This window comes from Paraburkholderia sp. BL25I1N1, assembly GCF_003002025.1.
Lineage (GTDB): Bacteria > Pseudomonadota > Gammaproteobacteria > Burkholderiales > Burkholderiaceae > Paraburkholderia.
The window spans coordinates 227,414-272,729 of sequence record NZ_PVZB01000012.1; the positions used below are offsets into that span (position 1 = coordinate 227,414).

Annotated in this window: 42 protein-coding genes and 7 pseudogenes (1 of these 49 only partly in view); 26 read left to right on the forward strand and 23 right to left on the reverse strand. The window is 59.2% G+C overall.

The genetic code is table 11. The features are described from left to right. The 5 genes from B0G73_RS19660 to B0G73_RS19675 all read left to right on the forward strand — a co-directional run. Positions 1-955, forward strand: partial view of a glutamine synthetase family protein gene (locus B0G73_RS19660; protein WP_106283012.1) — the 3' portion only. Its footprint begins 383 nt before the window's first position; the window shows 955 of its 1,338 coding nt (coding positions 384-1,338); its start codon lies off the left edge, out of view; it ends in the stop codon at positions 953-955. A gap of 48 nt (positions 956-1,003) precedes the next feature. Next, on the forward strand, positions 1,004-2,410 hold the full coding sequence (locus B0G73_RS19665) for an aspartate aminotransferase family protein (protein ID WP_106282968.1): 1,407 nt from the start codon (positions 1,004-1,006) through the stop codon (positions 2,408-2,410). Positions 2,411-2,435: 25 nt separating this feature from the next. Beyond that, positions 2,436-2,624 (forward strand): hypothetical protein, encoded by a 189-nt coding sequence (locus B0G73_RS40085; protein WP_146144209.1) that lies wholly within the window; start codon positions 2,436-2,438, stop codon positions 2,622-2,624. A 31-nt stretch (positions 2,625-2,655) separates the two neighbouring features. After that, positions 2,656-2,898 carry a hypothetical protein gene (locus B0G73_RS41915; RefSeq protein WP_106282969.1) on the forward strand — a complete coding sequence of 81 codons (243 nt, stop codon included), beginning with the start codon at positions 2,656-2,658 and terminating at the stop codon, positions 2,896-2,898. A gap of 377 nt (positions 2,899-3,275) precedes the next feature. Further along, positions 3,276-3,722, forward strand: coding sequence for a thioesterase family protein (locus tag B0G73_RS19675; RefSeq protein ID WP_106282970.1), 447 nt, complete (start codon positions 3,276-3,278; stop codon positions 3,720-3,722). A gap of 22 nt (positions 3,723-3,744) precedes the next feature. Here the strand turns inward: B0G73_RS19675 and B0G73_RS41770 are convergent. From B0G73_RS41770 to B0G73_RS19700, 5 genes and pseudogenes are all read right to left on the reverse strand, one after another. Further along, positions 3,745-4,116, reverse strand: a pseudogene (locus B0G73_RS41770) (LysR family transcriptional regulator); the annotation flags it as partial. 146 nt (positions 4,117-4,262) lie between these two features. Continuing rightward, positions 4,263-4,691 (reverse strand): CopD family protein, encoded by a 429-nt coding sequence (locus B0G73_RS19685; RefSeq protein WP_106282971.1) that lies wholly within the window; start codon positions 4,689-4,691, stop codon positions 4,263-4,265. Positions 4,692-4,702: 11 nt separating this feature from the next. After that, the gene (locus B0G73_RS19690; protein WP_219907283.1) at positions 4,703-5,035 is read right to left on the reverse strand and encodes a DUF3817 domain-containing protein; all 333 of its coding nucleotides are present in this window, start codon (positions 5,033-5,035) and stop codon (positions 4,703-4,705) included. Positions 5,036-5,108: 73 nt separating this feature from the next. After that, positions 5,109-5,975 (reverse strand): NAD(P)H-binding protein, encoded by an 867-nt coding sequence (locus B0G73_RS19695; protein WP_181196597.1) that lies wholly within the window; start codon positions 5,973-5,975, stop codon positions 5,109-5,111. 53 nt (positions 5,976-6,028) lie between these two features. Beyond that, positions 6,029-6,400: an antibiotic biosynthesis monooxygenase family protein gene (locus tag B0G73_RS19700; protein ID WP_106282973.1), complete on the reverse strand. Its 372-nt coding sequence runs from the start codon at positions 6,398-6,400 to the stop codon at positions 6,029-6,031. Between the two features lie 163 nt (positions 6,401-6,563). Between B0G73_RS19700 and B0G73_RS19705 the strand changes: the two genes are divergently transcribed. Beyond that, the gene (locus tag B0G73_RS19705; protein WP_219907284.1) at positions 6,564-7,094 is read left to right on the forward strand and encodes a TetR/AcrR family transcriptional regulator; all 531 of its coding nucleotides are present in this window, start codon (positions 6,564-6,566) and stop codon (positions 7,092-7,094) included. Between the two features lie 80 nt (positions 7,095-7,174). Here the strand turns inward: B0G73_RS19705 and B0G73_RS41290 are convergent, their stop codons facing one another. Then, positions 7,175-8,752 (reverse strand): DUF3363 domain-containing protein, encoded by a 1,578-nt coding sequence (locus B0G73_RS41290; RefSeq protein WP_258193375.1) that lies wholly within the window; start codon positions 8,750-8,752, stop codon positions 7,175-7,177. On the opposite strand from B0G73_RS41290, the gene B0G73_RS19715 reads away from it, so the two are divergent. Beyond that, positions 8,715-9,062, forward strand: a complete 348-nt coding sequence (locus tag B0G73_RS19715) for a hypothetical protein (RefSeq protein WP_219907286.1) — start codon at positions 8,715-8,717, stop codon at positions 9,060-9,062. The genes B0G73_RS41290 and B0G73_RS19715 overlap by 38 nt on opposite strands. Positions 9,063-9,364: 302 nt before the next feature. Here B0G73_RS19715 and B0G73_RS41295 read toward each other — a convergent pair. Together B0G73_RS41295 and B0G73_RS19720 are read right to left on the reverse strand one after the other, a co-directional pair. Next, positions 9,365-9,487 (reverse strand): annotated as a pseudogene (locus tag B0G73_RS41295) (integrase); the annotation flags it as partial. Between the two features lie 23 nt (positions 9,488-9,510). Beyond that, positions 9,511-10,074, reverse strand: a complete 564-nt coding sequence (locus B0G73_RS19720; protein ID WP_106282975.1) for a TetR/AcrR family transcriptional regulator — start codon at positions 10,072-10,074, stop codon at positions 9,511-9,513. Positions 10,075-10,194: 120 nt separating this feature from the next. Between B0G73_RS19720 and B0G73_RS19725 the strand changes: the two genes are divergently transcribed. The 3 genes and pseudogenes from B0G73_RS19725 to B0G73_RS19735 all read left to right on the forward strand — a co-directional run bounded on the left by B0G73_RS19725 (position 10,195) and on the right by B0G73_RS19735 (position 12,823). Beyond that, positions 10,195-10,839 (forward strand): glutathione S-transferase, encoded by a 645-nt coding sequence (locus tag B0G73_RS19725; protein ID WP_106282976.1) that lies wholly within the window; start codon positions 10,195-10,197, stop codon positions 10,837-10,839. 93 nt (positions 10,840-10,932) lie between these two features. Beyond that, on the forward strand, positions 10,933-11,886 hold the full coding sequence (locus B0G73_RS19730) for an alpha/beta fold hydrolase (protein WP_258193376.1): 954 nt from the start codon (positions 10,933-10,935) through the stop codon (positions 11,884-11,886). Between the two features lie 251 nt (positions 11,887-12,137). After that, positions 12,138-12,823, forward strand: a pseudogene (locus B0G73_RS19735) (dienelactone hydrolase family protein). Between the two features lie 467 nt (positions 12,824-13,290). Here the strand turns inward: B0G73_RS19735 and B0G73_RS19740 are convergent. Both B0G73_RS19740 and B0G73_RS19745 read right to left on the reverse strand, forming a co-directional pair. Next, positions 13,291-13,824 (reverse strand): EF-hand domain-containing protein, encoded by a 534-nt coding sequence (locus B0G73_RS19740; RefSeq protein WP_106282977.1) that lies wholly within the window; start codon positions 13,822-13,824, stop codon positions 13,291-13,293. A gap of 710 nt (positions 13,825-14,534) precedes the next feature. Beyond that, positions 14,535-15,326 carry an alpha/beta fold hydrolase gene (locus B0G73_RS19745; protein WP_106282978.1) on the reverse strand — a complete coding sequence of 264 codons (792 nt, stop codon included), beginning with the start codon at positions 15,324-15,326 and terminating at the stop codon, positions 14,535-14,537. Positions 15,327-15,662: 336 nt separating this feature from the next. Between B0G73_RS19745 and B0G73_RS19750 the strand changes: the two genes are divergently transcribed. The 4 genes from B0G73_RS19750 to B0G73_RS19765 all read left to right on the forward strand — a co-directional run bounded on the left by B0G73_RS19750 (position 15,663) and on the right by B0G73_RS19765 (position 18,388). Continuing rightward, on the forward strand, positions 15,663-16,088 hold the full coding sequence (locus tag B0G73_RS19750; protein WP_106282979.1) for a MarR family winged helix-turn-helix transcriptional regulator: 426 nt from the start codon (positions 15,663-15,665) through the stop codon (positions 16,086-16,088). 79 nt (positions 16,089-16,167) lie between these two features. Then, entirely contained in the window at positions 16,168-16,716 is a 549-nt protein-coding gene (locus tag B0G73_RS19755; protein ID WP_106282980.1) for a nuclear transport factor 2 family protein, read from the forward strand. 2 nt (positions 16,717-16,718) lie between these two features. After that, positions 16,719-17,765 carry an aldo/keto reductase gene (locus B0G73_RS19760; RefSeq protein ID WP_106282981.1) on the forward strand — a complete coding sequence of 349 codons (1,047 nt, stop codon included), beginning with the start codon at positions 16,719-16,721 and terminating at the stop codon, positions 17,763-17,765. 2 nt (positions 17,766-17,767) lie between these two features. After that, entirely contained in the window at positions 17,768-18,388 is a 621-nt protein-coding gene (locus B0G73_RS19765; protein WP_106282982.1) for a glutathione S-transferase family protein, read from the forward strand. Positions 18,389-18,409: 21 nt separating this feature from the next. Here the strand turns inward: B0G73_RS19765 and B0G73_RS19770 are convergent, their stop codons facing one another. After that, the gene (locus B0G73_RS19770; protein ID WP_106282983.1) at positions 18,410-19,375 is read right to left on the reverse strand and encodes an AraC family transcriptional regulator; all 966 of its coding nucleotides are present in this window, start codon (positions 19,373-19,375) and stop codon (positions 18,410-18,412) included. A gap of 556 nt (positions 19,376-19,931) precedes the next feature. Here B0G73_RS19770 and B0G73_RS19780 point away from each other — a divergent pair. The 4 genes from B0G73_RS19780 (at position 19,932) to B0G73_RS19795 (ending at position 26,920) form a co-directional block, all read left to right on the forward strand. Next, positions 19,932-21,086 carry an efflux RND transporter periplasmic adaptor subunit gene (locus tag B0G73_RS19780; RefSeq protein WP_374957019.1) on the forward strand — a complete coding sequence of 385 codons (1,155 nt, stop codon included), beginning with the start codon at positions 19,932-19,934 and terminating at the stop codon, positions 21,084-21,086. A gap of 14 nt (positions 21,087-21,100) precedes the next feature. Then, the gene (locus tag B0G73_RS19785) at positions 21,101-24,238 is read left to right on the forward strand and encodes an efflux RND transporter permease subunit (RefSeq protein WP_106282985.1); all 3,138 of its coding nucleotides are present in this window, start codon (positions 21,101-21,103) and stop codon (positions 24,236-24,238) included. Next, positions 24,235-25,776, forward strand: coding sequence for an efflux transporter outer membrane subunit (locus B0G73_RS19790; RefSeq protein ID WP_106282986.1), 1,542 nt, complete (start codon positions 24,235-24,237; stop codon positions 25,774-25,776). The genes B0G73_RS19785 and B0G73_RS19790 overlap by 4 nt, the downstream gene beginning before the upstream one ends. A gap of 154 nt (positions 25,777-25,930) precedes the next feature. Then, positions 25,931-26,920, forward strand: a complete 990-nt coding sequence (locus tag B0G73_RS19795; RefSeq protein ID WP_106282987.1) for a LysR family transcriptional regulator — start codon at positions 25,931-25,933, stop codon at positions 26,918-26,920. A 138-nt stretch (positions 26,921-27,058) separates the two neighbouring features. Here the strand turns inward: B0G73_RS19795 and B0G73_RS19800 are convergent, their stop codons facing one another. From B0G73_RS19800 to B0G73_RS19815, 4 genes are all read right to left on the reverse strand, one after another. Then, positions 27,059-27,628 carry a TetR/AcrR family transcriptional regulator gene (locus B0G73_RS19800; protein ID WP_106282988.1) on the reverse strand — a complete coding sequence of 190 codons (570 nt, stop codon included), beginning with the start codon at positions 27,626-27,628 and terminating at the stop codon, positions 27,059-27,061. Between the two features lie 658 nt (positions 27,629-28,286). Beyond that, positions 28,287-28,826: a hypothetical protein gene (locus B0G73_RS19805; protein WP_106283016.1), complete on the reverse strand. Its 540-nt coding sequence runs from the start codon at positions 28,824-28,826 to the stop codon at positions 28,287-28,289. A 95-nt stretch (positions 28,827-28,921) separates the two neighbouring features. Continuing rightward, on the reverse strand, positions 28,922-29,920 hold the full coding sequence (locus B0G73_RS19810) for a zinc-binding dehydrogenase (RefSeq protein ID WP_106282989.1): 999 nt from the start codon (positions 29,918-29,920) through the stop codon (positions 28,922-28,924). Further along, positions 29,917-31,107 carry an MFS transporter gene (locus tag B0G73_RS19815; protein ID WP_106282990.1) on the reverse strand — a complete coding sequence of 397 codons (1,191 nt, stop codon included), beginning with the start codon at positions 31,105-31,107 and terminating at the stop codon, positions 29,917-29,919. Before B0G73_RS19815 ends, B0G73_RS19810 begins: the two co-directional genes overlap by 4 nt. Before the next feature lie 174 nt (positions 31,108-31,281). Between B0G73_RS19815 and B0G73_RS19820 the strand changes: the two genes are divergently transcribed. After that, on the forward strand, positions 31,282-32,187 hold the full coding sequence (locus B0G73_RS19820; protein ID WP_106282991.1) for a LysR family transcriptional regulator: 906 nt from the start codon (positions 31,282-31,284) through the stop codon (positions 32,185-32,187). A gap of 302 nt (positions 32,188-32,489) precedes the next feature. On the opposite strand, the gene B0G73_RS19825 is transcribed toward B0G73_RS19820, so the two are convergent. The 3 genes and pseudogenes from B0G73_RS19825 to B0G73_RS19835 all read right to left on the reverse strand — a co-directional run bounded on the left by B0G73_RS19825 (position 32,490) and on the right by B0G73_RS19835 (position 35,734). Next, positions 32,490-33,266, reverse strand: coding sequence for an SDR family NAD(P)-dependent oxidoreductase (locus B0G73_RS19825; RefSeq protein ID WP_106282992.1), 777 nt, complete (start codon positions 33,264-33,266; stop codon positions 32,490-32,492). 83 nt (positions 33,267-33,349) lie between these two features. Next, entirely contained in the window at positions 33,350-34,246 is an 897-nt protein-coding gene (locus B0G73_RS19830; protein ID WP_106282993.1) for an NAD(P)H-binding protein, read from the reverse strand. Positions 34,247-34,544: 298 nt separating this feature from the next. Further along, a pseudogene (locus B0G73_RS19835) lies at positions 34,545-35,734 on the reverse strand (acetyl-CoA C-acyltransferase). Positions 35,735-35,986: 252 nt separating this feature from the next. Between B0G73_RS19835 and B0G73_RS41300 the strand changes: the two are divergent. The 3 genes from B0G73_RS41300 (at position 35,987) to B0G73_RS19850 (ending at position 37,620) form a co-directional block, all read left to right on the forward strand. After that, positions 35,987-36,217: a hypothetical protein gene (locus tag B0G73_RS41300; RefSeq protein WP_258193380.1), complete on the forward strand. Its 231-nt coding sequence runs from the start codon at positions 35,987-35,989 to the stop codon at positions 36,215-36,217. 72 nt (positions 36,218-36,289) lie between these two features. After that, positions 36,290-37,375, forward strand: coding sequence for an IS630 family transposase (locus tag B0G73_RS19845; protein WP_106282994.1), 1,086 nt, complete (start codon positions 36,290-36,292; stop codon positions 37,373-37,375). Positions 37,376-37,377: 2 nt separating this feature from the next. Continuing rightward, positions 37,378-37,620, forward strand: coding sequence for a DUF6429 family protein (locus B0G73_RS19850; RefSeq protein ID WP_181196598.1), 243 nt, complete (start codon positions 37,378-37,380; stop codon positions 37,618-37,620). A 178-nt stretch (positions 37,621-37,798) separates the two neighbouring features. Here B0G73_RS19850 and B0G73_RS19855 read toward each other — a convergent pair. From B0G73_RS19855 to B0G73_RS19865, 3 genes and pseudogenes are all read right to left on the reverse strand, one after another. After that, positions 37,799-38,221, reverse strand: a pseudogene (locus B0G73_RS19855) (transposase); the annotation flags it as partial. Between the two features lie 111 nt (positions 38,222-38,332). Next, complete coding sequence (gene ltrA / locus B0G73_RS19860) at positions 38,333-39,805, reverse strand: group II intron reverse transcriptase/maturase (RefSeq protein WP_106283017.1); 1,473 nt, start codon at positions 39,803-39,805, stop codon at positions 38,333-38,335. 574 nt (positions 39,806-40,379) lie between these two features. Beyond that, a pseudogene (locus B0G73_RS19865) lies at positions 40,380-40,946 on the reverse strand (IS5 family transposase); the annotation flags it as partial. 118 nt (positions 40,947-41,064) lie between these two features. On the opposite strand from B0G73_RS19865, the gene B0G73_RS19870 reads away from it, so the two are divergent. The 3 genes from B0G73_RS19870 to B0G73_RS19885 all read left to right on the forward strand — a co-directional run bounded on the left by B0G73_RS19870 (position 41,065) and on the right by B0G73_RS19885 (position 43,611). Continuing rightward, positions 41,065-41,319, forward strand: a complete 255-nt coding sequence (locus B0G73_RS19870) for a hypothetical protein (RefSeq protein ID WP_258193377.1) — start codon at positions 41,065-41,067, stop codon at positions 41,317-41,319. A 972-nt stretch (positions 41,320-42,291) separates the two neighbouring features. Next, positions 42,292-42,849: a GNAT family N-acetyltransferase gene (locus B0G73_RS19880; protein WP_219907285.1), complete on the forward strand. Its 558-nt coding sequence runs from the start codon at positions 42,292-42,294 to the stop codon at positions 42,847-42,849. A 405-nt stretch (positions 42,850-43,254) separates the two neighbouring features. After that, positions 43,255-43,611, forward strand: coding sequence for a hypothetical protein (locus B0G73_RS19885; RefSeq protein ID WP_258193378.1), 357 nt, complete (start codon positions 43,255-43,257; stop codon positions 43,609-43,611). Between the two features lie 51 nt (positions 43,612-43,662). On the opposite strand, the gene B0G73_RS19890 is transcribed toward B0G73_RS19885, so the two are convergent. After that, entirely contained in the window at positions 43,663-43,842 is a 180-nt protein-coding gene (locus B0G73_RS19890) for a hypothetical protein (RefSeq protein ID WP_146144211.1), read from the reverse strand. A 181-nt stretch (positions 43,843-44,023) separates the two neighbouring features. On the opposite strand from B0G73_RS19890, the gene B0G73_RS19895 reads away from it, so the two are divergent. Then, positions 44,024-44,548: a hypothetical protein gene (locus tag B0G73_RS19895; RefSeq protein ID WP_146144212.1), complete on the forward strand. Its 525-nt coding sequence runs from the start codon at positions 44,024-44,026 to the stop codon at positions 44,546-44,548. Positions 44,549-44,560: 12 nt separating this feature from the next. Here B0G73_RS19895 and B0G73_RS41305 read toward each other — a convergent pair. Beyond that, a pseudogene (locus B0G73_RS41305) lies at positions 44,561-44,724 on the reverse strand (IS5/IS1182 family transposase); the annotation flags it as partial. Positions 44,725-45,316: the final 592 nt, after the last annotated feature.

A 45,316-nucleotide genomic window follows, 5' to 3' on the forward strand; every position in this document is an offset into this window, starting at 1 on the left:
GCCGGTGGTGGCACCAGAAATGGAGTTCTATCTGGTAGCGCGACAGCAGAACCCACACGAGCCTTTGCAACCGCCGCTGGGTCGAACGGGTAAGCGGGAAGCGGGAAGACAAAGCTACTCGATCGATTCGGTGAACGACTTCGACCCGTTCTTCATGGAACTGTCGAAATTCTGCGAACTGCACGACCTCGGAGTAGAGACGCTGATCCACGAAGCTGGTCCGGGGCAGATGGAAATCAATTTCTCGCACGGAGAGCCGCTGGACCTGGCGGACCGCGTCTTCCTTTTCAAGCGCACGGTCCGGGAAACTGCGTTACGGCACGGCATCTTCGCTACGTTTATGGCAAAGCCGATGGAACTGGAGGCCGGTAGTGCGATGCACATCCATCAAAGCGTCAACGACGTGGCAACGGGGCGCAACATTTTCAGTTGCGAAGATGGGAGCGCCAGTGACCACTTCCACCACTTCATAGGAGGATTGCAAACTTATATCCCACACGTGATGCCGATGTTCGCCCCCTATGTCAACTCGTACCGACGACTGGCACCTTTCATGTCGGCCCCGATCAACGTGCGTTGGGGTGTGGACAATCGCACCTGCGGCATTCGTGTTCCGAAGTCCGGCCCGGCGTCCCGTCGCGTTGAGAATCGCGTTCCCGGTGTTGACGTCAATCCCTATCTGGCGATGGCTGCCACGCTGGCCTGCGGATACCTTGGAATGCGCGACCAACTAGCGCCAAGTGAACCGACCACAGGGAGTGCCTGGGACGTGAACCACGAACTACCGCGACATCTGGAAGACGCCATAAGCTCGCTGCGAACGTGCGAGCCGATACGTGACGTGCTGGGAACGAGTTTCGTCGATGCTTTCTGCGCGGTCAAAGAACTTGAGTATGCAACGTATAACCGTGTCATCAGCTCATGGGAACGTGAACACTTACTGCTTCTGGTCTGATCTGCGCATGCAACGCCACCGAATCTTTTTATCCAGGAATATTCCCCGATGAACGGTTCCATTACTCCTTCCCGGGCCAGACTCGATGCAAAACGTCTTGTCGCACTCCATGAACGCGAGCGTCGTCACTATGCTCAGGCCAATCCGCATTCGCAAGCGCTTGCTCAACGTGCGGCGCAGCACTTGATGTTTGGTGTCCCTCTCCATTGGATGAACGATTGGTCGACACCGTTCCCTCTGCATGTAGCCGAAGCGTGCGGCGCACGGTTGCGGGACGTGGACGGCCATGAGTACGTCGACTTCTGCCTCGGCGACACCGGGGCGATGTTTGGACACAGTCCGCAGGCTGTAGCGGACGCGATTACCCGCCAGGCACGGCACGGCTATACGGCCATGCTTCCCGGCGAAGACGGAGTCTGGGTTGCCGAAGAACTCGCGCGCCGCTTTGGCTTACCGTTCTGGCAATTCGCATTGTCGGCGTCCGACGCAAATCGATTCGCAATCCGCTGGGCGCGCGCGCTCACCGGACGGGACCAACTGCTGATTTTCAACGGTTGCTACCATGGCACGGTGGACGATGTTTTCGTTGATCTGATCGACGGCGAACCCCGCACGCGCGACAGCCTTCTAGGTCAGGTCGCCGACCTCACCCTGCATACGCGCTGTATCGAGTTCAACGACCTGGCAGCGTTGGAAAATGCGTTAATGGACGGACGTGTTGCCTGCCTGCTAGCCGAACCCGCGATGACCAACATAGGCATGGTGCTGCCGGACCCCGGATTCTGGGAGCAAGCACAAGCATTGTGTCGTCGGTTCGGCACTCTACTGCTAATCGACGAGACGCACACCATCAGTAGCGGCCCAAACGGCTATAGCCGCGCATCCGGCTTGACGCCGGACATGCTGGTGCTCGGCAAACCCATTGGCGGCGGTGTGCCATGCGCGGTGTACGGCTTCACCGAAGATGTAGCGCGGCGCGCCGAAGCAGCCAAGCGTGCTGCGCCGCCCGGCCACAGCGGTATTGGCACAACGCTGACGGCGAATCTGATCACGATGGCCGCGATGCGGGCCACGTTAGCAGACGTTATGACCGCGGCAGCTTACGAGCGAATGTTCCAGCTCGCCAACCATCTCGCCACGGGGTTGCGAGCGGTGATCGCACGGCACCAGCTACCCTGGTGCGTCACCCAGGTGGGCGCCCGAACGGAATTCCAGTTCACGCCGGACCCTCCACGCAGCGGCAGCGAAGCGATGCATATCCTCGACGCAGCGTTGGAGCAAATCATTCACCTGTACCTGCTAAATCGAGGTCTGGTGATTACCCCTTTCCATAACATGATGCTCGTCTGCCCCGACACCACCCCAACTGACGTGAGTCGCCTCATTGCCGTCTTCGAGGAGTTCGTTTGTGCTGTTGTGGAGACTCCCGATACAGCCGCGAGAGCTTCGAATTGAGTCGCGACACAGGAAACTGGTAAACGTGCCCAACGCAGGGATGTCCGTCGCGCTGCTGTCAAATCCTGAGTTCGACGATCTGACGCGGATGCGCATGCTGCCAGAAGGCGAAGCCGCCGAACGAGGTTCACAGTTACTCTACCCTGCTCAGATCGTCGCGCTAAGCGCGTTATGCGACCGCATGGACAGTGCGTTGACAACCAAAATCCTCTGACTACCTGGCTGCAAATGAAGACTTCCACGTGATGCTCTGCAGAGCAGCCGGGTCACCTTTACTTTTCAGTATGATTGAGGCGCCGTGGTTGAAGGCGGGCCCAATCGCAAACAGACTGTTCGATACGCTCAAGGCCTCCACTGTACTAAACGCCGCACATGAGGAGCGTATGGTCGCATTGCAGCAGCGTAATAGCACCGGAGTTCGACGTGCGGTGGAGAAGGCTATCTTTGTTGCAAGTCGGTTTCTCAGGGACGGCTGTCGGCGGCGGTAAGTCGCAAAACTACACATGCCAGAAAATATTACGAGGCCTATAAGCGTTTGATTATTACGAAGTCAAAGGGAATTGTGGGCTGTTCGATTGGGATTTAGGTACTCCCGGCGCGCTTCATCGGTTCAGTATAAATTGAAGAAATCAGGTTCGGCCATAAATTAAATACTCCAACGCCATAATGAAGACTGACGGGACCGCGCAGAACTCGCGCCGATCCGCAGTCGCACCAACTGCGGCAGGCGGCGGTGCAGTTTTGCGCGGCGGGGAGAAGCGGGTCTGGGACGTGAAGTGGCGGCCTGTCTTTGATATTCTGCGCTGAGCCGGACTAGCAGCACCGGTAAGAAAATGTAACGCACTACCTATGGAAAGGCTACACCATGTTCGAGACCGAACTCTTCGCCGGCTGGGGCGATATGGATTTCAATTCACATATGCGCAACACCGCATATCTCGACAAGTCAGTCGATGCACGGATGCTGTACTTTGCAGAACAGGGTTTTTCGATGTCTGAGTTTATAAAGCTACGCATCGGGCCGGTCGTGATGAAGGACGAGATCGAATATTTCCGGGAGATCCATCTGCTAGATCGGGTCGCGGTGAGTTTCGCGCTCGCTGGCCTATCGGTCGATGGAAGTCGAATGCTGTTGCGCAACGAGTTTCTGCGTGATAGCAAGCTGGTTGCCCGCGTGACCTCAGCGGGCGGTTGGCTCGATCTGGAGAAGCGCAAGTTGACATTTCCGCCTCCTGCTGTGCTCGGTGCAATGAAGGCATTGACGAGGACCGAAGATTTTGTCGAATTGCCGAGCAGCGTAAGTCGAGCCTAATCGAATTGAGCCCTCGGCTGAGAACTTTAAGGAATCGTTTACCACGCTCTTGGCGGCATAGCGCCAGGAAGGTCGAAAAGCGCGATGGTTGGATGCCGTCGGAGAGCGCTACCCGCAACTGACTGTGAAAGCCGTTGGCAGCCGCTTTCACACTGTCGCGCGCCTGCTGCAAGGCGGTGAAAACGCGCGGAACGTGCTCCAGGAATAGCCTGCCGGCACGGGGCAGGCGAGTGCTACGCGTGGTGCGTACAAAGAGCTGTACGCCAAGGTCTTCTTCCAACTCCTTGATCGCGCGCGATAGCGGCGACTGCTCGATGTGAAGCCGCTCCGCCGCTCGCGCGAAATGAAGTTCTTCAGCAACCGCGACGAAGCAGCGAAGATGTCGAAGCTCCATCGTATCGCTCCTCCTGGGTTCGCCTAGCCCCGCAACCGGAGCCGCCCGTGATGAAAAGCCTCAGCCGGCATCGCCATCGCTTCAATTCAAACTGCGGCTTGAGGTCGTAGACATCGAGGTGGTGAAGGCGAAGCACGTGTTCGGTGCTAAATTGGCTTGGTGACGACAAGAATGATGATGACGAATGCTGCGACTAGGATTGCAGCGGCGTAGCGCAGTGAGGGCGGCGGGCTCGACTGCTGACTACGCGAAAGTCTACGCAGCCTCCCGGACAGCACACCGTGCAGCGCCGAGAGCAGCAGCACGAAGACGAGCTTCACTAAGAGCCATCCCTGCGGAAACCAGTTGCCCGTCCGCGCGAGCGCTATTCCTAAAATCCATACCAGAATCATCGCTGGGGAGGTGACGCACTGATCCCAGCGACGAACAGCTTCAAGGACGGCGGGGGGCGTTGCGGACTCCTGTTGCGCTCGTCTGCCGGACGCCGCCGACATGGTCACGGCAACGACCAACATCCCGCCGATCCACGTAACGACGGCGACAATGTGCAATGCTTTGAGCCAGAGATAATCCATGGTCCGTGCCCTCAGCCTGACGCCGTAAGGGCCGACTGGCGCCGCGCCAGCGCCCGCTCATTCAGGAAAGCCCCAAAGGGAATAAAAGCGGCGAGCACCATCCGAGCCGTCTCGGCGCGCGACCATCCCCCCATCGACACGGTCTGGATAAGCATCCAGGTGTAGAGAACGAAAGCGACGCCATGAACCGGTCCCATGAGCCGGGTTGCGAGCGGAAAGCCGACCAGATGCTTGAGATGAACAGCTACGCCGATAAGCAGCAGGAGCGTTGCCCCTTCTACTAGAGACACAACACGCATCTTCCGGATCTGCGGCAAGTCCTCAATTTGTTCGGCTGATGACATCACTCAACTCCCTTTTTAACCTTCCAGAACGGTTATCAATGTGCGGTTTCGCTCTGTTGGCAAGCGCCTACAGTTATGCGTCGAATAGACTGCGGTGATCCCTTACGAACTGCGCCAGCGAGCCCGGCTTCCGCTGCAAGATTCGCTCGACCGTGGCGCTCGACTGATCGCCCGGAACCTCAGCATCGGCCGCCGCGACGCCGAAGGCCTCGATCAGCCAGTCCGGTAGCCCGAACTTCTTCAGGTTCTCGATGAAGTCCGCCGCCGACACGTCGAGGTATTTGACTGGCCGGCCGAGGACATCGGAAAAAACAGCCGCCTGGGCGTGGCCGTCCAGCAGTTCCGGGCCATTGAGGTCATAGGTCTGGCCACCGTGTCCCGGCTCAATGAGAGCCGCGACGGCGACGGCAGCGACGTCGCGGGTATCGAGTAAGGCGATTTTCTTGGCGGCGGGCCCCATCGTGAAGGCACCCTGCTTGATCTGGCCGGCGCTGCCGAAGAGGTTCTGCATGAAGAAGTTTCCGCGCAGGATGGTGTAGGGAATCCCGCTGCCCTTGATCTGGCGCTCGGCTTCCGTGTTCCACACGCCGAAACCGACAGTGTGGTGCTCGGCGATTTTTCCGGACAGCTTAACGAGCCGGCCGACGCCGACCTTTTTGGCCTCGGCAAGAAGCCGTTCTTCCTGCCGCGCCGCGTAGGGCGAGCCCGGCGTGACGAGGAACAGCGTGTCGATTCCCTCGAAGGCGGCGGCGATGGTCTCCGGGTTCTCAAAGTCGAGGACTACGCCCTCGATGCCGCGTGGTTGGGGCGCGGCCGCCTTGTCTTGGCTGTGGAATCCGGCGCGCGCCGCCACGCCTTTGTCGGAGAGCTGCTTCGCAACATGCTGGCCGACTTTGCCGCCCGCGGCCGTAATCAGGATTTTGGGAGTTTCGTTCGTCATGATCGTGTCCTTTTGGGGATCGTTGGAAATTGACATGCAAGTCGGTGCCGGCGTTATTTGCCGGCGGCCGGCACCGACTTGCGGAGCACGTAGGGCACCGAGTTCGAGCTACCCGCGACCTTTACGGTCTCGACCATGAGCGCTTTGACCTTGGGGTTTTCGCGCGCGGCCATGACCGCTTCGCGGCTTTCCCACTGGCCGTAATTGACGATCTGCGTGCGATCGAGGCTCAGGTGGAAGTTGAAGGACAGGAAGCCCGGCACATGGCGAACGGTCTCCTCTGCGGAATGCACAAGGTAGGTCAGCACCTCCTCGGCGCGCTCAGGTGTGACGGTGTAGGTGTTGATCGTTGTGACGTGGCCGGCGTTCGGGTCGAGCGTCGTGAGGCCCGTATTAGGGGCTGTGATGCGGGTATTGCTTTCCATGTGGTACCTCCTAGTTAACTTAACTGTACGTTCCGTAAATACAGAAATCAAGACTTTTCTTTACGCCCCGTTCTGATAAAGTGTGAGGATGAAGAAAAATTCGCCTGCGCGTACCCGGACGGGTCGGCCGCCTGGCGCCGCGGCGGAATCACATGCGGCGATCATGGACGCCGTTTTTGCGCTACTGCAGGAGGGTCCGGCCAAGGACCTGACGATGGAAGCGGTGGCTAAGAGGGCCGGCGTCGGCAAGCCCACGCTCTACAAGTGGTGGCCTTCAAAGGCCGCGCTCATCATGGCCATGTTCCATGAGCGGATTGCCGTCGCGGTGAAGCCTCCCGCGTCCGCCGCGACTGCGGAAGAGGCGCTTCGGACCACGATGCGTCGCTTAATAAAGGGGCTCAACGGCCTCTTCGGGAAGGTTCTGGCCGATCTGATCGCGGAGGGCCAGGGTGATCCCGCTCTTCTGCGGGACCTGTTTGAAGATCACATCAGGGCTCGGCAGGCGGCCGATATCGCCGAGATCGAGCGCGCTCAGGCGACAGGCGAATTTACGGCCGCGGTCAATCCGGCGCAGCTGATCGACATGCTCTTCGGCTCGCTGATTTACAGGCGTCTGCTGGGTTTGCCTCTGACTGAACAATACGGGGACGCACTGATCGACGCGGCCCTGCGGGGCGCTTGGCCTCGTGGCTGAGCGGGTCGGGCGAGGAAATCGGACGGGAGACGGCCGAACTCGAAACATCGACTTCGGCTGGCGTCCGCAAGTATGCTCAATCAGCCAATCGCCGGGCCTCGCTGTCGCCCAATCTCCCACGACACGCCGCCGCGCATCGTAGCGGCGAGCTGTTGGCCCAGCCGCTGTTCGATCACAGGCTTCCACGGCACCAGCGAGAAGCCCATCCCATCGTCGAGCATCGCGAAGCGCCTGCTGGCGAGCATGACGCTGCGCCGGTAAACGCCGGCCACGCGCTGCCCGTCGGCCACGGGCCGGTGCTCCAGGCCGGTTTCGCCGGCTATGTCCTGCCCGGCCTTCGCCAGCTCACGCCCGCGCAGTGTCGCCAGCAGATTACGCGCGAGGACGACACGCTGCCCGCCATGATCGGCCAGCCCCTGTTCGGCCAGGAAGTCCGCGCGTTGGCGTAGCGCATCCTTGACCTCGGCCCCAAAGCCCAGGTCGCCGAACCGCTTGCCGCCGCCGATCAACTGCTGGTCGAGCCAGGTAGCGCCGATCACGCGGGCCTGCCGCTCGATGGGCAGGTGCGATTTCAGTTCCACCGCGACACCGCCACCGAGACGCTGCGCGTCGTACTGGCGGCCTCGCTCGGCCAGGTCGCCGGGGACGCGCCAGACACCTTCGGCTTCGCGCTCCACGATGCCGGCCCGGCGCAGGGCTTCGAGCCGACGCACATGGGCGGCCACCACTTCGCGCGGGTCGCGGTCGGGCGTGGCTTGTCCCTGCGCGACGGCCAAGTGATGATCGGTGCGGTACATGCCATCGACGGCCAGCGCGGCGATGTTGCGGTCGGCGGCGCGTACGTCGGTCGAGTCTTTGACTTCCACCACGGCGCCGGAGGGGTACTGGTCCAGTTCCGACCTCAGCGGCAGCGCGACATAGTGCGCCCTGCCATCCGTGCCATCGACGATCAGAAAGCCCTTGTCGTGCAGCTCGCGGCGCTGGCGCGGCGCGTTCTGGAACGTCTGCCGATCGGCGTGGCTCATGTTCGGAACGGCTTCCACCCACGCCCAACCTTCGGCGCGCACTTCCTCGGCCTGTGCGTCCAGCTTGGCGCGCACCAGCGTTTCCAGCAGCGCGGCGTCGGTCAGGTAGGTTCCGGCATCGCCTTCTGCGAACAGGTCGCGGCGGATGCCGCCGCCTGTCTCCGTGTAGGCGTCCAGTCCGGCGACGCGCACCAGTGGATGCGCGGCGTTGATTACGCGCTCAGTCAGGCGGTCACGCAGCGCGGACGGCTGGCGCTGCCATTCCGGCGCACCGTAGAACGCGGCTTCCTGCGCGGCGTGGTCGTCGGTGACGGTCAGAGCCATCAGCTGTTCCAGCGTCGCGGCTCCGGCGCGGTAATCGGCCAACAGGCGCGGCGAGACATTCGCCAGCTTCAAGCGGCGCTGCACCACCAGCGGGGTTACGCCGAAGTCGGCGGCAATATCTTCCACCGGGCGACCTTCCTTGACCAGTGCGGCAAAAGCCGCGAACTGATCGGCGGGGTGCATGTTCTCGCGCTGCACGTTTTCCGCGAGGCTCACGGTACGGGCGGACGCATCGACCACCAGCAGGCACGGCACTTCGTAGTTGGCGGCGATGCGCTTTTTCTTCGCAAGCAGCTTCAACGCGGTCAAGCGCCTTGCCGTTGAGGCTTCTGAGCGACAGGTGATTATCCTGACGCATGACATCTATTTTCTCTGCCTGCTTGTCGAAGAAGCAAAGCAGGCTGGCGTTGCCATCAGCACGCAAAGCTTGACTCGGCGCGCTGAAGGCTTCGGCATTGCAGACCCTGAGCTTCCTTTTGAGGGGAAGAATGCGAGCAAGCGCATCGGCGCGCTCAAGGCTCAGCAGCAAGCCATCGCGAAGCTGCATAAGGACGGCGAGGAACAAGAGCATCGTAAGCAAACTGTATCGCGTGGTCGTAGCAAATGTCCTTTGCGCTGACACCTGTCTGTTTAAGCCATCGACTAAAGCATGCGGCGATGCGTACCTGCTGCTTCATGGACTGCGCGCTGTATCCCTGGGCGCTGATCGCATCCGCAAACGATACCAAATGGGCTGCAAGCGGCCCTTCTGGCGCCTGAGAGAGCGTGACCTGATCATGACCGGTGTACTTCACGATGACCTCCTTCCCCGGCATGGGGAGAGGGTGGAAGGAGTCAAGATTATCTCTCTCCGGCGTCGGCCGTTTGACCTGAAAAGCGCGCCCTCACGCGATTACAAGACATAATCCGGAAGGGAATATAGTGCCTCAGCCAGTGTGCGGATGCGCGCTCGAGACGCTTAGCACGCGCGGCATAGTCTTCACCGCGAAGCCTTAATTTGTCCGCTGCGCCAGCAAAGATGCCTTTGATGATCGAGTGACTCGCGCGCTACCGGCGCGCTGCACAGTTCATGCGAAAAGTCCCGCGCTTCGATATGCGCGGACCGTATCGTCGAAGACCGACACGTCGCCGCGTCCACGAGCAACCAACTGAGCGCCTTCAATAGACGCGAAAATTGCAAGTGCCTGGCGCTTGATCAACTGGGCATCCCTCGCGTCGTCCCTAAAGGACAGAATCTTACAAAGCCAGTCCACATTCACCTCTGTGAAGCGATCGACTTCCAAGCGAACTTCGTCGGGAAGGTCGTGGTGCTCTGCCGCCATGATGCCGCAAAGACACATTCGATTGTCTTGCACGAGAGCTGAACGGAAGACGCTCGCGTAGCGCTCCAACGTCTGCTGCTCGTTCTCAAACGTCTCGAGTAAGTCATCCAGTAATGCGACCGCTTCTTCCGTGTACTGGCGGGCTAAAGCCGCGCCGAGATCGCCCTTAGTCGGAAAGTGGTGATGCACGCCAGCGCTTTTTATGCCCACCTCTTTGGCTATCTCCCGGAAACTGAGCGCGTTGTAGCCACGCGCCTGAACCATACGTCGAGCCGTGGAGAGGATGCGCTGTTTGGTGTCCGTTGTCATGGAGAGACTATACCACGCTACCTATCGATAAGTAAGTGTTGACACAGGCAACGGCCGCGGATAAAGTTCACGAACTTACCTATCGATAGATAACGACCCAGCCCATTTTTTAGGTTAGCCATGAAAATTTTTGACATTCCCGGGTTTCCTAACCCGCTTCGCATCCGGATTGTGTTGGCGGAGAAAGGTCTCGCGTCGCAGGTTGAGTTCGTCAAGGTCGATCTTCCCGCTGCGGAACACAAGCAGGATGCCTTCCTCGGCATCAACCCCACTGGGACTGTGCCTGTTCTGCAGTTGCATGATGGAACTTACATTTCGGAGTGCACCGCCATCACCGAATATCTCGACAATCTCGACGGCAATCCCGTGCTGACGGGCAAGTCGCCCAAAGAGAAGGCATTGGTTCACATGATGCAGAAGCGGGCTGAGTCAGAGCTCATTGACGCGGTAGGTATCTACTTTCACCATGCGACACCCGGTCTTGGACCGGCGCTTCAGGCGTACAAGAGCCCTGAGTGGGAAGGCCGCAGAGAATGGGGCGAACGGTCACGCGACAGGGCCGTTGCCGGTATGCGCTACTTTGACAAAGTACTTGCGACGCAACCGTACGTCGCGGGCGAATTCTTCTCAATGGCGGATATCACGGTGTGGGCGGGACTTCTCTTCGCTGGTTTTGCAAACATTGCGGTCCCGGAGGATTGCACGACGCTACTCAATTGGCGGCGGACTGTTGACGAGCGTTCTTCCGTCAAGAGTCCGGCGTAGGAGCGTTCGATCCCGAAAGCAATTCCAGCTTTGGGAGACAGCGAGGAACATTTTATATTTGTCGAAATAAGGAATACTAAGGTGCTAAAAACAATGCCAATCTCGATTGTCAGAGCTGGAATGCTTGCGCTTGCTACTGTTGCCGCTTTCGCAACTACGCCATCGCATGCCGCGGGGGCCGGACAAAACCTGCGCGCTGTCTGCACACATCAGACAGCGCCGACGAGGTTTATTGATGCAAATGGTACGAAGCTCGCCTATCGCCGTTTCGGAAAATCAGGCGGCGTGCCGCTGGTTTTTTTTCAGCATTTTGTTGGCAACATGGACAATTGGGACCCGGCGGTCATTGACGGCTTTGCTAAAAACCGGGAGGTGATCCTGTTCGACAACGCTGGCGTCGCCAGTTCGGAGGGGGAAGTCCCCACGACCGTCGAGGGGATGGCAGGGCATGCCATCGATTTGCTCAACGCACTCAAGATCAAAAAGGCTGACCTTCTTGGATTCTCTCTGGGAAGTCTTGTTGCACAAGAAGTTACCGTTGAGCGCCCTGAGCTTGTTCGACATCTGGTATTGGTTGGAAGTGGACCCCGGGGCGGCGCTGGAATGGCCACGCTGACCCCAGAGTTCCAGGAAATGATCAAGGAGGACAGTGGAAGCAACGATCAGCTCCTGCTCGACGTGTTCTTCACGCAATCGGCCGCGAGTCGCGCTGCTGGACATGAATTCCTCGATCGCCTTCATGCTCGCTCGAGAGATCGTGACCCGGACGTGAATGATAAGGTCGCACCGGCCCAGATAGCGGCGTTCGCGGCATGGGGCGCGCCTCACGCTGATGCGAATGCGTACCTGAAAAACATCAAGCAGCCTGTGCTCATCGTTGGCGGCAATCACGACATCGTCCATTATCCGGTGAATTCGTTTACTTTGGAGGAGAACCTGCCGAACGCTCAGTTGATTCTGTACCCTGACTCGAGCCACGGGGCGCAGTATCAATATCCCAAGCGCTTTGTGGCCGACGTGACGGCCTTTCTCAATCGCGAAGACTGAAACCTTCGTGAAACAGCCGATGGGAGCTGCTGTTCACCGGCTCATAGCTGTTAGCAACTGACAGGTCTCGCAGCGCTGAGAGACGAGTTTGACATCTCTCAGCGCGCGGGCTTCCTGGTCGCAGGCGGTGCGTGCTGCCGTCTCTGACGCGACGCCGAAAGCCGGTCGCCTACGCAACGGGTTGGTGCAGTCGGGCTTAACTTCAACTGTCGATAAGTGTAGGAGGAAACTAGATGCGCAACGCGGGCACTATGGTCAGCTTTCACCGTCCGGACGGTCAAGCCGTTGAGGGCTATCTTGCTAAACCGGCGAAGCTGGAAGGCGCGCCGGCAATCGTTGTGATCCAGGAATGGTGGGGGCTAAACGCGCAGATCCGGGGCGTGGCGGACCGTTTGTCTCACGCAGGCTACATCGCGCTGATCCCGACCTGTATCGAGGAAAGTCTACGGTCGAGGAAGAAGAGGGCCGCCACTACATGGATAGTCTGGACTTTGCTGACGCGATCTCTCAGGACGTTCGTGGCGCGGTTCAATACCTGAATATGTACACGGAAATTATCGGGGTAACCGGGTTCTGCATGGGCGGCGCCTTGGCGCTCGTCGCCCTCAGTGCTGTCCCTGAATTTGCGGCTGGCGTCGTATGGTATGGATTCCCGCCTCTGGACCATTTCGATGCGTCAGCCATCAAAGCGCCGGTTCAGGCGCACTGGGCCACTCAGGATGCGTTCTTTCCTGCTGCAAGCGTGGACGTGCTTGAGACGAAGTTTGCCGGCAGTGGGGGCTCTGCGGAATTCCATCGCTATCTGGCACATCATGCCTTTGCCAATGAAACAGCAGTAGGCGATGGGCGCATACCGGGTAGGCAATACGATCCGGTCTGGGCGCAGCTGGCGTGGGACCGCACACTGACCTTTTTTGGCCGCACGCTGTGGAAGTGAGCTGGTCGCGGTGAGACGTTCGTGAAGAGAAATTCGGTTTTCTTCGTGGCGCTAGACGACGCGACAATCCTGCTTTGTGCTCGTGTGCTGTTCGGAAAGTGCCGCGGCGGCGCCGTGACCACCGACGCCTTCCGGTGTCTACGATATAACGCAGGCTGCGGAAGTGCCACGACCGCAAAGCCCCGACGGACCCCGTTGTTTGCTCTTACTTGGAATTGACCGGGTTCGGCGAACCTGCTCCCGGGCTATCGCTGTCGCCAGTTCCCGGCAGCGGTCATCAGCCAGGCAGTCCGCTGGCACTAATGGTTCCAGCTCGACCTGAGCGGCATCGAAGAACAGAGTGGCGCCGATTCACTGAGGCCACACAAGTTCCGTCTTCTTCTCAAGGTCGGCATGCCCTCTGGCTGGTCGCGTCGCCACCTCGCCAACGTGATAGCGCCTCGAAGAGCGCCCATTGGCCATTCGGTTTAGCGAGCGTTCTTCCAGTATGCGGAAGCTACATCCTCACCCGCCTTCAGAAACTGATCAATCGCTGATTTCTGCACGCCTCCATTTGCGTCCTGGATGTAGGACTGCATCAGTCTATCGAACGACTCGTTCCCCGCGCGGATGCTGTCGTTGACGCCATCAACGTATTCCGAAACGGTGAGCTGACCATCGTCTGATGAGTCAAACGTTTTGAAGAGCTTGTCGGCAGCGCCTGTCGCAAGACCAGCGCGTTTCATCTGCGTTTCAAACTCCTCTTTCGAAAGTTGTCTATCACCGCTTGAGTCGCCCTGCACGAACATCTGAGGAGCCCAGGCGACAGCGAGAGGTGTCGCAGTCAAAGAATCCGACTTTTTCGCCCCATCGCTAAGAGTGACGACAACGGATTGATGTGTGCTCTTGTTGGCAAGTTCAGCGGCGCTGGGCGACCCGAGTGGAGCGCGTGCGCTTCGCTTAGCCTCCGGGTTCGTTTGCAAGAGGATTGTGAGTGAGCTTCCGACGGAACCGATTGACATACCTAAACTCCTTCTAGCGTTTATCCGGAATGACCGGGACGTTTATTGGCCGCGCGCATTGCGCCATTGCTTCAAGGGCACGTCGTAGAGCCGGAACAGCCGCCTCCTGAGCGCGGACGACACCTACCATTTGGATTACGTTCAAACTCCAAAAAAACTTTAGCCATTTGGGTCTTCCGTCCGGTGTTTTTCTCGGCCATACCTTTAACTTCAAGGTTTGGAAGGAACGAGAGAGACACCTCTCGAAGAGGACATCGCTAATCCGATACTCGATGACGAATTAGGGGAACTGAGGCTCTGGCGGCCAAAGGTTACCCGATTGTCTTTACGGCGTTCCCCGCATACGCTTATGCATTCTTGGCTTCCTAAAATCCCCGCACAAAGCGAAGAATCTCCAGGTTATGCTTTTCTGTGTCGTCGGCATGTTGGTCCTGCTGGGTATCTACGTCGGTCCTGCTCATGCTAATGCCTTCAGGCGAAGCGCTGATCGATGAAGTTTGTGGCGTAGCAGGGCGGCTGGATGTAGTTGTTATGCAAGCGGCAAGTAACAATGAGGACAGAAGCAGCGTACCTACCGCGGTAATTTTGCGTATGATCATTTTTTCAGGTTGTCCGGGAATTGATATCTCTGATCGCACTGAACGAGGCTCTGGCGCAAGAAGACGGGTGCGGTGAACCTCAGTTCGCTGCACCCGTCTTCTTGCGACCAGTCAGAGCACGCCCGTGGCTCGTGCCGCGTCGAGAATCACCGCGGCCACTGCGTCAGGTTGAGACATCAGGGCTACATGGCTCGCGCCAGCAATCGAGGTAATCTTGGCGCCGACCGCTTTTGCCTCGGCCTGCTGGAGCGCCGCTGGAATGATCTGGTCCTGGTCGCCGTAAACCCACCACGATGGTTTGGACTTCCAGGCGGCCTGAGACACCTTATCGGTAAGACAGCGCGCATTGAGCGGCGCCTGGGCGGTGGCGAGCACACTCGACGTGTCTTTCGGAAGATCCGGCGCAAAACTGCTCAGGTAAGTGTCGGTGTTCAGTGTGAGGAATCCAGCTTCGTCTGCTTTCAGACCTGCCTGCCAGGCCGGTTTCGGGAACGGGCTCGTCAGGTCGGAGATCGACTGGTTGTCTCCGGGAGCGAACGCAGATACATAAACGAGACCCGCAACCTTGTTATTGATACCGGCTTGCGTAATGACGGCTCCGCCGTAAGAGTGTCCGACCAGAAGGACGGGCCCCTGTTGGGCATCGATGGTGCGGGTGACGGTTGCGGCGTCGTCTGCTAACGACGTGCGGGGAAGCTGCACGGCGACTACTTTCAGACCACGTGCCTGCAGTACGCGGGTGACCGACGACCAGCTAGAGCCGTCCGCCCAGGCCCCGTGTACTAGCACGACTGTGCCCGTGGTGCTCGCTGAAGAGCTCCCGCATGCTGCGACGGATGCAAGAGTGACGAGACTGAGCGATGCGACAAAAGCGGCAAAGAGCCGCAGAATGTAGGACTTCATGATAGGAACGTGAGAACGCGAAGGAGGTTGGAATATCGCACGCGCCTATCGGCAGAATGTACCGAGGGCGAGCGCGACGCCAACGCAAACCGTAACCTGTCTCGGGGACGCCGCCTATTGCGCATCGTCCGGTTTCAATGACATTGCGTCCGAAAGCTTGGGGGGATCTGCACCGACGATATGCTGTATGGACGGAGCATGTTGCAGCGCCGGCCGGCGCAGTGTGGCGACGGAAAAGTCGGCTGATGTCTGGAGAGCCTTCACAAAGCAGTCCTCCGACGGCGTGGAACGACTACATCGTTGACAAATGTGCAACTGCACATGAAAATACGATACATGAATCCGCTCACTGGTCCCGATCTGTGTCACTGTCTGGCTGCGCGTCGCGCTGCGCGGTATGTATCGCGTATCTTCGATAGCCATCTGTCGGGCGTTGGTATCTCGATCTCGCAGTTTTCGATACTTGCGCTGGTTGAAGAACATCCTGGCATCGCGGTTGCCGATCTCGCCGATCTGATGGTCATGGAGCGGACAACGTTAGTACGTGCACTCAGGCCGCTCAGGGATGCAAAGTGGTTGACGAGCGCCGCCGAGGGACCGAAAGCGGCGCTGGCGTTCACGCTGTCCGCCGCGGGCAAAGCAAAGCTGTTGGAAGCCGAGCCGTGCTGGCGAGCAGCGCAGGCGGAGTTCGAAGCCGGCGTCGGTCGCAAACAGGCGGTTGCACTCCGAGCAGGTCTGTTGGGTGTCGTTTTTGAAGGTTAAAAATTTTTTGTGAGTACGTGTGTAATTGCACATATTGAACGCCCTCGTTCCGATAGGCATTTTCTTTGAAGGATCTTGCATGACAGCCTTTCCCTCCGTTCCACATACGAGCGCAGTCAGCGCTGACGACCGCGCCAGCGCCGTCGATTTCGTCAATCGCGTCAACTGGTTCTTCGAGACGTGGGATGTCGAAGCCATGATCGAGGCGTTCCTGCCCGACGCCGTCGCGTACCACTTTCACGGAACGATCAGTGGACACGCAGAAATCCGACGCTTCTTCGAGCGCGACTATCCGTACCTGATACCCGGCGTGGGGCGTCACGCCACAAACCATATCGTCGACGCTGACGAAGACGGCGTGGTCGTGCGTTACCAGAATCTGCTGGTCCGCCATGCAGCGCCCGAGGATGCGACCAAACTGGGTGCCGGTCAGGTGATGCACAGCGATAGCGGACTGCCCGCGATCTGGCTGTATTCTCCGATGCGTGATCGTCTCCGCAAGACAGCAACGGGATGGAGAATTTACGAGCGCTATATCGGTGGCTCGACCACCAACCGTGCGCTGACGCCTGCTGACACGTCGGCAGCTGCGGCGGTTCCGTATCTCCCGAAAACTCAAGGAGTGTAATCGTGCGATATCGTCTCTTTGGTCAACATACTGGCCTGCGGGTATCTGAACTGGTTCTCGGAACAGCCAATTTCGGCGGCCGGTGGGGGTACGGAGCAGATCTCGACGCCGCGCGAGAGATTGTCGACCGCTACGCGGACGCGGGCGGTAACTTTCTGGATTGCGCCGACGTGTATCAGTTCGGTGAATCCGAGGAGTTTCTCGGTAAGCTGCTCACAAACCGTCGGGATAACTTCGTGATCGCGACCAAGTACACTCAGGCAGCTACGCCCAACGCGGGCGCTCTGGCGACGGGCAACAGCCGGCTCGCGATGCGCCTGTCTGTTGAGGCGAGCCTCAAGCGTCTCAAGACGGATCGCATCGACCTCTACTGGGTGCACTTTTCCGATGGCATCACGCCAACGGACGAGATCATGCGAGGCCTCGACGACCTCGTGCGCAGCGGCAAGGTGCTGTATATCGGACTGTCGGACTTCCCTGCGTGGCGCGTCGCGCGGGCATCAACGATCGCCGAGCTACGCGGCTGGGCGCGAGTCGCCGGGTTGCAGTTTGAGCACAGCCTGGTCGAGCGGACGAGCGAGCACGAACTCATGCCGGCGGGGAAGGCCCTTGGACTGGGGATGGTGGCATGGTCGCCGCTCGGTGGTGGACTGCTTTCGGGCAAGTACCGTCGGGGCGAGAAAGGCCGGCTCGAAGCGCTGGGCGGTGCGGTATTCCAGCAGGAAAATTCCAGTCAGCGTACTGCCATCGTCGATGCCACCCTTGGGGTTGCGACCGAGCTTGGAGTCTCGCCGTCCGAGGTAGCCGTGGCGTGGGTCTTGCAGAAGGGTTCGCTGCCGATTATCGGACCTCGGACGAGCGAACAGTTAACAGCATACCTTGGCGCCTCAAAGCTCAGGCTCGCTCCGCATCACGTCGAGCTGCTGGATCGCGCCAGCGCATTGTCGCCGATCTTTCCGCAGTCCATGATCGATGCGCCAGCATACCGGCAAGCTGCGGCCGGAGGCCAGTACGAGCGCGTAGTCATGCCGGAAACGCCGGCTCCCTGACGATGCCTGACGATGTTGTCCTGTACGGCGCGAAGACGGGTAACTGTCTTCGCGTGGCCATTGCGCTGGAGGAACTTGCCATCGCGCACCGCGTCGTGCTGCTTGACCTCGGGGCGGGCGAACAGCGCACACCCGATTTTCTTGCCCTTAATCCAGGTGGAAAAGTGCCGGTGCTGCGAGTTCGCTCGTCGAGGGGGCCGCCGCTCGTGCTTGCGCAGTCCAACGCGATTCTTCTTTACCTTGCACAGCAAGCGGGCGGGAGGTTGTTGCCGCGCGAAAAGGATCCATCGGCTCCCCTCGCGTTGGAACGATTCTTCTTTTTCGTGACTGATGTGATTGCGCCCAGCCACGCGTCCTTCTTTCTGCGAAGCGAAGGATGCGACGAGGGGCGTCGATTGATGGAACAACGCACCCTCGACGCGCTTCTTGCGAGCGAGGGGTTTCTGGAAAACGCACGATTCATGGCGGGCCAGTCATTCACACTGGCGGACATTGCTGCCGCGACTATCGTAGCCGCGTTGTCGTCGTCGATTGACTGGACGGGGCATCCGCGACTTCATCGATGGTTCGCGTGCGTCATGGCGCGGCCGGGCGTGAAACGTGGCATGACCGCTTTCGACTGACGCTCAACTCGAGGGCATGCGTTAGTTCGAATCGCCGCCATTGCGCGCGGCGCGGGGCGAATATCCGAAACATGCCTTGAACGCCCGTGAGAACGAGGCGTCCGACCCGTAACCGGCGACGGACGCTGCCTCGCTGATCCGCACGCGGCCGTTGCGCAGCAGGTCCGCAGCGAGAGTCAGTCGCCACCGTGCGAGATACCGGAGCGGCGGCTCGCCGACGACCTTCGTGAACCGCTCTGCAAAGTGTGACCGGGACATGGCCGCAATCTTCGCGAGTTCGCCCAGCTTCCATTCCCGCGCAGGCTCGCCGTGCATTGCCGCCAGCGCACGCCCAAGTCGGACATCGCCGAGACCCCGGAGCCATCCACTGTGGGCCGGACGAGTGGTTGCCCACTCGCGCAAGCTCCGTATCACGAGCAGATCAATCAGGCGTGAAATCATCAAGGCAGCGCCAGGCGCCGGCTCGCTCGCCTCCAGCCGCACGAACCGTAGGATCGCGCTTTGCCATTCGGGCGCGCCTGATGCCTCGGCGTGAAGATGCATGACATTCGGAAGACCAGCAACCAGGGGGCCGACTGAAACCGATTCGAACTGAAATGAGCCGGTCAAGACGCGAAAGGGCCCGCTGGCGAAACGGTGTAAATCAACTGGCGCCGGGAGTGAACCGAACCCAGACCCGGGTGTGTCGATCGTCGTCAGGACATGCGCGCATCCTCTCGGTAGAAGGACGAGATCACCGGCGGCCAGGGATACGGCGTCATTAGTCGCGGTATCAAGTCTGAACGCGCCGTGTTCGACAAAGTGAAAGCGGGCGCGTCCGGCGTCGAACGCTTTAGATTGAGCCTCGCCCATCTCGTACACCTCGATCGATTCACCCCTTAGCCGTATCAGATCCAGAACGTCGGAAAGCACATCCTGCCGGGGCAGCCTATAGCCGCGCAATGCCCGCTGACGCGCGAGTACGCTCGTTGCCTCGTCGACAATCATGCTTTAAGCCCAATAAAAAAACGCACGTCCGAGAACGTGCGCTGCGACAAAGGAAGGATCGGTATGGAGGAGCGCTCCTTCGCGCCGCAAAGTACAAACGCAACCGACCGGTGTTGCCTCTTCTTCCCGTCGATGCCATGCATCGCGCGGGCGATCCGCTTGTGCAGCGTACCGCATGAGGCTCTCCATATATATCTGTTGACGGCGAACACACTTACCGGCAGGCACGAATAATCCGCCGAAGCACCGCTGGGCTTGCAATGCATCGATGCCTGTTCAATGAGGCGTGTAAACCTCTTTTGAAAAGGCTTGACCAAATGGATTTCACTGATAATCTAACGCGACTTAGAGTGCGTACGAAATCTAAATAACCCGTGTTGTTGCGTGCATGGCGCGATCAGTTCCTGCGCCGGCCAATGAAGGCGCCATTTCATGAAAGGGCGAACGGCAACACTTTTCAAGGTGATTGAAGGTGGATACGAAAACAAGAGTGGATGACGGTGAAACGGTTCGCCGCCCTCGGCGCGCGCCAAAGGGGCTTCGAACGAGAACGTGGGTGGCAGCGGCAGTTGTGATCATTGCGGGTGGGGGCGCGTGGTTTTTCTACCCGCATGGTGGGGGCGGCAGCGTCGCCAATGCGCGGCCGGTGCCTCCTCACGAGGTGTCAGTCAGCAAGCCACTCTTGCGAGAACTCGACACGCGACTTGGGTTTCTTGGGCAGTTCTCGGCAGTCGATCAGGTGGAACTCCGCGCGCAGGTGGGCGGGACGCTCACGGGCGTTCACTTCCGGGACGGCGACATCGTTCACAAAGGCGATCTTCTGTTCACCATCGATCCGGTGCCGTACGAAATCCGGCTTGCACAGGCGACTGCCCAGCGCCAAACCGCCGAGGCGCGCCTGACTCTCGCGAAGCAGGAGCTGGCGCGAGCGCAGGACCTGGAGCGCAATGACGCCGGCACGAAGCAGAACGTCGAGCAGCGTACATCTGAACTGAATGCGGCACAGGCCGCGCTGGGCGACGCCTCGGCGCAGATCCGGGACGCCCGTTTCGATCTCGATCATTGTCGCGTCACCGCACCGTTCAGCGGGCGCATTGGCAGGCATCTCGTTTCCGTTGGCAATCTGATCGCAGGCAGCCGCGCTGCGACGAGTCCGACGACATTGCTCGCGACGCTCGTCTCGCTGGATCCGGTCTACCTCGACTTCGATATGAGCGAGGCGGATTTCCAGTCGTTTTCGCGCTATCGCGGCGACACGAAAGGACTGCCCGCGAATCGCGTCGAACTGGCCTCGGGCGATTCGTCCACATACACACGGCAGGGCACGCTCGATTTCGTGGACAACGTGCTGGACCGCTCGAGTGGAACAATCCACGCTCGAGCGACGGTTCCCAATGCCGACCTGCGCTTTACGCCCGGTGAGTTTTCGCGCGTGCGGCTTGCAGTGGCACATCCCACGCCGACATTGCTTGTACCCGATGCGTCCGTGTTGCCAGATCAGTCGGAACATGTCGTGATGACGGTTGCCGATGACGGAACGGTGGCGCCGAAGAATGTCGAGATCGGCGATATACGCGGCGGATTGCGCGTGATCCGCTCGGGCCTGTCGCGCGACGATCGAGTGATTGTCGACGGCCTGCCTTATGCAGCTCCCGGTACCAAGGTGGCGACGCGCGTTGGTGCGATCCGCTATGAGCCTCAACAGAACTAGCGGACAGGGAAGCCATGCGTATTGCCCATTTCTTTATCGACAGGCCGCGCTTTGCGACGGTGGTCAGCGCATTTCTCACGCTGATCGGCCTGGGCGCGATGTTCGTGCTGCCTGTCGCCCAGTACCCGGAGATCGTTCCACCCACCGTGCAGGTGACCACGTCATATCCAGGCGCGTCCGCGGAAACGATCGCACGCACCGTGGCCACTCCGCTGGAACAACAGATCAACGGCGTCGAAAACATGCTCTACATGGGCAGTCAGTCGACGGGCGACGGGAGGCTGACGGTCACTGTGACGTTTCGTATTGGCACAGACCTGAATGTCGCGCAGATGCTCACGCAGAACCGCGTTCAGGATGCATTGCCCCGTCTTCCGGAAGATGTCCAGCGCCTTGGTGTTCAGGTCCGGAAGTCGACGCCTAGCATTCTTCTGGCCGTTCACCTTTACTCGCCGGACAAATCGCGCGACACGCTTTATCTATCGAACTACGCAACGCTTCACGTGAAGGACACGTTGGCGCGGTTGCAGGGTGTCGGCGACGTGCAGTTCCAGGGCGCGCGGGAGTATGCAATGCGTGTCTGGATCGATCCGGACAAGGTTGCCGCTAACAACATGAACGCCAGCGAAGTGCTCACGGCACTGCGTGCGCAGAACCTGCAGGTCTCGGCCGGTATCCTGAACCAGCCGCCGACGGCGGGGAACGATGCCTATCAGATCAACGTCGAGGCGCTGGGCCGGCTGTCAACACCGCAGGAATTCTCGGATGTGGTTGTTAAGTCCGACACTCAGGGACGAGTGACTCGCATACGCGATATCGGTCGTGTCGAAGTAGGGGCCGCAGACTACGGCTCGACAGCGTTCATGGATCGCGACAATGCGTCGACATTGCTCATCTATGCGGAGCCGGGCGCTAACTCGCTTGCGGTTGAACAGCAGGTTCTGTCCGCCATGCGCGGGTTGAAGAACGACTTCCCGCCGGGAATGGATTACAAGATCATCTACGATCCGACCATCTTCATCGGTAAGTCGGTCGACGAGGTGATTGTCACGATCTTCGTCGCCATCCTGCTGGTTGTTGGTGTCGTCTTCCTGTTTTTGCAGAACTGGCGGGCCACGATTATCCCGGTCGTTGCAATTCCCGTCTCACTGCTCGGGTCTTTCATCGTGCTTGCGACGTTCGGGATATCGCTCAATAACCTGTCTTTATTTGGCCTCGTGCTAGCGGTCGGAATTGTCGTCGATGATGCGATCGTTGTGGTCGAGAACGTGGAGCGCAATATGCGCTCGGGGATGTCGCCAGCCGAGGCCGCGCACCGGACGATGGACGAAGTGGGCGGCGCACTCCTATCCATTGCGCTGACACTATGTGCCGTCTTTGTGCCTTCTGCCTTCCTGAGCGGTATCTCGGGGCTATTCTTTCGCCAGTTTGCGGTGACAATCGCCGCGTCAACGGTGATCTCCTGTTTTGTGTCGCTTACTCTCAGTCCAGCCCTTTGCGCGGTGCTCTTCAAGTCACATGAGCCACACGACGCGTCGCGTGCGGGATTTGGGCAGCGTCTGCTGCACGCAGGCTTTGACCGCTTCAACCGGGGTTTCGACAAGCTGTCGTTCGGGTACGGAAACGTCACACGTCGTCTCGTTCGTGGCCTGACCGTTGTTCTTGCGATCTACGTGGTGCTGATAGGGATTACGGGTTTCGAATTCTCGCGCACGCCAACCGGCTTTATTCCGGAGCAGGATCAAGGCTATCTGATTACCGTGGTTCAGCTTCCTCCCGGAGCGTCACTGGACCGTACCGAGAAAGTCGTCCGGAATGCAATTGACATTATTCTGTCCACGCGCGGTATTGAACACGTTGCCCCGTTCGTTGGGCTTGACGCGACAACGTTGACCGTTGCATCGAACTCGGGAACGATTTTTTCGGGGCTGCCGTCGCTCTATAACCACGAGCTTCCGGGAGTGACAGCGAACACGGTATTGGCCGACCTGCGCAAACGCCTGTCTGTCATCAAGGACGCGTACGTACTGACGATTCCGCCGCCACCTGTACAGGGGCTCGGCAATTCAGGCGGATTCAAGATGATGCTGGAAGACCGCGCAGGGCTCGGGTCGGAGGCGCTCGCGCATGCGGCGAATGCTCTTGTTGCCGCGGCGAACAGGGATCCGAGTTTTGCTGGGGTCTTTACCCTGTTCAACGCGGGGTCGCCATCGGTTTTCGCGAACATTGACCGTGTGAAAGCAGAAAAGGTTGGGCTGACACCCACGGATGTATTTTCCACCCTGCAGGTCTATCTGGGTTCGCAGTATGTGAACGACTTCAACTATCTGGGCAGAACTTATCAGGTCATCGTTCAGGCTGACGGACAGTTCCGGCATGCCCCGCAGGACATTACCCGACTGAAGGCGCGAAACCTGTCCGGTGAAATGGTACCGATCGGCACGGTGGCGCAAATGGAAAACCGTACGATTCCCTATCGCGTACCGCGCTACAACCTGTACCCGGCGGCCGAAGTCCAGGGCGTCGCAGCGCCGGGTGTTGCCACCGGCACGGCACTGCATCGCATGGAAGAGCTCGCCCGCGAGGTTCTGCCACAAGGCATCGGTTTTGAATGGACGGACTTGGCGTACCAGCAGCAGCAACATGGCACCCCGACGCTTCTGGTCTTCGGTGCGGCGGCTCTCTTCGTGTTTCTCGTTCTCGTCGCGCAGTATGAGAGCTGGAAGCTCCCCCTTGCGATCGTCCTCATCGTGCCGATGTGCATTCTGGCCTCGGTTACCGGCCTGATCGCCCGTGGCATGCCGATCGATATCCTCGCGCAGATTGGCTTTGTCGTTCTGGTCGGTCTCGCCGCGAAGAATGCAATCCTGATCGTCGAGTTCGCACGTCAGAAGGAGGACGAAGGCTCCGGCCCGATTGATGCCGCCGTGCACGCTGCACGTACGCGGCTACGTCCCATCCTGATGACATCTTTCGCTTTCATCCTGGGCGTCGCGCCGCTCGCTGTGGCGACGGGTGCTGGTGCCGAAATGAGGCAGTCGCTGGGCACGGCAGTGCTGTTCGGCATGCTCGGCGTGACCTGTTTCGGGTTGCTGTTCACTCCCGCCTTCTATGTCTTTATTCGCAGGGTCGGCCGCAAGGAACGCACATGACTTCTTCTATTGCCGCTGAACGCAGCGCGTTTGCCGTACGCAAAAGGCCGGGAAAGATCCTCTGTGTCACTGCCGCCGGTCTCGCCTTGGCGACAGCCGTATCCGGTTGCGCGGTTGGGCCCGACTACGTGGCGCCAACAGCACATCTGAGCTCGTTCCATAACCGCATTGCGACCAGTAGCCAGCACGCGACAACAGCCGCAGCGCAGCTGGACACATGGTGGACGGGCTTTAACGACCCGATGCTCGTCACGGTGGTCCAGCGTGCGCTCGCGCAGAACCTCGACCTTGCAGCGGCATTTGCCCGCGTCCAGCAGGCGAGAGCGGTCGCAGCAAGCGCTGGTGCTCAGCTTCTGCCAACGTTCGACTTCGACGCAAGCGTCACTGCTGAGCACCAGAGCTTGCAAAGTCCGGTCGGTTCGATCGCGAAAACGTTCCCGGGCTATAGCCGCGACCAGCGCGAGTACAACGTCGGTGCCGCCGCCAGTTGGGAGATTGATCTCGCTGGCGGCTTGCGGCGCAGTGCGACAGCGGCCCGGGACGAGGCAGAAGCGGCCCAGGCTGAGCAACTCGGCACGCGCATTACCGTGGCCGCCGACGCAGCCGACGCCTACCTGCAGATCAGGGGATTTCAGGCCCGGCTCGCGGTGGCGCAAGACCAGATCGAGACGGACGCACATCTGCTTGAACTGGTCCAGGTCCGGCGTCGCGCGGGTGCGGCGGACGAGCGCGAAATTGCACAGGCGGACGCACTGCTCAAGCAGGCAAGGTCCACCGTGCCCACGCTGCGCACGGCACTGGAGGGCCAACTGAACCGGCTGGACGTGCTCATGGGCGCACAACCGGGAACATACGCGCAGGAGCTGGCCGTCCCCTCCGGCATACCCACGATCCCCAGGATCGACGATAACGTCGGTCCACTGGACGTGCTGAGACGTCGACCCGACGTCATCGCGGCAGAGCGGCGAGTGGCCGCTTCGAGTGAGCGAATTGGCGCGGCGATCTCGGACTATTACCCGAAGATCTCGCTGTCCGGTGCTCTGGGCTTTGACAGCGTCAGCACCAACCACCTCTTTACCGCGGGGGCGTTTCAGCCCATCGGTACAGGGGCGCTACGGTGGCGTCTGTTCGATTTCGGGAAGGTGGATGCAGAAGTCAAGCAGGCGAGGGGCGGTAACGCGGAGGCGCTTGCTATATATCGCCAGGCGGTCCTCAAGGCTGCTGAGGACGTTGAGAATGCGTTCACAGTGCTTACGCAGACAGAAGCCCGGAGACAGGAATTACAAGGTGAAGTGACATCGCTTACGCGCGCCCGGGATCTGTCCGAACGCGCCTACAGGGCGGGCGCCATAACCCTCACGGACGTATTGGACGCGGACCGTCAACTCCTCGTCGCGCGTGACGACCTGGATAGCTCCCGCGCGGATGCCGCGCGCGCCGCCGTGGGCGCATTCCGTGCGCTGGGTGGTGGCTGGGATGTCCGCTCCGACGCTACGGTGACACAGAATGAGTCGCCAGCGGCCGGGCCGGCGAGGTAAGACTCCTGGCTCGTTGATTTTGGCGGGATCCGCTCTCCGCTTCAATCGAGCCCGGCTCTCTAGAATGTCTGTCTCAGCACCGCTGAGAACGATTTGTTGCTGTGGTCTGCCTTGTGCCGGTTCCAGTACGGCGCAAGGCAGCAAGTGAGACGATATGGACCGGTTTCAGTCAATGCAGGTCTTTGCCAAGGTGGTTGAGCTGAACAGCTTCGCCAAAGCGGCGGACGCCCTTCGACTTCCGCGCTCGACGGTGTCGATCATCGTGGGGAAGCTCGAAGCATATCTTCGGATTCGCCTGATGCAGCGGACGACCCGGCGCCTCAGCCTGACTCCGGAAGGCGCGGACTACTATCGGGACTGCATCCGGATTCTGTCCGAGATCGACGAGGCGGAAGATCTGTTTTCGAGCGCACCGAACAGACCACGAGGGAGGCTCCGCCTGCAGATGCCGACGACGCTCGGGAGACTTGTCGTTGTGCCTCGTCTGGATGATTTCTACAAGCAGTTCCCCGATATGGCACTGGTGATCGGACTGGATGATGGGCAGCCTCACCCGACCCACGAGTCCGTGGAGTGTTCAATCCGTTTCGAGGAACCTGATGAAGGGAATAGTGTCAGTCGCAGACTCGGCGACGTGCCGCTTCTTACAGCATGCAGTCCCGACTATCTTCGCCGGTACGGCGAACCTCAACGGGTCGAGGATCTGCAGCAGCACCGTTCGGTGCAATGCTTCTCGAGACGTTCCAAAAAGGTCACTAACTTCATGTTCGATATCGACGGCGATTCGGTCGAAGTCGGGATGTCTGCAACGCTTGCGATCAGCGATGAAGAGGCCTGTGGGATGTGCAGTGCTCGTGGCGCAGGGTTGGTGCAGGCTCCCCGGTTCGTACTCGCACAGTACATGGAGTCAGGCGAACTCGTGGAAGTGCTCTCAAAATGGCGACCGCGACCGATTCCGGCTATAGCCGTTTATCCGCGCAATCGACACGTTTCGCTTAGAGCCCGCGTCTTCGTGGAGTGGCTTGCCGGGCTGTTCGAAGATTGTCCGTTGTTGTCGAGTGACCTCAACACGAAGGATCAGCCGTCCACTGGCAATCGCGTCAACCCCGGGGTTACCTCCGGGCGGCTTATGGCCTGCGGGTAACGGAAGCGGATCTGTAAGGGCGGGACCACAGTAGTTCCCGTCTCAACGGCGAACTGAATAGCACGCCTGCGGCCGCCTACCGGTCGACGTTTCGCACGATGGTCCCAAGGGAGAAGAACACCTGCGGTGAAGCAGGAGTCATTGCAGCACTGCTTTCCTGGCCTCGCGCAGAATCGCGGCTGAGAGCTGCTCGTCGTTGACCATACGCGACATGGTCAGTGCGCCCATCATGGTCGACAGTATGACGAGTGCCTTCTTTTTTGCAGCGGCACGCGGAAGTTCGGGAAGACGTTTCGCGATCAGGTCGACCAGCTTCAGGATGCCCTCCGTCGTCGCGTCGCGAACCTCGTCGCTGGCGCGAGCCAGTTCGCTCGCAAGCGCAACGAACGGGCAGCCCCCGCCCGGATCGTCCCGGTGTTCGGCAGAAAGATAGTCGCCGATTGCCGCATTCAGACCGGGCGTGCCGGCCGAGCGCGACAGGGAAGACTCCATGGTTTCGCGCAGCGAGTCGGCGGCCAGTTGCAACGACTCAAGCACCACCTGTTCCTTCGATGCAAAATGCTTGTAGAACCCGCCGTGCGTGAGACCAGCCTGCGCCATCAGATCGGCGAGTGCGGTGCCCTCAATGCCGCTTTCCCTGAAGCGGCTGGACGCAGCTTCGAGAATGCGTTGGCGGGTCTCCGCCGTCTCCTGTCTGGACTTTCTCATGGGGTCACTGGTGTACGGAAATTTTAGATGTTATACAACATCGCGATTGCTGCCGCAAGTCGGAAAGACACTGATGGCATCGGGGAGGAAGGGGCAGGGTAGCGGAAGGAGTGATTGCAACAGATTGAATGTTGAGTTGCCGTCTACCTTTTTTCGGGCCAGAGATCGGCATGCAGAGTGGGAATCGCAGGTCTACTGTGCCGGTCTCACGCACCGGAGCCCAACTTGTCAGTTTATGACACGCAGGGCTTCGGCAGCGCTCTTGCCGCTCGGGTCTGACCGGGCAGTCCCGGCGACAGGGATGTAGCTGTTTTCCTGCGTGCAAGGCCGTTCACGACCGACTGCGAGGGTGTGACGCCACGCCCATGCACGGCGAGCGTTGGGCGTTCAATGCGGGGCCGCCGCGTTGAATGTGGCTGTTCTCGACGAGCATTCGCAACGGTTTCCGGATCAAACGGGTCCGCCTTGCCGGCACACACTGGATCGGTAGCCTGACGAAATCGTTCGTGTCTGCCGCAGCTTTCTCCGCGCGTTGTCGCGTCGCCGTGTCGGGCCGATCGCTCGCGTTCTCAGCCGTCGAGGTCTTTCCTTACCACTTGTCTTTTTTTGTTCCAGCCGTCGTAGCACCGCAGGTCTGCGTACAGGTATAGGGAACCGGTCAGAGGGCGGGCACTGGCAGTATGATCTCCGACGCGATTCTCCACTGGCTGTCCACGTTCAGCCATTCGATGATCATGATGAACGGACGCGGAGATGGATCCTGACCACCGTAGTTAACGGCAATTTTCATCGGGGCATAGGTCTGGGCAACTGTTGAAGAGATGCCGACGACCCTTACCTTCGCCCAGTCAGGATACAGGGTGAGTGTGCCGGCAGCGTATATGCCTTGAAGCTTCCGGGCAACCGCGACCGGGCCCCAGAACCCCGCCCAGCTTCCCTCGGCCGCGTCGACGCTTTTCGCGACTAGCAGCGCTGACGGCGAGTCCCAGAACATCTGCTCGATTGCCCGAGCGTCGTGTCGGTTCGCCGCCGCCGTCAACTGGCGGAAGCGGTCCTTTACATCTTCAAGAGATGTTTCGGAAAGGGGGCGCGCAGAGTCAATGCTTGTAGCCGATGTGTCCTTCTCTGCACCGTGGGACGGGCCGGTGCAGATCAACACGCCAGCAAGCGCAGCTGCAGCAATATAAGTTTGTTTCATAGAGAGTCCCGAGATCAGGAATGTCTCACCCATCACGTTTAACGAACAGATGGCAAATGAAGCGATTTGTCGAAACCGGTGCCGCGGTGGAACGTTCAATATCTTGGATCGAGGACGATGACGCCCTGGGCTTCCCGGCGCTCGAGCATGCCGTGCGCGTCTGCGGTGCGACTGAGCGGAAGCGTTGCCCCGACGCTGGGTCGAATCAGCCCGTTATCTACGCCGTCTTTAAGGAAACGCAGACCACGCTGGACAAGATCGGGACGCTGAAAAAACGAAGGCAGATAGACTCCGGTCAGCGTCTGTGCTCTTGCCATTAACCGGCGGGGCTCCAGCGGTTCGCCGGGGCCGCGCGTGGAGCCAATTACCACGCATCGACCTAGCATGGCCAGGCATGCGAAGTTTTGATCGAACACGTCACCTCCAATTGTTTCCAGGATGACATCGACGCCCTTTCCGCCGGTAAGGCTCAGGACGGATTCCGGCCAGTGCGGCGAGTCGTAGGCAATAGCATGGTCGGCACCAAGACTGCGCACGAAGGAGCGGCGGGCATCCGTACTGGCTGTGCCGATTACCGCGCCGGCACCCAGCACTCTTGCAATCTGAACCGCGAGGCTGCCGACGCCACCGCTCGCACCGTGGACCAGCAGACTTTCGCCTGGCCGCAGCACGGTGCACGCCTGCAAAGCGAGAAACGCAGTTACCCCCTGACAAGGCAGGCTCGCCATGGCGATGTCGTCTGCATCTTCGTCAAGTTCGACTATCAGGTCCGCGCGGGCCACTGTTGTTTGCGCGTATGCCCCTTTTGGCATCAACGCCATCACTTTGCGTCCGGTCAAGTGACCGTCCGTTTCTGTACCGGTGCGCAGTACGCGGCCGACCACCTGCAGGCCGCCAACCTGAGGTAGCGTCACACCGCCGACGCGCGTCTCTGCCCGGTTATAAACGCCTTGGCGCTCCCGGATATCCGGAAAGTTGACGCCGATCGCACTGGTCTGGATCAACACTTCGCCGGCTCGCGGCTCGGGTTCCGGCAAATCGACGTATTCAAGAACTTCCGGGCCTCCGAACGTCCGGTATTGAATGGCTTTCATGACAGATCTCTTCCAATGAGGGAAATATTTCGCGCGGCCCGCGCAAGGTCCGATCTCGCCCATGCGGCAACACAGAGTTGTCCTGACAGGGCCAGTACGATGAGGCCCGTGGATAACAAAGGTAGTTGAGTAAGGCGCATGCCAGCGGCGAGAGCGATTCCACCAAGTGCGGCGCCTGCAGCGCTACCGAGGTAGTGAGCGGAACTCTGTAAAGCGACCACGATGCCTCCCTTATCCGGATGCAGTGACAGCAATCGATGTTGCTGGGGAGCCTGCGAAGACCATGCAGCGGCGCCCCACGCGCCGAACAGGATGAGAGCGAGTGGCTGACGTACCACCGCCGCTCCCAGTAGTGTGAAGACGGCGAGCATGAGAACAAGCACGAGCGACATCATCGATTCTGGACGGCCGGTAGCGTCGATCAGCGTGCCGCACAGGTAGATGCCAGCCACTCCGCCGAGGCTCCACACCCACAGGTAGGGCAGCGGGTCAGTGACGCCGCTGGTTGACCGCAACAGCGGGGCTGCAAAGGTGTAGAGTCCTATCGACGCGGCAGACGTGACTAGGGAAACAGCAATAGTTGCAGCGACACGCGGATCGGCCAGCACGGAAACGCGTTGGCGAAGCGACGGCGGTGTCGAGGCGGTGGTTTCGGGCATGCGGAATATGACGCCCGCAAGTGCGACCCCGCCCAGCACCACGATCAGCCATAGTGCGCTTCTCCAGCCAAAGTGGACGGCGACAACCAGACCGCTCGGTACGCCCACGGCCGTGCCCAGCGCTAGTCCGCCCACAACCAGGCCAAGCGCTCGGCCGCGTCGTTCCTGAGACACCATACTAGCAGCCGTCGCAAAGGCGGTAGGGCTGTAGAGACCCGCGCCAACCCCAGCCAGCGCGCGCGACAGCAGCAGAAGTGAGAAGCTGGTGGCGATTGCGCTTAGCGTGTTGGCCAACGTAAAAAGAATCAGCGCTGCGCCCAGCACGCGGCGTACGGGCTTGCCTGCTGTCAGTGTTCCGAATACCGGCGCTGCAATTGCGTAGCACGCGGTGAAAACTGTCACCGTTTGCCCAGCCACGGCGGGAGGTACATCGAAGCTGGATGCGATGCCGGGGAGCAGGCCCGCCATGATGTAGGCGTCGATGCCAAGCGCAAATGTACCGAGACAAAGGGGAAGAATCCTGATCAACGCGGTTCCTTGAAAAATACGACTCTCTTACCGTTATCAGGCGGGCGAACGGCAACGCGCCGATGCACCCGACGCCCCGGGCACGATAAGATGTCACTCGACATGCAAAAATAGCATTGATATCCCGCGCCAGGAACCCGGAAGGAATTCACATTACTTGTGAGAATTCGCACAATGTTCGACTGGAATGACCTGAGGCATTTCGTCGCCCTGGCAGAGGCTGGCACCTTGTCAGGAGCGGCGCGTAAGCTGCGTGTGGACCACGTGACGGTGGCGCGCCATATAGCAGCGCTCGAGCACTCGCTGGGAGAAATATTGGTGGATCGTCTGGGCAGACGTTGGCAACTGACAGATGCCGGCCGGCACGTTGCACGCGTCGCTGACGGGATGCAGGCGCAAGCCCATGCATTGGAGAGGGCGGTGCGCAGCCGCAAGGCGGGAGCGTTGGCGAAAGTTACTGTGAGCGCACCGCCTGCTTTCGCGAGCGCTTTCCTCGCACCGCGTGTTGCCGAACTGACCTTGCAACATCCTGAGATTGAACTGACCCTGCTCGGCGCCCAGCCGATGATTTCGCTCAGTCGACAGGAAGCTGATATTGCGATTCGCCTGACGCGTCCTACCGAGCCAAGCTACGTTTCACGCAGAATTGGAAGCATTTCGTACGGGCTGTATGCGCGCCCAGGCTACGTCAGCCGGCCGCCTGAAGAATGGCGATTCATTGCGTATCACTCGGCACTGGATCACGTACCTGAGCAGCTCTGGCTGCTCGATTTTGCTAACGGCCGTCGCATCGGATTCAGGAGCAATGATCTGCTAAGTCAGCTTGCTGCGGTGCGTGAAGGGCTGGGGATTGCCGCGCTGCCCCGGTTTTTGGCGGCGGCAGACAGAGGGGCGACCGCGCTGCCTATGGAGCAAGCAAAGCTATCGCGTGACGTCTACCTTGTCGTGCATATGGACATCCGACGGCATGTGGCTGTGCGCATCGTGATGGAATACATCGCGAAAAAGTTAGTCAGTGATTTCCCCCATTGCGAGCAGGAGAGTGCCTTGCACGCACCGCAGGAGCTTGCCAGCAAGTGACCTGTCCGGTCGGGCTAATGCGATTCGCTGCAGAGGTCGCAAAGGTCGTTAGGCGCAGCCTGAGCAACAGGCTGCATTATGGAGAACGGACGAAACCCTGAGGAAGCTCGCGCCAGTCGAATAGCACATCTTCGTGAACGGATTGCTTTCTCGCTTGAGTCGTGGCCTTTAGCACCGGACACATATCTGGAGCCCTCCCCGACCTCACGGAGGCGCAGTGAGTTGACCGGCCGTAAGGCCGCGCATATCGCCGTCAATCAGACCTGCGGGGCGGCGAAACGCACGGCCAATCGCGAGGAGTATCAAACTATGAAGTCGACGACGCCTCCATCGACCCTGAGTGCAGCGCCCGTTGTCGCTGACGACTGCTTCGATGCCGCGTACACCACCATATTGGCGACTTCCTCGACAGTTGCGGGCCGCTGAATGATAGAGGTCGGACGATGTGTCTTCACGAAATCAATGCCGACTTCTTCAAAGGTCTTCCCTGCGGTAATCCGGTCCTTGAGCATTGCAGACGCTCCTTCGGTAAAGGTCGGGCCCGGCAGGACCGAGTTCACCGTCACGCCTGTCCCCGCCATGCGCTTCGCAAGACCGCGGGCGAGAGCCACGTCCGCCGTCTTGCTCACGCCGTAGTGAATCATTTCAGGCGGAATGTTGAATGCGGACTCTGAGCCGAGGAACACAAAGCGGCCCCATGCCTTTTCTGCCATCTTTGGCAAATATGCGCGGGCGAGGCGCATACCAGCCATGACGTTTATCTGCCAATGCCGCTCCCAGATGGCATCGTCGGTTTCAAAAAAATCCAGCGGCTGAAAAATTCCGAGATTACTTACGACGATGTCGGGTTCTGGCTCGGCTTCGATAAGGACATGACAACCTTCAGCGGTGGAAAGGTCGGAGGCATGCCCCCTCACGCAACCGCCAAGCCGCGCAATAGCAGCGTCCACCTTGGGTCTGGTGCGCCCATTTATCACGACGTCGGCGCCGGCGTTCCGAAGCGCCTGGGCGATTGCAAGGCCAATGCCTTCCGTGGAGCCTGTGACGAGGGCAACCTTGCCGGAGAGATCTATATTCATTTTGTTTCACCTGATAACGGAAAAGTGCGACGATCACAATCATGGATGCATCTCAAGGCATCCTGTGAACGTCCGATTGAGTATTAGATACTTGTGCTGGCAGCGCCGAATTCGACGCGATGGGCGGATGCAAATTCCTGAACGGTCATTGGCGGCTTTCCTGTGACTTCCGCAATGATCCTGTCTTCGCCGGAAAAAATCCCCTCCTGATAGTCAACAGCGATAGCGCAGAAGTGTTGGATCAGAAATTCCGGTAGGCCCGCCTTCTCCAGGCGCGCGCGGTAGTCAGAAATAGTAGACGGCTGATACTTGATTTCACGATTCAACACCTCACCGACGGCAGCAGCGATCTCGGACTGATCAAGCTCGACTGGCCCGTGAAGGGTATAGGTCTTCCCCGCATGGCCGCCCGGTGCCGCCAGAATTGTCGCGATGAGCCGCGCCTGGTCCTCGGCTGCAACTGGCGCATGACGGCCATTGCCATACGGCAGATCGATGACTCCTCTTTCCACGATGGCTGTACGAGCGTGCGGGTACAGCAGCCATTGTGAGAAGAAGGTGGGGCGAAGGTGCGTGACGGGGACACCCGACCAGTCAAAGATCCGCTCGGCAATCCAGTGATCGCGTGCTGCATGGCTCTTTGAGTTTTCTCTCGCCGAAATCTGTGACATGTTCACGATGAGCTTGAGATTTGCACGCCTGGCTGCGTCGGCAAAATAGGACGTTGCAGAAATGATTCCCGGCCGAACGGGATAGCAGAAGTACGCCGCCCGGGCCCCGGCCGCCGCTCGGATTGCGTCGTCATGCTGAAGCAGATCGCCAACAACTACTTCAGCGCCTATGGTGCGAAGTGCTTCTGCGCGGCTATCTTCATTGTGAACTAAAGCCCGAACGGCATTGCCCTGTTCAAGCAGGCGTTGGACGGTCTGGCGACCTGTTTCGCCTGTCGCGCCAGTTACCAGAATTATTCCCGCAGTCATGATTTTTCCTCTCTCTAAGAAGGTGTCTACGGCCGAATGAATACAATGCGCGCAGCCTATGCGCTCATCGCCATGTGCGCTGTGTATTGAGCCAGCATCGGTCAGGTACTGTAGGTGTGCAATTACACGTATGTCAATGCCTGATTCCAATTTCTCGCTGAAAGATAGCGATGCGCTGCGACCCGCAGCAGCGCAAGAAAGGCGGTTGCTGATGAAGACTGTTACCAAGCAGACTGTCGGTCAATAGAGCCAGTCCCGCTTCGCCTCCGCCCCGGACAGGTCCGCTGTCGACGAAACTTCAGATGCACTTAAGGGCGAGCGCGATGCCTTGCCCACCGTCAATGCAAAGGGTGACATTTCCCCGGGTGATTCCGTCTCTACGCATGGAGTGAAGCAGACGAGTTGTTAGAACTGCCCCGGTTGCTCCGATCGGATGGCCACGTGCGATAGCTCCGCCGTCGACGTTGACGACATCCTCTGGAATGGACAATTCTTTTCATCACCGCGAGCGGCACTGCAGCAAATGCTTCGTTGATCTCGAATCGTTCCACTTGGGAAAGAGTCCAACCCGCGCGCTGTACAGCTCGCCGAATTGCCGGCACCGGAGCGATGCCAAACAGGCCTGGCTCAACGGCGGAAATGCCGAACGCGACGATCCTGACGCTTAAAGGTAGGCCCTGCAACTCAGCAAAGGCTCGATGCGTCACAATCATCGCGGATGCGCCGCTGTTCAGTCCGGGGGGAGTTGCCTGCCGTGATCGAGTCATTGTCTCGGAACGCGGGCTTTAGCTTCGCCAAAGTAGCAACGTTTGTTTCGGGACGCGGTTGCTCGTCGGCTCGGAAGCGGATGGGAGCCTTCTTGCCATCGACGCTCACTTCAACTATCTCTTCGCTGAAGTGACCCGCCGTCTGGGCAGCGCTAAAGCGTTGTTGGGACCTTGCGGCCCAGAGGTCTTGCGCCTCACGACTGACACCGGATCTGCTTACCAGATCTTCTGTATGCCAGCCTGAGTGCTTCCCGGTGAACGCATCGTCGAGCCCATCGCGCAACATGCTATCGATGACCTGTGCGTGTCCCATCCGATGTTCCCAACGTCCCTCCGGAAGCAAATACGGAGCACCGTCCATATTCTCCATGCCCCCTGCAATGACAACCTCCGACAGCTCCAGCGAGACGTCCTGGGCTGCTAATGCGATGGCTTGTGCACCCGAGCCGCATACTCGATTGACGGTGAGCGCAGGAGATGAGGTGGGAATGTCGCCGTTGATCGAAGCCTGCCTGGCGGGGTTCATTCCGTTGCCGGCCTGAATTACGTTGCCCATCACGGCCGAGTCGATTTTGGCTGGGTCCAGCCTCGAGCGACTTACCACTTCCCGAATGACCGTCGCGCCGAGGTCTGTTGCTGGAACGCTCTTGAGGGCCCCGTTGATACTCCCGATGGGAGTCCGGACCGGCATTGAAATAACAATCTCTCTATTCTTGAACATGGGCGACAAGACCTCGATGTGAAGTTGGTTAAACGTCCGCCGTCGAAACCGGTTTGCTCGCCACAGGAAGTCAACGCGGCGAACCGTCTCGTTCGCGCGGGGCTGCAACCATCTGTGTAATTGCACGCGATATCATAGAAAATAACGTGCCGCCATGTCGCTCGTCAAGCATCAGGCTCGGATTTTGGCGGGGAGGCGAAGCCGTCGTGCAACATCGCGACCAGCACGTCGCACCGCCGTCGGGCGAGAGCGATGAGTCTCAATGGCAGCTTTCCGGTGTTGGTGCGAACGCGTACTGTCGGCCAACAACGGACCTTGCACGGTCCTAGCCTGATCGTCGACAATCAACGCTCATCCACATCCGAAGGGACGAACGCGGTCATGTCGAAAAACAAGCTGGCGTTTGGCAAAGCTATCCCCGTTCTCGCGTCGCTCGACATCTCACGAACTTTGCAATTCTTCAACGAAGTTCTAGTGTCGTGAGTTAGAAATTCATTGAATTATTCGTCGCCTATAGTACCGTGTGGTGAACGGCACGGAGACGAAGAGGCGGCAATGAGTGGAAGACCCAAGGCGGAACTCGTGTTGAGCGAATCGGAGTGCGAACAACTCAAGGCGTTGACGATGCGGCGCAAGACGGCCCAGGCCTTGGCGCTGCGAGCGCGTATCGTGTTCGCCTGTGCTGAGGGCATGGACAATAAAACCGTCGCCGCGAAGCAGCGTGTCACACAACAAACCGTTTGCAAGTGGCGCGCGCGCTTCGTTGAGTATCGGCTCGATGGCCTGCTCGATGCACCGCGCCCCGGCGCGCCCAGGTCGATCGATGACTCGCGTGTCGATGCGGTCATTGCGAAGACGCTCGAGTCTGTGCCTGCGGGCGCAACGCACTGGAGCACGCGCACAATGGCCCGTGAGACAAGTCTCTCGCAGACGGCGGTGTCGCGGATCTGGCGAGCATTCGGCCTGCAACCGCATCGGCAGGAGACGTTCAAGCTCTCGAGCGACCCGCTGTTCGTCGATAAGGTGCGCGACATTGTTGGCCTGTATGTGGATCCGCCGCTCAAAGCGATGGTGCTGTGCGTGGACGAGAAGAGCCAGATCCAGGCGCTGGACCGCACGCAGCCACTCCTGCCGCTGGCGCCCGGCATTGCCGAGCGGCGCACGCACGACTACATGCGCCACGGCACGACTACGCTCTTTGCGGCGCTGGACATCGCCACCGGTGAGGTGATTGGCGAGTTGCATCGGCGTCATCGCAGCAGTGAATTCCTGCAGTTCCTGCGCACGATTGACGCCAATGTGCCAGCCGAACTGGACGTGCACCTGGTAATGGATAACTACGGCACGCATAAGACGCCGTCAATCAAGACCTGGTTCGCTCGCCATCCGCGCTTTCACGTTCACTTCACGCCGACTTCCGCATCTTGGCTCAATCAAGTCGAACGTTGGTTCGCCACGCTCACCGAGAAGTACATACGGCGTGGCACACACCGCTCGACACGCCAACTCGAAGACGCAATCCGTCGTTACCTCGACGTCTATAACGCCAATCCTCGACCGTTCGTCTGGAGCAAGTCGACCGATGAAATTCTGGCGAGCCTCGAACGGTTTTGCGCGCGTATCCAAAAGGTATCGGGATGAACATGAACATCGACACCGCTGCTATTGACGACGCAGTCCTGGCACTTCTCTACTTGACCGTGCATGACCATAACCGAGCATGGAAGAGCATGGATTGGGACGCACTCAGCCGGCTTCATGACCGAGGTTTCATTGGCGATCCCGTCAACAAGGCGAAGTCCGTGATCCTGACTGAAGAGGGTTTGCGAGAAGCCGAACGCCTCTTCAAGCAACACTTCGTCATCTCTGATGGCAAAACCGAGTAATTAAACGAACTTCTAACTCACGACACTAGGGAAGGTCTGCACAACTCGTTTTCAGAGCGCTGATTTTTGACACTTGGGGCGTATCAGCCGTAAGCGTCTGCTGGCAGGTTGTTCGTCTGGCTTTTCAGGTATGACGACCTCCGTTTGCCGAGACTCACGGCCTTTACCTCCGAGCGTTTCACGCCTTGCGTAATGCCTTGCGTGCCATCCAGAGGTTGCCCAGCGCAAACAGTGTCGTGATCTGCGCGGTGTTCTTCAACAATCCCCGGTACCGCGTCTTCGTATAGCCAAACTGCTGCTTGAGCACGCGGAACGGATGTTCAACCTTGGCGCGCACGCCAGCCTTCAGACGCTCAATCTGGTTGTATATCGCGTCCAGACGATTGTTCAGGTCCAGTTGTCGACGCTTGCCTGGTCGCATCGCTACATGCCAGCGTACCGGGTTCGCCTGACAGCGCTTCTCAATACCCTGATATCCGGCGTCAGCGTACACATCCTTTTCCTGGCCGTGCAACAGCGCTTCGGCCGCAATGATGTCGTGGACGTTGGCCGCCGTACCAATGACGGTGTGGACCAGACCCGACTCCGCGTCCACGCCGATGTCGGGTAGCGGCAGCGCATTGCTGCGCCACCGCCCCCTAAGAACCGGACGTGCGAGTCGCCCCGCATCCGGCTCAAGCCATTCCCCAGCCCCGATAGTAGGACCGAGCAATCAATCATCGATCACGGCTGCACGACGAGCAAAGTAAGACGACCACGCAGGATCAAAGGGATTTGCCTGCCCACGTATCTTCACGTGGCGAACAATTGAAATCATCGTGGCTCGGAACAACCGAATTACGCCGCGATCTGTAGTCCGCGCCGTAAATGCCCAAGTACGATTTCCCTCTACCCGGAAGTATCTGTTCTTCACCCACCCCGTGCCTTTATTGGGATGCCGACGCATTGCCCATTTCCATAAGAGGCGCCAAATGTGAGCATCTATCGACGTAAAGCGAGACTTGGAAACCACATGACGGTGATACATGGCCCAACCTCGAATCACGGGGTTGAGTTGTAAAATAAGATTCGTCTGTGTGGAGCTTCTGTTCTGCTTCACAATTTCCCTAACCTTCGTCAACAGGGCCTTCGCGCTCTTGTTGGCCGGTTTGATGAGCAGCTTACCGCCGTACTTGCGTACATTCTGCCCGAGGAAATCGAACCCGTCGGCGATGTGAGTGACTCTAGTTTTCTCTTCCGAGAGTTCCAGACCCCGAACGATCAGGAACTGCTTGATCGCAGGGAGTACGTTTTGTTCCAGAATCTCTTTCGATACTCCGGTTACGACGAAGTCGTCAGCATACCGATTGACGTTGACTTTGACTTTGCGGCGCGCGCGTGGCGTCGGCCCTACGCTGGCATCTACTGCCGCCTCAAGCCCGTCCAACGTCATGTTTGCGATGACGGGCGAGATGATGCCCCCTTGCGGAGTTCCCGCCTCAGTCGCGAACAGGGTGCCTTTGTCGATAAACCCGGCCTTAAGCCATCGCCGTAAGACCACCTTATCCATTGGTATATGTTTGAGGATCCAGTCGTGACTAAAATTATCGAAACAGCCACGGATGTCTCCCTCTAAAACCCACTCTGGCGACTTGCGCTTTGCCAGCGTAGTAAAACAACATTCAATGGCGTCGGCGGTCGAACGTTTGGGCCGAAACCCATACGAGTTTGGATCCGCCAAGCTCTCCGCAATGGGCTCCAACGCGAGCTTCCATAGCGCCTGCATGGCTCTGCAAAGCATGCGGGGAATTCCTAACGGACGCTTCTTGCCGTTGCTCTTTGGGATGTAGATGCGCCGAAGCGGCAACGCACGATAACCGTGGTGTTGCATCGCCTCCATCCCTTTCCATTTGGCCGCCGGAGTTGGCCAAATCTTGCCGTCAACTCCCGGCGTTCTCTTGCCGCGATTTTCTGTCACCCGTTTCACGGCTAGCATTTTGCCGCTATGCGAGCGGGTCAGCAGACGCTGCAAGGCACCTACTTTGCCCCATCTGCCTTCCTTGGTTGCCTGAGCGATACGTGCCTGGAGTCGTTTCACCTCGTCCTTGATGCGAGGCCAATCAGCCTGACTCCACATCCTGGTGGGGCGCGAGGGTGCACCAGCGCCGAGCGACGCTGCTTGCGCAGTATCGTCGATTGCCGTCATCTGCTTTCCCTCGTATAACAATTGATCAAGTTCTCTCGCCATGAATGACCACACGGAAGTCTGCCCGCTTTCGCGTCCGGCCATCGTGCAGCCGGTATCCGTCCCATTACAGGAGGGCGTTCGCTTTTTCCGCAATCCTTTACCCGCAGCACCAACAGCGTTCCTTGCGGTTCGCCTGCCGTCGCCGGCAGCACTACGGGCTTACCCTGTTCCGCAAGAATTTCAGAGCGGGGCGGACCCCTCCTATCCGCCGACGGCATACTGTCCATGATGGCTCAGCCCACAGAGGCCATACCTTGCCGCGTGCCATTTTGGCTCAAGCCTGTCAGCACATTTGGCTTGTTCAATGATGACGACGTTTGTAGAGGTTCACTTATGTTGGTCGTTACCGCTCGTTCCTAGTTCCTCACCGCCCTTGTGCTAGCAGATTCTGCTTCCCCTCGCGGGTCTGCGTACCGATAATATCGGTGGTTACATTGTCCCCAGAGCTTCACACCGAGCCGTTACCAGCTCCGCATGTCTGGGTAGGAAACGGCTGATGGAACAGCCGGTTCAATCGCAACGGATCACGTTACGTCGAACAGAAATTCAAGCGACTTTCAGGTCGCACGTGGGCTTTCATCCCGAAGTACCATTGATTTCCCTTCTTCGTCTGGTGCATCTCCGGGTCCCGTGTACCGGAGCCGTTCTTCGTCGAACTGGGTGCGGAAATCAAGGTCGCGTCGACCGCCGACCCTGCCTTCAACATCAAGCCTTTCTCGGTCAGGATCTCATTGACCAGCGTGAGCATCTGCGCGGCCAGGCCGTGCGTTTCGAGAAGGTGCCGGAACCGCAGAATCGTGCTCTCGTCCGGCAAACGCGTCATACCTTCGTTCAGCCCCGCAAACTCGCGATACAGCGGCACGTCATAAAGCGCCTCTTCCATCGCAGGGTCTGACAGACCAAACCACTGCTGCATGAAGTGGATCTGCAGCATCGTCGCAACCGGAAATGGTGGCCTTCCAGTCTTGCCCCTCGGATAGTGCGGTTCGATCAACGCAATCAACCTTGACCATGGCACAACGCGCCTCATCTCATCGAGAAATTCCCGCTTGCGCGTACGTTTCGTTGAAAGATCCAGACCAAGACCGAGCTGTGTCATCGACGAACTCCTTTAACTCGCGTTCTCCCAGGATAGGCCAACCAGACTTCAACGCCAGGACTTTTGCAGACTTTCCCTAGGTTTCAAAACGCACCACATTGAAGACTTCTCGTATGGTATGGCCGCAAGAGGCGACGTCGAGATTCATTTTTGGCTCTGCAACGAAAAGCACATTGCGGAAAACACCTCATGCTATGTGCGCGTCGATGACATTCATGCACTTCATGCGGAACTGAAATCAACGTTGCCTGCATTGGAACCTGCTGAAGAACGGGAATGGGGCATGGCGGAATTCTATGTGATTGAGCCGGACGGCAATCTGATCAAGTTCGGTCAGGCGATCAGCGACCGGCAAGTAGCAAGCAATGAGTGACGCTTTTGACCGGTTATTGTCGAGGCCTTTAAATTGGAGCGACACTGTCTGGACAACCTGAGCGACTGTTCTCGGAAGTTCGAACGTCCTGCCAGCGTCGACCACTGGCGACCGCATCGGGCCCAGCCCGGCTAGAGGGATCTCTCGACAGGGTTTGCTCAAATTGATGACGATTCGGCCGGCGCGGCGCAGTACTTCTCTCTGCAATCTACATAACTACACGGGAGCATCGAATTGCGCCCTAGCATAAACTTTGATGCGAAATTTCGCCTAGTCGAGTTACCCAGGTGGGGATTAGTAGTTGGCGGGGCGGCTGTCATGTTTCTTGGCCAGATAGCGCTGATTCTGCTTGGGTCGTGGCTTTGGGGGCCAGCGCCAGGGCATGAAAAGCCGTTCGCGAACCATTCCATCGGGTTCCAGCTATTAGTCACGGTCGTTGCCATGCCGTTCGTCGAGACGTTAATTGGGCAGTGGATCCCGATTCGATTGGTAAGCGGAGCTCTCCGTCAACCGTGGTGGCTTGCTGGGCTTGCTTCAGCCATTGCTTTCACCTGCCTGCACGGGTATACCGATCGCGCCGCCCTTAGTATCTTCTTGCGCGGCGGTGCTCGCCGCCGTGTTCGTTACAGAGGCTCGACGGCTTGGGCGGCCAGTTTTGAGTACCTACCTTGCTCACGCACTGGCAAACGCTCTCGTGCTGGTCCCGCGGCTCCTATAGCCTTGCTCTGGCTCCGCCCACTGAAGGGGCCGCTTGCGGATTGCGAATGTCCCTTCGGGGCCTGCTCATGCGTTCTTGCATCGCACGCGCGGCGAGAGTGGGCGCCGGGTTCGGTGGTCGGGCGCGGATTGGCCAACAACGGCCCTTCGACAGGGCTGCGTTAGTTGTTGACAACATCCGAGTCTTATCTGGGCGAAGGTCGCATCCGTTTTCGTTCTGCTACTATTGTCGTCATACCTAGCCTGGTGCGCCAGATGAACGAAACAACGTATGACCAACTGCATGCGATCGTTTCAATGCATAACATCGGTACCGCAAGAATGATTCTGCGTCAGCCGACCAGTTCGGATGTAGGTGCTCTGTTCCGTATCTACGGTGATCCACTCACAAACGAATTTAATCCGGCTGGGCCGATGCGCTCCCTCGCCGACGCCGAGACAACGATGGCTCGATGGCTCGATCATTGGATCAAGAACGGGTTCGGCACCTGGGCAATTGCCTGGGCAGCCCGGCCGAGCGAGGTTGTCGGGTTCGGCGGCCTTTCATATAGGCCATTCGGCGATGAGGTAAAGGTGAATCTGGGCTATCGACTCGGGGTCGAGGCGTGGGGGCGAGGGCTTGCGACCGAGTTGGCAACCGCAGCAATCAAACTCGGCTTTCAAACCCCGCATTTGCAGGAGATCTTCGCCTTGGTACGGAGCAACCATGTCGCCTCTCGGAACGTTCTGGAGAAGGCGGGTTTGACTCAATTCGGAACTCTCGACGATGTACCTGGAGACGCGCCAAGCATTGTTTATAGAATTGCGCGCTGACCAATGTGACCGGAACACGCGGCTGCGCCGCATAAGACGAGAGCACTTCCAGAACGGAACTGTACTCACGTTATTGACGAGCCCGCAAGCGCCGCTTCGGGGAGTGGAGGGACCGCTCCGGATCGTCCCATGCGCCACGCATCAGGAAGCGCGGCCACGAACGGTCGGTCGGCAGCGGCGCGTAGCACGTCGACAATCGATGGTTTGCGGTGGTTGTTCCGGTGCCCGCGAGCGCGTCCTAACCGTCCTGACAGGTCGGCGGGTTCACAAATTCAAGTGGATGTGCCAATATGAGCCGCATGGAACACCGCAACGTCCTGAATCAATCTCATCATGGCCGCATACCATTGCGCCGTGGTTCGTTACGTCCATAGCAGGGACCCGACCTGACCGGTCCAACTCCATGTGCAAACGTCCAAGGCGCCTGCGGCGCCTTTTTTATTGTTCCACCATGAAGAGCCGAAGATGACCGAGCCGATAGGCTATCGACACCCAAGTACCGACGACATTTTGTCCGTCTGCGAGCTGGGGCAAATCTCGAACGCGCTCCGTCATCAGGCACGTCCTGACGTATATGCAGACGCCACTGGAGAGTTCGCTCGAGACAAGCCGCACTGGCTATCTAGCCTTCAGGGAGAAGATCGAGCCGTGTTTCTCGCCGAGCATGGCAGCACGGCGGTCGGCTTTCTCGCCGTTCAAGTGATGCAGCCGACAAGTCCACTGTTGCAACCGTTGACCGGCCCATTTGAAGACATCCGATAGGTGGCGCTAGACCGTCACAATCGGTGCAGCTGATGAGAATCCGCGACGGGATCAAGGTCGAGCGCCGTGCGGAACTCGCCCCGAGGCACGAAGCCACTGCTGTTTAACGAAGCGATCGAGCGGCGTCGCATAGCCCCACGCAATCAGCGCGCTCACGGCAGTCGACAGCACCAGATAGCCGCCAAGCAACAGCAGTTTCTCATTGGCGTGCGTCGCCGATGGCAGATACACCGTGGGAAGCCCGCCGAGCACAACGAGATGGAGCAGATAAGATCCTCAACCAGTTTCTCATTGAGCGTCGTGACCAGCTCACGGTGACCTTGCCATTCCGGGAGCGTGCCCTGGAAATCTTTGGGATGAGAAGGCCTTTGACGGCGCGGTGAAGGGAGACCTGCTGTACGGAAAAATACCATTGTCCGCGATCGGGGCGTGCAATCCAGAACCGCCGCTGGCGCGGGAGGATTTCGTCGGTTCAAACGGTCCTCTCCTGGTTCTCGAGAACCACCATACATACTGGTCCATGCTGCAGTGGAACCGGGAAGCGTCGCAGTATCGTTCAATAGGCTACGGCAGTGGGAATACGATCCTTAAGTCCGCGCGTGCTATTGGGGATGCGCTCGCCCGGAGCGGCGCGCCCTACGCCGAGTATTTCGGCGACCTGGACCCGACAGGTGTGTACATTGCTGCAATGCTGGACCGCGGTTTGCGCGAACAAGGCTCGCCTGCGCTCCAGATAGCGGTTCCGTTCTATCGCTGGCTGATGGCGAACGGGCGGCGCAGGCTGCTCGGCGGTGACAAGCGGATGAGCGCGGGGAGTACCGTAGAGTGGCTGCCTCCCGATTTGCGTAAAGAGGCCATGCTGCTATTTGAGGCGGGGCAGTGGATTCCACAGGAATCACTTTCGCTGCACGTCCTTCAAAACGAGCTGTTTGTGTAGTTAGATGCATGACCGACCGCGCTTGCGCGCGGCGGATGCAGCCGGCTTCGTCAATACGCCCGCGTCGATCCACATCGTCACCTTTCCTCGCTCGATCGGCCCTGCGTTGTATTCTGGCCAGTTCCTGACGCGGTACACGCCCTCGGATCGCTGGTCCTGCATTTGTCCTTGCGCATCTTCCCGCCCAGAAGGCGAGAATCTACGCACTCCGACACGAAGTTAGCTGCGGTGCCATCCCGTCTGTTGCGCGGAAACGTCGACCTGACGTGCAACAGACGGATTTATGCAACAACGCCCCAAAGACCGTTCTCCCAGGCCTTATTAAAAATGTCACCGCTGCGGCCCAACGCGCGGAAATCCAGAAATCACGTTAAAACTGAATGGCTTGCAGCCTGAGAATTAAAAGTGCCACCGGTGAAACACTGCGAAGCTGTCAGCAACGCGGACGAATCCGCCAAGGAGTCAACGCTAGACTGTAAATCGCGTTCTCACGCGATCATTGGCACTCCGAATTGCGAGCCGTACTATCGGCCATCCTGACGCGAACGTCTGATCGTACGTGCTGGCGAGGGTTCACTGCACGCCTTGAGCTGGCCTTGCAGCAACGCGACCTGCTGAGCCAGCGCATCACGTTCGCGCCGCAGGTCGCGCGCCTCCTCCATGACGCTGGCGAGCGCATTGACTCAGGTTTTTTGTTACCGAGCTAGGCTCGTTGCCTCAAGTATTTTGCTACCTGTCAGACGGCTGGCGGGAGCGACTTATGACGAG

What these genes read in the sequence shown, in the direction of transcription:
- B0G73_RS19800 (WP_106282988.1), bottom strand. Translation starts at nt 27,628, where the DNA reads ATGAGAAAGTCCAGACAGGAGACGGCGGAGACCCGCCAACGCATTCTC.
- B0G73_RS19850 (WP_181196598.1), top strand. Translation starts at nt 37,378, where the DNA reads ATGAACATCGACACCGCTGCTATTGACGACGCAGTCCTGGCACTTCTC.
- B0G73_RS19795 (WP_106282987.1), top strand. Translation starts at nt 25,931, where the DNA reads ATGGACCGGTTTCAGTCAATGCAGGTCTTTGCCAAGGTGGTTGAGCTG.
- B0G73_RS19845 (WP_106282994.1), top strand. Translation starts at nt 36,290, where the DNA reads ATGAGTGGAAGACCCAAGGCGGAACTCGTGTTGAGCGAATCGGAGTGC.
- B0G73_RS19765 (WP_106282982.1), top strand. Translation starts at nt 17,768, where the DNA reads ATGCCTGACGATGTTGTCCTGTACGGCGCGAAGACGGGTAACTGTCTT.
- B0G73_RS19700 (WP_106282973.1), bottom strand. Translation starts at nt 6,400, where the DNA reads ATGGAAAGCAATACCCGCATCACAGCCCCTAATACGGGCCTCACGACG.
- B0G73_RS41300 (WP_258193380.1), top strand. Translation starts at nt 35,987, where the DNA reads ATGAGTCTCAATGGCAGCTTTCCGGTGTTGGTGCGAACGCGTACTGTC.
- B0G73_RS19695 (WP_181196597.1), bottom strand. Translation starts at nt 5,975, where the DNA reads ATGACGAACGAAACTCCCAAAATCCTGATTACGGCCGCGGGCGGCAAA.
- B0G73_RS19790 (WP_106282986.1), top strand. Translation starts at nt 24,235, where the DNA reads ATGACTTCTTCTATTGCCGCTGAACGCAGCGCGTTTGCCGTACGCAAA.
- ltrA (WP_106283017.1), bottom strand. Translation starts at nt 39,805, where the DNA reads ATGACGGCAATCGACGATACTGCGCAAGCAGCGTCGCTCGGCGCTGGT.
- B0G73_RS19720 (WP_106282975.1), bottom strand. Translation starts at nt 10,074, where the DNA reads ATGACAACGGACACCAAACAGCGCATCCTCTCCACGGCTCGACGTATG.
- B0G73_RS19675 (WP_106282970.1), top strand. Translation starts at nt 3,276, where the DNA reads ATGTTCGAGACCGAACTCTTCGCCGGCTGGGGCGATATGGATTTCAAT.
- B0G73_RS19725 (WP_106282976.1), top strand. Translation starts at nt 10,195, where the DNA reads ATGAAAATTTTTGACATTCCCGGGTTTCCTAACCCGCTTCGCATCCGG.
- B0G73_RS19715 (WP_219907286.1), top strand. Translation starts at nt 8,715, where the DNA reads ATGCGCTTTTTCTTCGCAAGCAGCTTCAACGCGGTCAAGCGCCTTGCC.
- B0G73_RS41915 (WP_106282969.1), top strand. Translation starts at nt 2,656, where the DNA reads ATGCTCTGCAGAGCAGCCGGGTCACCTTTACTTTTCAGTATGATTGAG.
- B0G73_RS19820 (WP_106282991.1), top strand. Translation starts at nt 31,282, where the DNA reads ATGTTCGACTGGAATGACCTGAGGCATTTCGTCGCCCTGGCAGAGGCT.
- B0G73_RS19665 (WP_106282968.1), top strand. Translation starts at nt 1,004, where the DNA reads ATGAACGGTTCCATTACTCCTTCCCGGGCCAGACTCGATGCAAAACGT.
- B0G73_RS19805 (WP_106283016.1), bottom strand. Translation starts at nt 28,826, where the DNA reads ATGAAACAAACTTATATTGCTGCAGCTGCGCTTGCTGGCGTGTTGATC.
- B0G73_RS19740 (WP_106282977.1), bottom strand. Translation starts at nt 13,824, where the DNA reads ATGTCAATCGGTTCCGTCGGAAGCTCACTCACAATCCTCTTGCAAACG.
- B0G73_RS19770 (WP_106282983.1), bottom strand. Translation starts at nt 19,375, where the DNA reads ATGATTGTCGACGAGGCAACGAGCGTACTCGCGCGTCAGCGGGCATTG.
- B0G73_RS19755 (WP_106282980.1), top strand. Translation starts at nt 16,168, where the DNA reads ATGACAGCCTTTCCCTCCGTTCCACATACGAGCGCAGTCAGCGCTGAC.
- B0G73_RS19750 (WP_106282979.1), top strand. Translation starts at nt 15,663, where the DNA reads ATGAATCCGCTCACTGGTCCCGATCTGTGTCACTGTCTGGCTGCGCGT.
- B0G73_RS19785 (WP_106282985.1), top strand. Translation starts at nt 21,101, where the DNA reads ATGCGTATTGCCCATTTCTTTATCGACAGGCCGCGCTTTGCGACGGTG.
- B0G73_RS19880 (WP_219907285.1), top strand. Translation starts at nt 42,292, where the DNA reads ATGAACGAAACAACGTATGACCAACTGCATGCGATCGTTTCAATGCAT.
- B0G73_RS19690 (WP_219907283.1), bottom strand. Translation starts at nt 5,035, where the DNA reads ATGTCATCAGCCGAACAAATTGAGGACTTGCCGCAGATCCGGAAGATG.
- B0G73_RS19685 (WP_106282971.1), bottom strand. Translation starts at nt 4,691, where the DNA reads ATGGATTATCTCTGGCTCAAAGCATTGCACATTGTCGCCGTCGTTACG.
- B0G73_RS19730 (WP_258193376.1), top strand. Translation starts at nt 10,933, where the DNA reads ATGCCAATCTCGATTGTCAGAGCTGGAATGCTTGCGCTTGCTACTGTT.
- B0G73_RS19870 (WP_258193377.1), top strand. Translation starts at nt 41,065, where the DNA reads ATGGCCGCAAGAGGCGACGTCGAGATTCATTTTTGGCTCTGCAACGAA.
- B0G73_RS19825 (WP_106282992.1), bottom strand. Translation starts at nt 33,266, where the DNA reads ATGAATATAGATCTCTCCGGCAAGGTTGCCCTCGTCACAGGCTCCACG.
- B0G73_RS19810 (WP_106282989.1), bottom strand. Translation starts at nt 29,920, where the DNA reads ATGAAAGCCATTCAATACCGGACGTTCGGAGGCCCGGAAGTTCTTGAA.
- B0G73_RS19830 (WP_106282993.1), bottom strand. Translation starts at nt 34,246, where the DNA reads ATGACTGCGGGAATAATTCTGGTAACTGGCGCGACAGGCGAAACAGGT.
- B0G73_RS19705 (WP_219907284.1), top strand. Translation starts at nt 6,564, where the DNA reads ATGGACGCCGTTTTTGCGCTACTGCAGGAGGGTCCGGCCAAGGACCTG.
- B0G73_RS19745 (WP_106282978.1), bottom strand. Translation starts at nt 15,326, where the DNA reads ATGAAGTCCTACATTCTGCGGCTCTTTGCCGCTTTTGTCGCATCGCTC.